This window comes from Maribacter dokdonensis DSW-8 (assembly GCF_001447995.1).
Taxonomy (GTDB): Bacteria; Bacteroidota; Bacteroidia; order Flavobacteriales; family Flavobacteriaceae; genus Maribacter; species Maribacter dokdonensis.
In genome coordinates this window covers 173,014-230,684 of record NZ_LDPE01000004.1, presented here as the reverse complement: position 1 = coordinate 230,684, position 57,671 = coordinate 173,014, and the positions used below count along the sequence as shown (strand labels likewise).

Annotated in this window: 46 protein-coding genes (2 of these 46 only partly in view); 8 read left to right on the top strand and 38 right to left on the bottom strand. The window is 36.1% G+C overall.

Annotated elements, in window-relative coordinates:
- The 4 genes from I600_RS15720 to I600_RS15705 form a co-directional block, all read right to left on the bottom strand.
- A protein-coding gene (locus I600_RS15720; RefSeq protein ID WP_058105507.1) for a sugar phosphate isomerase/epimerase family protein crosses the window boundary here: on the bottom strand, positions 1-177 show its beginning. It extends 645 nt beyond the left edge of the window; only the first 177 of its 822 coding nucleotides appear in the window; the start codon lies at positions 175-177; its stop codon lies beyond the left edge, outside the window.
- A gap of 11 nt (positions 178-188) precedes the next feature.
- The gene (locus tag I600_RS15715) at positions 189-911 is read right to left on the bottom strand and encodes a gluconate 2-dehydrogenase subunit 3 family protein (RefSeq protein WP_058105523.1); all 723 of its coding nucleotides are present in this window, start codon (positions 909-911) and stop codon (positions 189-191) included.
- Between the two features lie 4 nt (positions 912-915).
- The gene (locus I600_RS15710; protein WP_058105506.1) at positions 916-2,637 is read right to left on the bottom strand and encodes a GMC family oxidoreductase; all 1,722 of its coding nucleotides are present in this window, start codon (positions 2,635-2,637) and stop codon (positions 916-918) included.
- Between the two features lie 112 nt (positions 2,638-2,749).
- Positions 2,750-4,147 carry a sialate O-acetylesterase gene (locus I600_RS15705; protein WP_082643001.1) on the bottom strand — a complete coding sequence of 466 codons (1,398 nt, stop codon included), beginning with the start codon at positions 4,145-4,147 and terminating at the stop codon, positions 2,750-2,752.
- Between the two features lie 163 nt (positions 4,148-4,310).
- Between I600_RS15705 and I600_RS15700 the strand changes: the two genes are divergently transcribed.
- Positions 4,311-5,663 (top strand): Gfo/Idh/MocA family protein, encoded by a 1,353-nt coding sequence (locus I600_RS15700; RefSeq protein WP_245188904.1) that lies wholly within the window; start codon positions 4,311-4,313, stop codon positions 5,661-5,663.
- Positions 5,664-5,665: 2 nt separating this feature from the next.
- Here the strand turns inward: I600_RS15700 and I600_RS15695 are convergent, their stop codons facing one another.
- The 7 genes from I600_RS15695 to I600_RS19245 form a co-directional block, all read right to left on the bottom strand.
- Positions 5,666-6,682, bottom strand: coding sequence for a LacI family DNA-binding transcriptional regulator (locus I600_RS15695; protein WP_058105503.1), 1,017 nt, complete (start codon positions 6,680-6,682; stop codon positions 5,666-5,668).
- A gap of 159 nt (positions 6,683-6,841) precedes the next feature.
- Complete coding sequence (gene xylA / locus I600_RS15690; protein ID WP_394364960.1) at positions 6,842-8,158, bottom strand: xylose isomerase; 1,317 nt, start codon at positions 8,156-8,158, stop codon at positions 6,842-6,844.
- A gap of 10 nt (positions 8,159-8,168) precedes the next feature.
- Positions 8,169-9,656 carry a xylulokinase gene (locus I600_RS15685; protein WP_058105501.1) on the bottom strand — a complete coding sequence of 496 codons (1,488 nt, stop codon included), beginning with the start codon at positions 9,654-9,656 and terminating at the stop codon, positions 8,169-8,171.
- Between the two features lie 243 nt (positions 9,657-9,899).
- Positions 9,900-10,532: a response regulator transcription factor gene (locus I600_RS15680; RefSeq protein ID WP_058105522.1), complete on the bottom strand. Its 633-nt coding sequence runs from the start codon at positions 10,530-10,532 to the stop codon at positions 9,900-9,902.
- A 681-nt stretch (positions 10,533-11,213) separates the two neighbouring features.
- Positions 11,214-12,998 carry a PorP/SprF family type IX secretion system membrane protein gene (locus tag I600_RS15675; RefSeq protein ID WP_058105500.1) on the bottom strand — a complete coding sequence of 595 codons (1,785 nt, stop codon included), beginning with the start codon at positions 12,996-12,998 and terminating at the stop codon, positions 11,214-11,216.
- A gap of 65 nt (positions 12,999-13,063) precedes the next feature.
- Entirely contained in the window at positions 13,064-14,293 is a 1,230-nt protein-coding gene (locus I600_RS15670) for a TolB family protein (RefSeq protein WP_082643000.1), read from the bottom strand.
- 157 nt (positions 14,294-14,450) lie between these two features.
- Positions 14,451-14,594: a hypothetical protein gene (locus I600_RS19245; RefSeq protein WP_156894519.1), complete on the bottom strand. Its 144-nt coding sequence runs from the start codon at positions 14,592-14,594 to the stop codon at positions 14,451-14,453.
- A 239-nt stretch (positions 14,595-14,833) separates the two neighbouring features.
- Between I600_RS19245 and I600_RS15665 the strand changes: the two genes are divergently transcribed.
- Positions 14,834-15,286: a ferritin-like domain-containing protein gene (locus I600_RS15665; protein WP_058105498.1), complete on the top strand. Its 453-nt coding sequence runs from the start codon at positions 14,834-14,836 to the stop codon at positions 15,284-15,286.
- A 165-nt stretch (positions 15,287-15,451) separates the two neighbouring features.
- Here I600_RS15665 and hpf read toward each other — a convergent pair whose 3' ends face one another.
- The 5 genes from hpf to sbnA form a co-directional block, all read right to left on the bottom strand.
- Positions 15,452-15,754 carry a ribosome hibernation-promoting factor, HPF/YfiA family gene (hpf, locus tag I600_RS15660; protein WP_058105497.1) on the bottom strand — a complete coding sequence of 101 codons (303 nt, stop codon included), beginning with the start codon at positions 15,752-15,754 and terminating at the stop codon, positions 15,452-15,454.
- A 107-nt stretch (positions 15,755-15,861) separates the two neighbouring features.
- Positions 15,862-16,260: a VOC family protein gene (locus I600_RS15655; RefSeq protein ID WP_058105496.1), complete on the bottom strand. Its 399-nt coding sequence runs from the start codon at positions 16,258-16,260 to the stop codon at positions 15,862-15,864.
- A 93-nt stretch (positions 16,261-16,353) separates the two neighbouring features.
- A complete protein-coding gene (locus I600_RS15650; protein ID WP_058105495.1) occupies positions 16,354-17,826 on the bottom strand; it encodes a type III PLP-dependent enzyme domain-containing protein in 1,473 nt (490 codons plus the stop codon).
- Positions 17,813-19,618, bottom strand: coding sequence for an FAD/NAD(P)-binding protein (locus I600_RS15645; RefSeq protein WP_058105494.1), 1,806 nt, complete (start codon positions 19,616-19,618; stop codon positions 17,813-17,815). Before I600_RS15645 ends, I600_RS15650 begins: the two co-directional genes overlap by 14 nt.
- Before the next feature lie 12 nt (positions 19,619-19,630).
- Positions 19,631-20,632: a 2,3-diaminopropionate biosynthesis protein SbnA gene (sbnA, locus tag I600_RS15640; protein WP_058105493.1), complete on the bottom strand. Its 1,002-nt coding sequence runs from the start codon at positions 20,630-20,632 to the stop codon at positions 19,631-19,633.
- A 236-nt stretch (positions 20,633-20,868) separates the two neighbouring features.
- Between sbnA and I600_RS15635 the strand changes: the two genes are divergently transcribed.
- The gene (locus tag I600_RS15635; protein WP_058105492.1) at positions 20,869-21,333 is read left to right on the top strand and encodes a (2Fe-2S)-binding protein; all 465 of its coding nucleotides are present in this window, start codon (positions 20,869-20,871) and stop codon (positions 21,331-21,333) included.
- Positions 21,334-21,381: 48 nt separating this feature from the next.
- On the top strand, positions 21,382-23,583 hold the full coding sequence (locus tag I600_RS15630) for a xanthine dehydrogenase family protein molybdopterin-binding subunit (RefSeq protein WP_058105491.1): 2,202 nt from the start codon (positions 21,382-21,384) through the stop codon (positions 23,581-23,583).
- A 59-nt stretch (positions 23,584-23,642) separates the two neighbouring features.
- Here the strand turns inward: I600_RS15630 and I600_RS15625 are convergent, their stop codons facing one another.
- The 6 genes from I600_RS15625 to I600_RS15600 all read right to left on the bottom strand — a co-directional run bounded on the left by I600_RS15625 (position 23,643) and on the right by I600_RS15600 (position 29,105).
- On the bottom strand, positions 23,643-24,518 hold the full coding sequence (locus tag I600_RS15625; protein WP_058105490.1) for a DUF6268 family outer membrane beta-barrel protein: 876 nt from the start codon (positions 24,516-24,518) through the stop codon (positions 23,643-23,645).
- A gap of 109 nt (positions 24,519-24,627) precedes the next feature.
- Complete coding sequence (gene mqo / locus I600_RS15620) at positions 24,628-26,103, bottom strand: malate dehydrogenase (quinone) (protein WP_058105489.1); 1,476 nt, start codon at positions 26,101-26,103, stop codon at positions 24,628-24,630.
- A 27-nt stretch (positions 26,104-26,130) separates the two neighbouring features.
- A complete protein-coding gene (locus I600_RS15615; protein ID WP_058105488.1) occupies positions 26,131-27,417 on the bottom strand; it encodes a DUF3570 domain-containing protein in 1,287 nt (428 codons plus the stop codon).
- Between the two features lie 57 nt (positions 27,418-27,474).
- Complete coding sequence (locus I600_RS15610) at positions 27,475-27,684, bottom strand: DUF4266 domain-containing protein (RefSeq protein WP_058105487.1); 210 nt, start codon at positions 27,682-27,684, stop codon at positions 27,475-27,477.
- A gap of 1 nt (position 27,685) precedes the next feature.
- A complete protein-coding gene (locus I600_RS15605) occupies positions 27,686-28,639 on the bottom strand; it encodes an FAD:protein FMN transferase (protein WP_082642999.1) in 954 nt (317 codons plus the stop codon).
- Between the two features lie 25 nt (positions 28,640-28,664).
- Positions 28,665-29,105 (bottom strand): thioredoxin family protein, encoded by a 441-nt coding sequence (locus I600_RS15600; protein ID WP_058105485.1) that lies wholly within the window; start codon positions 29,103-29,105, stop codon positions 28,665-28,667.
- A 430-nt stretch (positions 29,106-29,535) separates the two neighbouring features.
- On the opposite strand from I600_RS15600, the gene pta reads away from it, so the two are divergent.
- Both pta and I600_RS15590 read left to right on the top strand, forming a co-directional pair.
- A complete protein-coding gene (pta, locus tag I600_RS15595; RefSeq protein ID WP_058105484.1) occupies positions 29,536-31,629 on the top strand; it encodes a phosphate acetyltransferase in 2,094 nt (697 codons plus the stop codon).
- A 10-nt stretch (positions 31,630-31,639) separates the two neighbouring features.
- Positions 31,640-32,824, top strand: coding sequence for an acetate/propionate family kinase (locus I600_RS15590; RefSeq protein WP_058105483.1), 1,185 nt, complete (start codon positions 31,640-31,642; stop codon positions 32,822-32,824).
- Positions 32,825-32,902: 78 nt separating this feature from the next.
- Here I600_RS15590 and I600_RS15585 read toward each other — a convergent pair whose 3' ends face one another.
- The 6 genes from I600_RS15585 to I600_RS15560 form a co-directional block, all read right to left on the bottom strand.
- Complete coding sequence (locus I600_RS15585) at positions 32,903-34,207, bottom strand: TolC family protein (RefSeq protein WP_058105482.1); 1,305 nt, start codon at positions 34,205-34,207, stop codon at positions 32,903-32,905.
- A 1-nt stretch (position 34,208) separates the two neighbouring features.
- Complete coding sequence (locus I600_RS15580; protein WP_058105481.1) at positions 34,209-37,289, bottom strand: efflux RND transporter permease subunit; 3,081 nt, start codon at positions 37,287-37,289, stop codon at positions 34,209-34,211.
- Positions 37,289-38,368 (bottom strand): efflux RND transporter periplasmic adaptor subunit, encoded by a 1,080-nt coding sequence (locus I600_RS15575; protein WP_058105480.1) that lies wholly within the window; start codon positions 38,366-38,368, stop codon positions 37,289-37,291. The genes I600_RS15580 and I600_RS15575 overlap by 1 nt, the downstream gene beginning before the upstream one ends.
- A 357-nt stretch (positions 38,369-38,725) precedes the next feature.
- A complete protein-coding gene (locus I600_RS15570; RefSeq protein WP_058105479.1) occupies positions 38,726-40,522 on the bottom strand; it encodes a ribonucleoside-diphosphate reductase subunit alpha in 1,797 nt (598 codons plus the stop codon).
- A complete protein-coding gene (locus I600_RS15565; protein ID WP_058105478.1) occupies positions 40,523-41,797 on the bottom strand; it encodes a ribonucleotide-diphosphate reductase subunit beta in 1,275 nt (424 codons plus the stop codon).
- A 421-nt stretch (positions 41,798-42,218) separates the two neighbouring features.
- Complete coding sequence (locus I600_RS15560) at positions 42,219-44,126, bottom strand: endo-beta-N-acetylglucosaminidase (protein ID WP_058105477.1); 1,908 nt, start codon at positions 44,124-44,126, stop codon at positions 42,219-42,221.
- 196 nt (positions 44,127-44,322) lie between these two features.
- Between I600_RS15560 and I600_RS15555 the strand changes: the two genes are divergently transcribed.
- Positions 44,323-44,682 carry a hypothetical protein gene (locus tag I600_RS15555; protein WP_058105476.1) on the top strand — a complete coding sequence of 120 codons (360 nt, stop codon included), beginning with the start codon at positions 44,323-44,325 and terminating at the stop codon, positions 44,680-44,682.
- Positions 44,683-44,684: 2 nt separating this feature from the next.
- Here the strand turns inward: I600_RS15555 and I600_RS15550 are convergent, their stop codons facing one another.
- The 6 genes from I600_RS15550 to I600_RS15525 are packed head-to-tail and all read right to left on the bottom strand — an operon-like array spanning position 44,685 to position 52,553.
- Complete coding sequence (locus tag I600_RS15550; protein WP_058105475.1) at positions 44,685-45,305, bottom strand: Pycsar system effector family protein; 621 nt, start codon at positions 45,303-45,305, stop codon at positions 44,685-44,687.
- Between the two features lie 11 nt (positions 45,306-45,316).
- A complete protein-coding gene (locus I600_RS15545; RefSeq protein ID WP_058105474.1) occupies positions 45,317-45,970 on the bottom strand; it encodes an NAD(P)H-hydrate epimerase in 654 nt (217 codons plus the stop codon).
- Between the two features lie 4 nt (positions 45,971-45,974).
- Positions 45,975-46,706 (bottom strand): hypothetical protein, encoded by a 732-nt coding sequence (locus tag I600_RS15540; RefSeq protein WP_058105473.1) that lies wholly within the window; start codon positions 46,704-46,706, stop codon positions 45,975-45,977.
- Between the two features lie 9 nt (positions 46,707-46,715).
- Positions 46,716-48,329, bottom strand: coding sequence for a glutamate synthase-related protein (locus I600_RS15535; RefSeq protein ID WP_058105472.1), 1,614 nt, complete (start codon positions 48,327-48,329; stop codon positions 46,716-46,718).
- Between the two features lie 16 nt (positions 48,330-48,345).
- A complete protein-coding gene (locus I600_RS15530) occupies positions 48,346-51,852 on the bottom strand; it encodes a metallophosphoesterase family protein (protein WP_058105471.1) in 3,507 nt (1,168 codons plus the stop codon).
- A gap of 35 nt (positions 51,853-51,887) precedes the next feature.
- Entirely contained in the window at positions 51,888-52,553 is a 666-nt protein-coding gene (locus I600_RS15525; RefSeq protein ID WP_058105470.1) for a Crp/Fnr family transcriptional regulator, read from the bottom strand.
- Positions 52,554-52,879: 326 nt separating this feature from the next.
- On the opposite strand from I600_RS15525, the gene I600_RS15520 reads away from it, so the two are divergent.
- Entirely contained in the window at positions 52,880-53,356 is a 477-nt protein-coding gene (locus tag I600_RS15520) for a nucleoside deaminase (RefSeq protein ID WP_058105469.1), read from the top strand.
- Positions 53,357-53,377: 21 nt separating this feature from the next.
- Here I600_RS15520 and I600_RS15515 read toward each other — a convergent pair whose 3' ends face one another.
- From I600_RS15515 to I600_RS15500, 4 genes are all read right to left on the bottom strand, one after another.
- Positions 53,378-54,952: a sugar porter family MFS transporter gene (locus I600_RS15515; protein ID WP_262493611.1), complete on the bottom strand. Its 1,575-nt coding sequence runs from the start codon at positions 54,950-54,952 to the stop codon at positions 53,378-53,380.
- Positions 54,953-55,020: 68 nt separating this feature from the next.
- On the bottom strand, positions 55,021-56,112 hold the full coding sequence (locus I600_RS15510) for a mandelate racemase/muconate lactonizing enzyme family protein (RefSeq protein WP_058105467.1): 1,092 nt from the start codon (positions 56,110-56,112) through the stop codon (positions 55,021-55,023).
- On the bottom strand, positions 56,112-57,566 hold the full coding sequence (aldA, locus tag I600_RS15505) for an aldehyde dehydrogenase (RefSeq protein ID WP_058105466.1): 1,455 nt from the start codon (positions 57,564-57,566) through the stop codon (positions 56,112-56,114). The genes I600_RS15510 and aldA overlap by 1 nt, the downstream gene beginning before the upstream one ends.
- A 19-nt stretch (positions 57,567-57,585) precedes the next feature.
- On the bottom strand, positions 57,586-57,671 hold the 3' end of the coding sequence (locus I600_RS15500) for an SDR family oxidoreductase (protein ID WP_058105465.1). Its footprint extends 685 nt past the window's final position; the window shows 86 of its 771 coding nt (coding positions 686-771); its start codon lies beyond the right edge, outside the window; its stop codon occupies positions 57,586-57,588.

Below are 57,671 nucleotides of genomic sequence, written 5' to 3'. Positions count from 1 at the left end.
ATAGGTATCACCGCCTTCAATCTTACTAATTCCCCATTCATTGATCAACCCTAAGGTATTGGACACATCCATCTTAAATTGATTTCTAAGACTATACAACTGTATACCAACTTCTTGAGAGTGCGCTAAAAAACCACTACCCAAAAGGATAGTGGCAATCATTATTTTTTTTATCATCTTACTACTTTCTATGTAAGTAAATTTCCTTCATCATCCCATTCGGCAATGACGTTTCGTTTACTTTGGTCTACGCATTTTGCAATCCATTCCGGATCATAGGCAACGCCATGTTGATCAAGAACATCTTGCGGTACTCCATCCCACACATTAGGTGTATTCCCTTTATATCCTAAATCCGCAATACCCACTTTAGAGGTGTAATAACCAGTAACGGTCAACCCTCGCATGGTATAGAAAAACTGAATTTCCAATGGTTGCTCGCTTAAAGGCTTTTCCGTGTCATGCCAGCAAATTTCATCGCAGATCTGTTTTTTCTGCTCTAAAGTGGCCGACTTAAATTCCGTACCAAATTCTGTATTGCTCTTATGATCCAACCACATTAAGCCACCCAATAAAATAGGACCCATTTCTGGAATATCTTTACCCATAAATTCAACCAAATCAGGTACCTCTGCCTCTATTGGACCACCATGTGGTTCTTTTGGCGGTAAAATTACTACGCTTAAGGCTGCAATGGTTTCCATTTCATGATCATTGAACAATTGTTCCGCGTTTAATTTTTCTATGCGTTCTAGCTCTGCCGGGGTTCTACCAAAGTACTTTTCACTAGTGGTGGCTATAGTCTCATCTATAGTTTCCCCACTTTCTGTCTTACATGAATTGAAGACCAGACCGGTACCTGCTGCAGCACCTCCAAGTATTATAGTTTGTAAACTCTTTCTTCTATCCATCATTCTAAATATTTTGTGCCTTTAATTGCTCAATGATATAATCTGAAGCTCTCCATGAAAGCGCCATAATGGTCCAAGTACAGTTTTTATCCGCCTGAGAAACAAAAACTCCCGCATCTACGATAAATACATTATCTGCATCATGTAATTGTTGAAACTTATTGGTTACCGATGTCTTTGGATCATCGCCCATTCTTGTGGTACCAACTTCATGAATAATTTCACCTGGCTTATGAAGACCGTAATCTTGATCTTTACCAGGTTTTTCACCTAGGTAATGACCGCCCATGTTATGAATAATCTCTTCAAAAGTATCTTGCATATGCTTTGCCTGATTCTTTTCGTACTGAGACCATTTGTAGTTGAATTTTAAAACGGGAATACCGTATTCATCTACCGTAGTTGGGTCAATTTCACAATAGTTATCAATATTGGCCAAGCCTTCTCCACGGCCACCAAACCCAACAACTGATCCGTAATATTTCTTTACATCATCACGTAGGCTTTCTCCATAACCACCAGATTTTAACCCGAAGTATTTGTTCATAGCATTGGGATCCCAACCAAAACCATAGTTAGGTTGGCCCATACCACCCCAAACTTCAATATGGTATCCTCTTGGAAAATCAAGCTTAGAGTTGTCTCCCCACCAAGGTGAATACACATGCATACCCCCTACACCATCTTCGTTATATGAGGTTTTTCTGTTCATTAAGCCCGGTATAACACCTGCTGCACTTGCCCCGGTAGAATCATGTAAATATCTACCTACCAAGTTACTACTGTTACCCAAACCATTAGGGTGCTGCTTACTTTTTGAATTCAACAAAATTCGTGCAGAACTACATGCAGAAGCGGCCAAGACCACTACTTTACCTCTTAGTTTGTATTCTTTTCTATCTTCTTTATTGATATATGAAACACCGGTGGCCCTACCTTCTTCATTTGTAGTAACCTCACGTACCATGGAGTTTACGAACAATTTCACTTGACCACCGCTCTTCTGTGCCGGAAAAATTAAGCAACTACCCGCAGAGAAATCAGCATAAATTTGACATGACCTACCACATTGTCCACAATAGAAACAAACACCACGGTCATTATTAATTCTTTTGGTCAACATGGAAAGCCTACCTGGTATCACCGGTATGTTAGACTTCTTTGCCCCGTTGATATAAAATAATTCATGTAATCTTGGTTTCGGGGGAGGAAGGAAGAATCCGTCGGGATCATTTTCTCTACCTTCATTGGTGCCAAATACTCCAATTAATTTATCTAATTTATCATAATATGGCTTTACATCTTCATAGCCTATTGGCCAATCATCGCCATGGCCATCACGTGTTTTTCCTTTAAAATCCTTTGGTCCAAAACGTAAAGAAATACGCCCCCAGTGATTGGTTCTACCACCTAGCATTCTTGCACGCCACCATTTAAATTCAGTTCCTTCCGCATGTGTATATGGCTCTCCTTCAACTTCCCAATCTCCCCAAGACATATCCCATTCGCCAAAGGCACGGGTGGTTCCTGCCCCTCTTCTAGGTGAATCATATGGTTGTTTTAATTGCGTCATGGTTTTTGGATCTGCCGGGTCAAAAAACGGACCCGCCTCTACAACAGCTACATTTAAACCTGCATCTGCCAACTGCTTGGTAGCCATACCACCACCTGCTCCTGAACCTACTATGATCACGTCAAAGAGTTCTGAGGATTCTTTTATCTGCATAATTTGAAATTAGTTATTGATTACAATTTAATTTTTAATAGAATAACGACCCCCGTTTTTAGCTGAATAACATTTGTAATTGGACGGACGGATATTTTTGAAGTACAATACTTCACTTTTGATCATTTAACTTCTCTGTCTTAAATGTAGAAGCCGGTAAACCCGCACTATTGTACAAAGTGGCTATATCCGTACTCTTCCAGGCATACCTAACTGCTGTAGGTTTTTTAACCTCTTTGGCACTTACTAATACCGTTTCATTCTTCAATTTTGCTTTAGCCGGAAACCACTCTCCTTGGGCATTGGAAATTTCAAATAGCGTAATTTTTTTTCCTTTATTATACAAGCCATCGGCATGACTAAAATGAACTTCTACTTTATTTCCGTCAATTGTAAAATCTTTGTAAAGAGGTCCGTAAATTTCTTTATCCTCCAAAAATCCATAGTGCTCTTTAAGTGCTATGTTCGCTAGTCTTAACCCTACATCTTGCTTGTTTAAAGGATGAATATCTTCTATAGTGCAGATATCACTGGTCATGACCATACCTGTATTTTTCAATCCCAATGTTCTTCTTTGTTGATCGCGTACCACGCCCCCGGCAAATTCTTGTCCATATTTAAAGGGTGCTATTTGGGCATAATAAAAAGGAAAATCAATGTTCCAGGCATTTCGCCATGAAGTAATCATATTTGTAAAAAGCTTTTGGTAGCTTTCTGCATTTGCCGTATTAGATTCGCCCTGATACCAAATTGTACCACCTATCTTAAATTTGGTCAACGGGGCTATTAAACCATTATACAAAACAGATTTTTCAACGGTAACCCACTTGTTGGCTGCTACTTTTTTATGGGCTTCCACTAAATCTGAATGTGCATCAAAAACAGATTTTGGGGTCCACACTTCCGCACTGGTGGCGCCCCATGCATTATCTATCAAACCTATGGGAATATTCATTTCTTTTTGAAGGTTTCTAGCAAAGAAATAGGCAACCGCACTAAAATCCTGCATGGTTTCGGGAGTACAGGCAACCCATGTACCGCTTATCTCTTCCTGTGGATATGTAGATGTTCTTTTGTTCACTGAGAACAATCTAATATTGGGATAATTGGCATTGGCAATTTCTATGTCCTTATTTGCAATGTTACTGTTTGCACTCCACTCCATATTACTTTGCCCGGAACACAACCACACCTCACCGATCAAAACATCTTTCAATGTAATTTCATTGCTTTCACCCTTAAAGCTAATCTCATACGGGCCGCCTGCCTTTGGCGTATTTACATTGATCTCCCATTTTGCATCATTGCCCGTTTTAACCTTTACAGCTTCATTGTTCCAACTAGTAAACACTGTGAACTCCTCATTTGGATTTGCCCATCCGTACAGCAGCACACTGGTCTCTCTTTGCAAAACCATATGATTTGTAAAAATGCCATGTAAAGAAATTTCAGCTTTTACAAAGGATGTCGCCAAAATGCAAAGCGCGAGCAGGTAATTTCGTAACTTCATTAGATAAAATTATTAATTGATCTAAATATACCTAATTATAACAAACACTAACAAATTCATAAATTTTTAGTGTGATTTTAAATGATTTTGTTAAAATGGATGCTATTTTTACGAAGTTCTTAATATTAAAATTCGCAAAATCATGTCTTCCACACCATCTTTAATGAAACGACGTAATTTTATTAAAGCTTCTTCGGCATCGCTACTTTTTACTTCTATAAACCCGTATAGCTATGATTTTTTTGCCAATGAAAAACCTAAGAAAGTTGCACTAATTGGCACGGGATGGTATGGCACTGGTGATTTATTACGCCTTATTCAAGTAGCCAACGTTGAAATTACAGCACTGTGCGATGTAGATGAACATCAACTAAATACCGCTTCACAATTAGTTGCCGAACGGCAAAAAAACGGTAAAAAACCAAAATTGTATGCAGATTACAGAACCATGTTGCAAGAAAAAAAATTAGACATTGTCCTTATTGGAACACCCGATCATTGGCATGCCTTAACTTGTATTGAAGCGCTTAAACATGGTGCTCATGTTTATGTTCAAAAACCTATTAGTGTTGATGTAATAGAGGGTGAAGCCATGGTTGCAGCAGCTAGAAAATACAATAAAGTAGTACAAGTGGGCACTCAACGAAAAAGCACACCTCATCTTGTAGATGCTAAAAATAAAATTATAAACAACGGACTTTTAGGTACTGTCGGACATGTAGATATGTGTTGTTATTATCATATGCGTGCCAATGGCAATCCACCAGAACAAAAAGTACCGGAATTCTTCGATTATGAAATGTGGACAGGTCCTGCCCCATTACGCCCTTATGATGGCTTACCTCACAAAAGATGGTGGCGTACATTCAGGGAATATGGAAACGGAATTACCGGAGATATGTGTGTTCATATGCTTGATACCGTTCGTTGGATGCTAGACCTAGGATGGCCCAAAAGAATAAGTTCTCACGGAGGCATTTTTGTTGACAAGGACGGAAAATCGAATATATCTGACACCCAATCTGCCGTATTCGAATATTATGATCTTAATTGTAATTGGCAACATAGAACATGGGGAAACCCAGATGATCCAGACTACCCTTGGGCATTCAAAATCTACGGATCTAAAGGTGTACTTAAAGGCGATGTAATGAAGGCTGAATTTGTACCTGTTGATGGTGGTGACACCATTAGGTTCAACGTGCTTTATGAAAAAGATGAATACCCTGAAGATGTAACCGAAAAAGATATTGAATTACATGCCGCACCAGCCACCCGTAGACATATGATCGATTTTTTAAATGCCATTGAAAACAATACAAAACCTGTTGCAGATATTGAACAAGGGCATATCTCTTCCGCTAGTTGTATTTTGGCCAATTTATCTATGGATCTAAAAAGGCCATTAACCTATGACCCAATAAGCAGAACGGTTTTAAATGATCCTGAAGCAACTGCGTTATTGCAAAGAGAATATCGCGGAGACTGGAAACACCCTCACCCAGAAACAGTTTAAGGCTATTGTAATTTTTTAGTGGAATCTCTTACCAGCAAACTGGTTTTCACTGTTTTGGTCTCGTAAGGCAACTCAGGATTTTTAATTCTGTTGATCAGCAATTTAGCCGTTTGTTCACCAATATACTTACCGTGCTGACTAACCATGGTCAATGATGGTGTAACATACTTTGACAACTGCCCGTTCGTAAAACCTATTATTGAAATATCATTGGGCACCTTGTAGCCTCTTGCCTTTACAACTTCTAACACTTGTACCGCAATAAGCTCATCAATACCTATGATACCTTCAATGGTCTTATAATTCAACAAAAAAGACATTAACAGATCCAAATCATCTTTCACCGTTAGGTTAATTACCAATTTGGGATCGAAAGGAATTTCAAATTCCTGCAATGCTTTTTTATAGCCCAACAACCTTAATTTTCCGACACTGGAACTTGATATGGGATTTACTACCGCTATATTTTTACAGCCTATTTGCACCAAGTATTTGGTAATCTTGTAACCGGCTTCAAAATCATCTACCACAACCTTATCACACTGCACATTATCTGACACTCGGTCAAAAAGAACTACGGGAATGTCATTATTAATGATATCGGTGAGTGCATCATGCTTGTCTTCATTCTGACTCTCTTCTGCCAATGACATGATTACGCCATCTACTGTACCGGCATCAAAAAACTCTAAAGTTTTGGTCTCCTTTGCACTAGATTCATTGCTAATACAACTAATGATATTATAACCGCTTTCATTAGCGACCTTTTCAATACCATACAGCACCTGAACAAAGAAGTAATTTAAAATATTGGGAACTACGACACCAATAGTTTTGGTGCTTTTATTCAATAAATTCAGTGCCAACCTATTAGGTTTGTAGTGCTTTTCCTTTGCGTAGGCCTGTATTTTTTCCTTTAGGTCAATGCTGATCTCATGACTATCATTTATCGCTTTTGAAACGGTTGAGATAGACACCTTAAAATGTCCTGCAATATCCTTTAGGGTAACTTTTTTCATAACTTATTCTGCAAAAGAACAGATTTAAATTGACATTTAAATTATTTGCAAAAAGCAAAATGCCCCAAGTTATAAAACTAGGGGCATTTCCTTTCAAATTAGCTTTTCAAAATTGGGCTAACAATCCTCTATTTTTTAGAGGAAATTGAACTAAGAAAACTATATGTATTGATTGATGATGTTCTCAAACAATTCTTGCTTACCACTCTGTAAATCTAACTCTCCGTTTTCACTGGCAATATTGTAAAGATCCTTCAAATCTAATTTACCGTTCTCGAAATCTTTACCCTTACCTGAGTCAAAAGAGCTGTATCTGTTTTCACGCAATTTGTTATATGAAGAGGAAGAAATAATCTTATCCGCAGTGATCAATGCTCTGGCAAAAGTATCTGCTCCGCCAATATGTGCATGGAATACATCTTCTAAATCGGTACTATTTCTTCTAATTTTAGCATCAAAATTGACACCTCCACCTTGTAAACCGCCTGCAGCTAAGAATACCAACATAGCTTCTGTAGTTTCCTGAATGTTGTTAGGGAACTGATCGGTATCCCAACCGTTTTGGTAATCTCCACGGTTTGCATCCATACTACCTAACATACCTGCTTTTGCGGCAACCGCAATTTCATGCTGAAAAGTATGCTGCGCCAACGTTGCATGGTTGACCTCAATGTTCATTTTAAAATCTTTCTCCAAACCATATTCTTTTAAGAAACCAATTGCCGTAGCACAATCAAAATCATATTGATGCTTCATTGGCTCCATAGGTTTTGGCTCAATAAAGAAATTACCCTTAAAGCCTTGACTACGTGCATAATCTCTCGCCATGGTCAAGAATTGTCCCATATGATCTACCTCACGACCTAAATCTGTGTTCAATAAGGACATATAACCTTCTCTACCGCCCCAGAATACATAATTTTCCCCTCCTAAAGCTATGGTAGCATCTAATGCCAATTTAATTTGACCACCGGCTCTTGCCACAACGTTAAAATCTGGATTAGTAGCTGCACCGTTCATGTATCTTGGGTTTGAGAAACAATTGGCCGTACCCCAAAGCAATTTTTTCCCGGATTCCTTCTGTTTTTCTTTCAGGTAATCCGTAATTGTTGCCAATCTTTTTTCAGATTCAGCAAAGGTGGGTGCTTCTTGAATTAAATCGAAATCATGAAAACAGTAGTAATCGAATCCTATTTTATCAAAGAATTCAAATGCAGCATCTGCCTTATCTTTAGCCGCTTGTACCGCATCGGATGATTTATCCCATTCAAAACTCTGCGTACCAGGTCCAAATGGGTCTGATCCTTGACCACAGAAGGTATGCCAATATGCCGTGGAGAACTTAAAGTGCTCACGCATGGTCTTACCCGCTACAACTTGTTCTGGGTTGTAATATTTAAATGCCAACGGATTATCGGATTCTTTTCCTTCAAACTTAATTTTGTCTATACCTTTAAAGTATTCTTTGTTTGCCATTATGTTGATTTTATAAGTTGTTCAATATTAATTCCAATTCATTTTTCCAGGTGGCATACGCGTTTTTATATGCCGTTTTATCTTCTTTTGGACTAAAGGTCATTACATAATCATTATCCAAAACCGTTTTACCAAAAGCTTTAAAATCTCCTTTATGCAGATTGGCCGCCCTTGCTGCACCGATCGCCCCAGTGGTATTATAAATTTCAATATCATAACCAATTAAAGTGGCTACCGTAGTTGAAAATATTTCTGAACGAAATAGGTTATCGTTCCCGGCGCGCATTACATTTACTTTTATTCCGTCAGATTCCATAATTTCCATACCGTAAACAAAAGAAAAGGCAATACCTTCCAATGCTGCACGGCACAAGTGCCCTTTTCCGTGATTGTTCAGATTTAGGTTGATGATCCTAGTACCCACTTCCTTACTTTCCAGCATTCTTTCTGCCCCGTTACCAAAGGGAATCATGGATACCCCATCGCACCCGATCGGCACTTCGTTGGCCAGTATATTCATTTCTTCGTAAGAGGAGACATTTAAATTATTAAGTAACCACCGGTATTGTATTCCTGCTCCGTTAATACAAAGTAATTTTCCTATTCTAGCGGGTTTTCCAAGAGAGTAGTTTACATGTGCAAAATTGTTTACCCTTGAGCTTTCTTTTACAGAAAGATTATCCGTCACTGCATATACAACACCAGATGTGCCGCCCGTTGCCGCTACTTCACCCGGATTAAATACATTTAGGGTCAAAGCGTTATTGGGTTGGTCTCCTGCACGATAAAGAATTGGCGTACCTATTTGTAGCCCACTTTCAGATGCACCTTTTTCATTTACTTTAGATTGTACAGAAAAGGTATCCACAATATCTGGAATCATCTCTTTTTCCAGTCCGTAATGATCAAGTAGAATTTCTGCTATGGCATCACTTTTAAAATCCCAGAATATACCTTCTGACAAGCCGGAAACTGTAGTATTTACCACACCAGATAACTTATAGGCGATAAAATCGCCCGGAAGCATCATTTTATAGATTTGCGCATAGATATCGGGCTCATTTTCCTTTACCCATTTTAATTTAGAAGCCGTAAAGTTAGATGGCGAGTTCAGTAGATGCGAATTACAGGTATTGGCCCCCATTTCTTCATATGCATGTTGACCTATACCCACTGCCCTACTATCGCACCATATAATAGATTTTCTAAGTGGATTCCCTTCTTTATCAATAAGCACTAGACCGTGCATTTGATAGGATATACCGATACCCGATATATCTGATTTTTCAATTTTTTCTTGTGTACATAGTTTGTCAATGCCGCTACAAACATAACGCCACCAATCTAATGGACTTTGTTCTGCCCAACCATTTTTTACAGCCTCCATAGACATTTCTGTCTCTGGTTCAGTAACTACCCCAACGCTCTTTCCCGTTGAAGCATTTACCAAGGCTATCTTAATAGATGAGCTTCCTATATCTAATCCTAAATGGTACATAAATAGTATAAATTGGTTTGCTGTAATAAGTTAAACCAAAAATAAGTACTATCCTTAGCAATAGATATTTAGGCTACGAAAAATTATCGTAACTGAATTTAATTAAATTTAAATTTTTAAATAAAAACCATTAAAGTGTTGATTTGCAATTCTTTATATTAATTTCAAATTACTAATAATTTTCGAAAAGGTTTTCGTATTACCTTTACAATCAAAAGAATAAGATTTTAATTTATACCACTTTTATAGCTGATTTTGTAATTGTTCCAATTTAGAAAGTGCTTCTGATTTAGAGTTAACATCTAACTTTAAATAGATATTCTGAATATGGAAATTTACTGCACTTGGTGTTACAAAAAGCTTTTGGGCAATCATTTTATAAGTAGCTCCTTGACATAAAAAATCTACGATCTGATTTTCTCTTTCTGAGAAAAAAGCAAAGGTTTTTCTATGAAAATTGCTAATGATTTTCTTGACTATATCATTACTCATTGCCGCACCTTCTTTTTCCATACTCTTTAGGGCGTGTTCCAATTTATCCAGGGTCAATGGTTTTGTTAGGTAACCATTTGCTCCTTTTTTGAACGCATTCTTAATCACTTCAAAATCATTATTTTCACTGAACATTACAATTTTGATTTCCCAGTCTTTCTTTTTAAACAATTTAATGGCATCTACGCCGTTCATATCGTTCAATTCTATTTCAGAAAGTACAATTTGAGGTCTTGTAAACTTGAAATCTTTGATGGCATCTTTGGCAGACGTGTAACTGCCCACTACTTCATAACCTTCTATTTCCTCAAAATGATTTCTATAAACGGTATGCAGTGAGGTATCTTTTTCCAATACTATTATTCTAATATTTGAGCTTTTCATAATCTCCATAGTTTTTGAAGCCAATATTCTATTTACAGAATAATGACTACGGTTAGTTTTTAATAATTTCAGAAACCTTTTACAAAGGTTAAAACCACTAAACAACGGACATGTAAATGAACAAATAGTGAAAACTATAAATTCAGTTTTACAAATCAATAGACAAAAGTTGCCCTAAAGAGCAATCAAAAATTGAAAGTTCTTTGCTATTGTTCAGTTAAAAAATCTAATTGAAAAACGGATGACCGCTAACGTCTCAGTTCATAAAACCGAGCCGTTTGCCAAACAGTAAATCTGTGAGATTTTTGAGTTCTAAAAAATTAGAAAACCTGTGAAGAAAAAGATGTGTTTTAAAATGGGAATTGTGTAGGTAATACTCATTCATGGTTGTGGGGGGATTTGGGGTTATACAATTGGGTTTGAATCTTTTTGGTGTTGGAAATATATAAATTAATGCAACATAGCCGTTGAAAACCCATATATTTTCGTTCAACTACCAATTTTTCTTAAAAAATAAGGTAATTCATCGATAGTTAACGTAAAGTTAAAATCAAGAGTTACCACCAATGTAAACCAAATAATAAAGGAGGGGACCCAGTCATCCCCCCGGATAACACCCCTCCTTTTATTGACAATTCAAATCAACCATAAAACCTTAGGAAATTATGGAAACTCAATTCATTATTCTCTACTTATATAATCGTCTTCAAAAGTATTGGATGCTGTTGCAGTTGCTTCGTTCACTTGCATGATCCATTTCTCTTGATTGTATTTACCGTTTAAATCCGTACTTGCAGCCATTTGTGCCTCGTTCTTATAATCATAGTCTGCCAAGTATACATAATATAGACCGTTCTCCTTATTGTAAAATTGCTTTGGATCCAAACCCTTTTCACGTAAATCTTTCATAAATGCATTCATATACTTTGTTTGGCTGTATACGTTTGCGATAACATAATATCCTGAATTCATATCTATTGCATCTGAATCCACTAACATTTTAACAGGCATTTCTTTAAAATTATCTCTTGTTGATGGAAACTCCTTGAAGTTCGCCCTTCTTGAAGAAGTCGATGTTGCCGCTGTAGATGTATTTGAAGATGTTGATGTTGTACCCGTAGCAAATGCATCGGCAGGCTCTGTTACAAAATCTATAGCATCATCCACGATATCATTGTTTACATATGAGGTGTTTTCCTCTACACTAAAGTCTTGTAAAGAGCTTTTAATGGTAGTATCAATATCGTTACGCAACATTCTTACAATTAGCTCAAAACGCTCTTCAAACGCTGCTATTCTTTCACTCTCAATTGAATCTTGACGAAGAATCAGTTCATCTAAGATTATTTTATTTTCATAAGCCAAACTACTTTCTGAAACAGGTGCATTAGAACTACTTTCTTGCTTTCTTCTACTTGCTTTTCTTGCACTATCTCTTTCTTCTATTAAATTGGCTATTTGCTCTTCATAATTTCTTACGATATTATCTATTTGATTGTCCGATGAATTATCTGCTACCGAAATGGCCAAATCATCATCTTTAAACTTATATGCCAATGTAATCTCATGGTTCCAACCAAGGTTGGCATCATCACTTGATAGATCTTTCTCCATTAAATAACCTAAAGACATTTTTTCACTTAAGTTAAAACCTACACCAGCTGCTACACCATATTCTTGGTCTACCGTAGTTTGCAACCAACCATAATTTGGTAAGTCTAATAACATGGAACCAAAGTAGTACAGGCTACCATCATAATTTTGCCCTACTTGAGCCATTGGCATTAATCTCGCATTTTCAAAAAGTCCTCTTGAATGCTCAAATGAATGGGTATATTGAACCGATGCCTTAACACTCTTGGTTGACAAATCGGTCAAAAATTCGTTCGTTGTTTGATTGTATTTTACTAAATCTTCTGCATACAGTCCAAAATCAAAACTACCAAGTGATAGATTGATACCTGGTTGTACCGCAATTTTACTTTCTTTTCTAGCATCTGCTATCTCTGGGTCATCTGTACTTACAACAACTCTATTCTTGTCCAAACCTTGATTAAAGTAAGTTACATTGGTACCAAACGTTAATACAGATTTGTCTCCTAAACGAACAGATGATGCGTAGTTGGCATTGAAACCAAATTCTTGAACCACACCAGACCATTGGCTATATACGCCAATACCTACAGCTGTATGGTCATTTAACTTATTACTGAAACCTAGAAAGTAGTTTTGACTGTTGTCGTCAAAGGTTGCATATTGGTTTCTATGTAGAATGTTCAAATATGATTTGTTCTCACGTACCAAAGAGAATGTTGGGTTTATAAAAAACCTGTTGAAGAATAATTGATTGTGGTAGGTACTACTGGAGCCTAAGTTTGCATTGGTTTCTTGACCTTTTACTGTTTGGACAAGAGCCAATAAAAATAAAGCAATAAGAAAACTACTGATTTTATACGGACTTTCCATAACGTTTGATTTTAATGATTAGAATTGAAATTGTCTATGAATTGGGGGATATGAATAATGGGTGGTTATTCATCTTCAAATACAGAGCTAGAATATTGCATCTGTTTTTCTGAGTTAAAAGCTTCCAAGAAACGATCATCTCTGTCTCTTTCGTTTATAGGTTTATCATTTAAGTTAAATGCTACGTTCTGTGTATGCTTACCTTTTGCAATTCTGTTAGATACCACGTAACCGGAACCATCACCTTGCAATAAGTTTACGGAGTATTCGTCATAAGAGCTGTTAATTGTATTACCCATGTTAACCGCCAGCCCTACACTACGTTGACCAACCTCTACCATGTACACATCTAAACCTCCATAGCCTTCCCTACCGTCAGAGGCAAATACTAGACTACCGTTAGATATAGGGTTAGGGTGAATATCATTTTTAGCGGTATTGACCTTTTCACCTAGATTCTTCGCCTGACCCAACATTCCGTTTTTTTGAATGGTTGCCACATAAATGTCATACTCACCATACGTTCCCGGCATATTAGAAGCAAAGAACAATCTACTGCCATCTGGTGATACGGCTGGGTGCTTTGCCGAGTAATCACCTGGACAAACCGCTACTTCGGTTATTTTTTTCCACTCGCCGCCTACTTTGTCAGCTTTATAAATTTTATGGACTGCTTTTTTCTTGGAGAACATGCCGGTTACGGGTTTACGATATACGGTTTTACTATAGTATGCCGTATTACCACCATTGGTCAACGCCACTGGCGGAGCGTACTCACCTGATGCTTTTTTTGCCGGTGTTTTTGTTGTAGCTGCAAATTCGCTACTCATCTGGTTGTCATCCCACGGTAAAAAATTTCGTCTGTTGTTTGAGGTAAGACGTGGGTGAATAACATTACGGGTCATCTTATAGTCATCTTTAACCAGCTCTGTCCAGTTTTCATCGGCAATCTCGTTTTGTACCTCTTTACCTAACTGAGAAACGGCGTGATCAAATCTTTTTTGGTAACTTTTCTTTAAGGTACCATCTTCAGAAATTTCCATAAGTCTGCCATACCAGTATAAGGCATTCTCGTATTTTTTGGTCAGGAAATTGGCATTACCTAGGTCTTCAAAGATTTCTTCATCTGAATAACCAAGTGATTTTAACTTGTTGTAATTATCTGTGCGGTTAGAAACTTCTGTAACCTTTCTTTCAAGAAAACTGGTTGAAGAATCGTTGTAGGCCAAATCTTGGCCATAACCCATGGTTGCCATACAGGCGAACAAAAGGCTAATTTTAAATGAATTGTTCATAATACTAGATTTTGGGATTTCATACTCCAAAGGTCTAGCAACTCATTCAATTGATTATTAATAAAAATTCATAGGTTTTATCTTATTCTGTAAATTAATAACTTTAATAAATACACATTATTAATTGAATATCAGATGTTTAACTTTAAATTTTAAATTATTTTGACACCTGTTTATTTTTTTTCTTCTCTGAATAATAAGTGTACCCTAAATAGGCCAATTGTAAACCAACGGCCGCCATTTTCAATTTTCTACTTCTTACTAACATTTTTGCTACTCCAAATAGTGGTGATAATCCCATAGTTTTTCTTTTTTAAGTTCGATAACAATGTAAGCACTACCTAGATTTCAACTTAACTCTATCCATATAAAATCTATGCTAAAACCTTCTTTTAGAAGCTAATTCTTAAGAGTTTAAAGCTTAACTGCATACAGCTAAAGTACTATCGTATAACGTCAATGTAAACGCCCGTTTACCCTTAAATTGCCTATAACAGAAATGATTAATAACAGGCATGATTGCCTATTAAATTTAATATTATGAATAACGATATAAAGAAAATTGAAGATAGTCTTAAAGACTTGGTAAGTAAAAATGAAGATGCCATTAAAGGTTTTGAAAAAGCATCTGAAAATTCAAAGGATGTAGGAATTAAAAGTTACTTTGAGAAAAAAATTATAGATCGCATGCAGTTCTTGAAAGAACTTAGAGGTTCTGTTCCTGAATTAGATTTAGGTAGCGTTCAAATTGAAGGTAGCGCAGCCGGTACACTACACAGAACTTGGATGGATGTTAAGGCATTCTTTGCTGAGGATAATGATGAAGCAATGCTAGAGGAAGCAGTTAGGGGAGACAAAGCAGCCATTAACGATTATGATAATGCCTTGGCAGAAACCATGATGCCACACCGTTTAAAGGAAATTATCAGAGCACAAAGAGAACAATTACAGAATGATTTAGAAACCACGGAAGTTCTTGAAGACTATAGATAATCTTATATAATTATCAATAAAAATAGCCCTTGTTTTAGCAAGGGCTATTTTTATACGTAATATTTAATTTTAAGTTCTAGCTGCTTGAGCTCGTTTTTTCCTTAGCCAACTTTTATAGAACTTTTTACCAAAATATAATAACAATGCTTTTTTCATAATCTAAGTTTAATACGTTTTCATTTTATCCTTACGTTTTCTCAACTGTCTTTCCAGTTCACTAATAGATTCGTTTACCGACTCTTCAAAATTTTGATTACTGGCTTCTGCAAAAATTCTAGGACCAGGTACACTTAACCGTATATTACAGATCATACCTGTTTCATCAGAAGATGTGTTTTCTTGCTTTATAAATACATCTGCCCTAATTACATCATCAAATTTTGCATGCAATTTGTCCAGCTTGTCCTTGATATATGTTTCCAACCTGTCACTTGCTGTTACACCATCATACTCATATATAATTTCCATAAATTCTCTTGTTTTTACTCGCCTAGCGAGGTTAATAATAAAAGAGGCTTTTCAAACGACAATAATTGCCGCTAGAAAATACCTCTTACTTTATTTATTTTTGATTTTTACTTATCAACGTTTACCATCCATCCTATACCAAAACGATCGGTACATCTACCAAAATGCCCCCATTCACGTTCCCTAAATTCATGGTGTACTTGACCTCCACTTGACAAGTCATTAAATAACTGTTTGCCTTCGTCCAAATTATCGAGATCAACACTCATATTAATTTGATTGCCTTTGTTCAAAGGTGTGTCTGGAGAGGCATCATATGCCATAAAATGAACTCCTTTTCCTTTGAGCTCTGCGTGCTGTAATTTTCCACGATAAGAAGACGGAACATCTATTTTCTTATCCTCGTATGTTTGCTTATTTTTTATGTCTGCATTGAACAGGTTTGCGTAGAAGTGCAATGCTTCTTGACAATTACCGTTAAAGGCTAAATATGCTTGTATTTTCATGATATATTGTTTTAATACAATTTACCCAATACCATACCGTTCCCTTACCTTGAAAAATACAGTTATTGATGCATTACATATTGCAAGATATCTTTACTGTTCCAAGGCAATTTTGGCATCATCAATAAATTGAAAAAACGATAATTTTTCATTGGACCCCGTAAACATTAGATTGGATGACAACTCAAATAAATGCGCCTCGGTTTCAAAAAAATGCATCATATAACCAGCAGTATTGACAAAAGCAACATACTCCCCTATTGCAGGTAATCTAGGCAAGGTTATTTTTCTCTTCAGCAACACATCTCTTTCTAAACAATAGGCTCCTGTAAAAAATACATCTACATTCTCGTTTTTTTCAACCTCAGAATTATATAACATAAACGGGTCTAAAAGAAAATCTGCGCTAGAACTCATCATTTGGCTCATATTCATTTCTAGACCTACCAACCACTGCCCTTTTGCATCTTTCTTTCGGTGTATCACTTTTGCAATTGTCATACCTACTTGATCTAATAATGATCTACCGGGTTCTATTCGCAATTCAACTCCATTCTTTACTAATAATGATGCTACCGACAAACCAGATTGATCATCTACAAAATCCAGTACTTCTCCAATAAAACTTTCTTTGTTTATCTCATTAAAAAACGGATACGTATTCAGTTTACCACGTAACTGACCATCCTCCAGTCTAAAACCAAGACTATTATTGTTAAACGTAATATCATTGCTATCTTCCAAGACCGACTTCTTCAAATGTTCATTGAATGTATTCCATTCTTTTTCATCTTCTAAATAGTTCATTAGTATACCCCCACCTATATCAATAAAGGACATTGCATATCCTTTTTCTTTCAACTTTGAAAATATTTGAACGCTGGCAACCAAACTTACGCTGCGTTGATAAGTGGAATATCCATCTAAATGAAAGTGAAGTCCGGTAACATCAAGCATATCAAAGGACTTGTTTTCCCCAACATATGATGCAATGAAGTTTACTACCTCATCAACATCAAAACCAAAACGGCTATAAAGTTTTTCTTGGTCAACGGTAAATCCGCTAATGCGAAAACCTACATTTGCTTTTAGACCAATTCTATTGGCAATTGCTTGTGTTAGTACACACTCGTCTTCATTATCCAATATGATAGGAACGCCATTCTTTATGGCCAATTCAATTTGCGGTTCTGTCTTAATTGCAGCTGTAAGCACTAAATTTTCACTATTACCACCTAATGCCAATGATTGTTCCAATTCTTTAAAACTGGCGGTATCTACACCAATACCCGATGCAAATGCTTGTTTTACCAACCCTCTAGATTTATTGGCCTTTCTGGCATAGAAGATTCTATATTTTAATCCGTAACTCTCAAATACTTGTTTGTACATCTCACAATTGTTGTTGAAAGATGGCAAATGATGTACATTGATCGGTGAACCATATCTTTCTACCAAACCTTTAACAACGGATTGATTGTTAAATAATTCATGCATCCAATCCGATGTTTTCGGTGTAAGTTGATATTTTGGTTTTCCTTTATAATACATCTTATTCTCCTCCATAATTTTCGGTGATTCTAGCTTTTTTTAATATGCTGTAACAGGTTTGCTTTGCCCAAATAGTTGCAAAATTGTTTCTAGACCTAGATAGGGTATCATTATCACAGGTTATTCCTTCAGTTGGAGTACCATAAAATGTAATATGGGAATCAACTTTACCATGTGCATTTATGGCATTACCGTTTTCATCTATATCCACACAACCCGGGCTATAACTGGTATTTAGTTTATTTTGAAACGCACGTACTAGACCGTTCTTTATTAAGTTTTGGTATAGCTCGTTTTTAAATTCACCCTCTCTTGCTCTGGAAATGGTGGCATTGACTATGTAATTTAGTTCTGTAGCCTGGGCATCATTTAATTGCAAAGTATAATTGTCGTCCACGGTGTTTTCTGAACAAGTCGAAGCTTTTATATAAGTGAAATCTAAAATACCCGCTTTGCACAATGCCAGCATTTTCTGCATATTCTGTACTGGCGGACCATATGACAATCTATTGAACAGTCCAAAATAGTACGTATCAAACAATTTATGCGAAGCGGCATCCAATCCTCCAAAACTGTACAGTTCATTGAATAACGGACTTATTTTGCGCCATGCGCCAACAGCAGCCAAAAATGGACTTTCATCCTCTCCTTTTTTTGCTTCCTGTATTAAAAATTCTAGATAGCATTGTAAAAGCACCGTTGATAAAATAGGCTCATCATTAAACGGATTTACTATGCTATCCCAATTAAAAACGGGTGATTCAGGATAATCTTCATGAAAGTACTGCACTTGATTTTCCAGTACGGTAAAATCTTCATCGTAATAAAACTGATGTCCATAGTTTTTGAACAAAACACTGTAGTAAGCAAAATAGAATTCTTTCTTTATCAAAGGTAGTACCGTACACTCAAAACTTACGGGTTTATTTTCCTTTAAGTGAGCCATACACTCTTGGGTAAAATAATGTAATTCTATAGAAGATTCAGTGGAACCATTTCTAGGTATCATTGGCAATCCGGTTCTTGAAAACGGATAAATTTTAAATGGTTCTTTACCAGATGCCTCGTATTTTAATACTCCTTTTTCATTTTTGACAAAAGTTCCATCCCTACCCTCGGTCAACGCCAAAATAGCATCAATGGCGGTTAACCCAAAGCCTTTAATTCCCACTAATGAATCTTTTTTCAGATGTTTTAATGTATCATTGGTAGGGTAAATAAAGTTTATCTTTTTGGCATTATCAACGGATTTATCTCGTTGAGATTTAAACGTATTGTGACCAGTAGTAAAAAGTACCTTATCACAATTAACCACGTATTCCTGTGATAGCCCATCATTTTTAAAATGCAACTGATACTCGTTGTTATTCTTGACTACATTAGTGACCAAACCTATATGATCTATAACTTCTACATTGTCTGGTAAATGTTCCATAACCTGATGATAACAATCTGATAAATATTCACCTACTAGCGCTCTAGGAGCATATGAATTAGGCGAAGTGCTTCCATAATTGTTATTTTCAAGCCATGATACAAAATCAGGAGTTTTAGGTACTACTGAAAATGGCTCTTGCAAAGCCCAACCAGAAATATTACCATTGGTATAATTCATGATCAAATACTCCGGTTGATCTTGTCTATAAACATCTCCAGAGGCTAAAAAACCCGTCGAATTAAAAATATGTACTTGTATGTGTTCAAACAGATTATAAGTTTTTATATATGCAATTAATCTTTCAAATGCATAGAAGCCTTTAGGTCCAAAACCTACAATGCCTATTTTATATGATTGTGTATTTTCCATAACATATCTCTTCTACCAACCGCCAATTGGCGTAAAAGCGTTTTTACTTTCCGGAAGTTCTTTTAATAACCAATCTCTATTATAAATGGTATCTAAATAACGTTCTCCACGATCACATAGAAACAGTGCACAATTACTATCCTGCTCCATTTTTTGACTGTATTTACGTACGGCACTGATCATTCCACCAGAAGAACCACCACATAAAATGGCTTCTTTTTCCAGTAAGCTCCAGCATCCGCGGGCGCAATCCACATCATCTACATACACATGATCATAAATTCTACTGGTATTTAAAAATTGAGAGGGCACACCGGCACCATGACCCGGTATCAACCTCTTTAATGGTGGACCGCCAAAAAGAACACTTCCAACGGCATCAACGGCAATAATTTTGGTGTTCAAATGGTTTTCGTGGATATAATCTGCACAGCCCATTAGTGTTCCACAAGTACTTGTAGCAACGAATAGGTAATCTAACTTGCCATGTAAAGAATCCATTAGTTCAGACATAGTTTCATGATGCGTTAATGGATTATTTTGATTACCATATTGGTTAGACCAATAACTGTTGGGTATTTGATCCAATAATTGTTGAACCCTCTCAAGCCTAGCCGCTAAATAGCCGCCATTTTCCTTGGGTACCGTAACATGCTCAATGCGTACGCCATAGGTTTTTAAAATCTTTTCTGTATGTGAATTTAGTTTGGGGTCCACTACGACTATAAGTTTTAAACCATAATACAAACAAGCTTGGGCAAGGCCCAAGGCCATGTTTCCGGAACTTGATTCTATTACGGTATCTCCCTTTTTAATTGTTCCACTTGCAAGTGCCTGTTCTATAATATAAAGTGAGGTTCTATCCTTAATACTCCCCGCAGGGTTAGCCGCCTCTAGTTTACCAAATAAATTAAAATGTGAATCATCAAGAACGTTATTAAGCTTTACCAATGGTGTGTTGCCTACCGTGTCTATGATAGATTCTGAAATTGAGGTTATATTTTGAGTAATCATACCGTGCTTATCAATTAAATGCCCTTAAGCAATTGGTTATTAATTTTGATAAATGTACCTGCATAACTTTTCTTACGATATCACGATAAAATATTATAATAACTCTTTCAAATTGGACACTCTAAATGGCTAACCAAAAAGTTGGCATTTCTTTAAGAATATTTAAAGTTAAAACCACATTAAAACTCTAAAAAAAACCTTAATTTCAAGCGACTCAAACAAATACAAAAAATAGCATGGCAAACTTCAATTTAAAAGTTAATGGAAAAACCCAAGAAGTAGACGTTGACCCATCAACGCCAATGCTTTGGGTGCTACGAGATCATTTAAAATTAGTAGGTACAAAATTTGGTTGTGGTATTGCGCAATGTGGCGCTTGCACCGTTCATTTGGGCGACAATGCCGTTAGGTCTTGTCAATTACCCGTATCAGCGGTTGGCGAACAATCAATTACTACCATTGAAGGTCTCTCTGAAAACGGAGATCACCCAGTTCAAAAAGCTTGGTTAGAAGAAGATGTCTACCAATGTGGGTATTGCCAGGCCGGTCAAATTATGAACGCCAGTGCATTTTTAAAGAGAAATCCTAATCCGACCGATACCGAAATTGAAGATGCCATGAACGGTAACATCTGCCGTTGTGGTACTTATACTCGAATTAAGAAAGCAATTAAAAACGCTGCAAGTAGTTCAAATGCGTAAAAGATTTGCACTCTAATTGAGATTTTAACCTTCTAAAAAAACAAACAGATGACACTCATTAAAACTTCATATAATAGACGTTCCTTTCTAAAAAGTAGTACGCTAGCAGGTGGCGGAATGATCTTAGGGTTTAGCTGGCTTGCTTCATGCAAACCAACACCAGAACAAATAAAAAGTATACCAAAGGAATGGTTCAACATTAATGGTTTCTTAAAAATTGCCGATAACGGTTTGGTAACCATAATGTCTCCAAATCCAGAAATTGGACAGAATGTAAAAACCTCAATGCCTATGATCATAGCAGATGAACTAGGTGTTGATTGGAAAGACGTTGTGGTTGAACAAGCCCCTTTGAATACCGATATTTTCCAAAGACAACTTGCGGGAGGAAGCCAATCTATAAGAGCTGGTTGGTCTGGACTTAGAATGGCCGGTGCCACAGCAAAACATATGTTAGTTGCTGCGGCAGCGGATGCATGGCAAGTAGATGCCTCTGAAATAACAGTTGACAATGGTGTTATAAGCCATACCGCCTCTGACAATTCCGCTGGTTTTGGAGAAATGGCCTCTAAAGCCGCTACCATGACCGTGCCAGAAGAGGTTGCGTTAAAAGAAACAAGTGATTTCAATATTATAGGAACGGATAAAAGAAATGTTGACGGACCTAATTTGGTTACCGGTAAACCTTTATTTGGTATTGATATTCAAGAGGAAGGTATGATGATTGCCATGATCATACATCCACCAGCCTTTGGACTCACCTATAAATCAATGGATGCCGAAGCTGTAAAATCTATGCCCGGCATTAAAGATGTTTTCCCTATTGATGTTTATCCTGAAAATGTTGAAAAACAATGGTCCGATGGTGGTGCAATTGCTAAATTGGTAGCCATTGTAGGTGATTCTACCTGGCAATGTATGCAAGCCAAAAAAGCGTTGAAGGTTGAATGGGAAGAAACTTCGACCTTAGAAAGTACCGAAGGCCATGATGAGGCATTGACTAAATTATTGAATTCTACTTCTAAAAAACCTGCACGTAAAGATGGTGATGTGGCAAGTGCATTTAGAAAAGCCGATAAGATTATTGAACGTACGTATAGCGCACCATTTTTAGCACACAATACCATGGAGCCCATGAACTTCTTTGCAGATGTAAATGGAGAAAGGGCGCTATTGAACGGTCCCATACAAACACCTGAGTTTTTAGAAAAAACATTGGCTTCTAGATTAGGCTTACCGGTTGAAAAAATCGATATTAAAATGACCCGTATGGGTGGTGGTTTTGGAAGACGCCTCTATGGAACATTTGGAGTAGAAGCTGCGGTGATTTCACAAAAAATGCAAGCTCCCATAAAATTAGTATATACCCGAGAGGATGATATGACCCAAGGTACATATCGCCCTACATACAAGGTAAAATATAAAGCAGCATTGGATAAAGAGGGTAACTTGCTTGCATGGCATGTTAAAGGTGCCGGATCTAATGACGACCTACTTTTTGAAAACAGGTTTCCTGCCGGTGCCGTAGATAATTACTTAGCTGAGAAGTTTAATTTAGAAACGGTAGTTACTACCGGAGCTTGGCGAGCACCACGCTCAAACTTTGTTGCCGGTGCAGAACAAGCCTTTATTGATGAAGTTGCAGAAGCCGCAGGTAAAGACCCTATTGAGTTCAGACTGGAACTTTTTGACAGAGCAATTAAAAATCCTGTTGGTGAACCAGAAAAGAACGATTACGATCCCGAGCGTTATGCCGGTGTTTTAAAATTGGTAAGGGATAAATCCGGTTGGTCTAACGGGCAAGGTAGTGCAAAAAGAGGTGTTTCTGCCTATTACTGCCATAACTCTTATGTTGCACAAGTATTAGACTTAAATGATGATACGGATGCTCCAAAAGTTGATAAAGTATGGTGTGCGGTAGATTGCGGTATTGTAATCAACCCAATGGCTGCAAAAAACCAAATTGAAGGTGGTATTATAGATGGCATAGGGCATGCCACCTATAGTGAAATGACCTTTGAAAACGGGCAACCACAACACAAGAATTTTGACACTTATCGCTTAATAAGACATAAGGAAGCACCTAAAGAAATAGAAACGTTCTTTGTGGATAACGGAATTGACCCAACAGGTTTGGGAGAGCCATCTTTACCTCCAATTATTGGCGCGTTGGCCAATGCCCTTTATAAAGCTACAGGACAAAGACATTATAATCAACCGTTTATTACGGAGAAATCCGTAATAGGTTAATACCCTTATGCTATTGTAATACTAAAACGCCAGAATAAAAATTCTGGCGTTTTTTTAGTTTATATTTTAAATTTCAATACCGCCCTCAAATAACTTCTAGAATCGTTATCTATTGTAAGTATGGTATTATTGTCTCCATCTTTTAGCTTATTGCTTAAACTAAAATTATAAGCCGCCCTTAAATCTAGCTGAAAGTGTTCTGTAAAATGATACTCATATTGTAGACCACCATTGATCAAAGACATATTTATGAGTTCCGCAACATACGTATCATTCACCAGTGCCCCATTCTGCACATTAGAGGTAAAACCATCTAATTGGGCAAACAACTTCATTCTATGTTTGTCCGATATATGGTATTGTAAATTGGTTTTGGGAATCCCCAAATTATATGACCAATCTGCACTAAATTTTTTGTAGTAGCTTATAAAAGGTAAAGGGAATAAATAGCCTCTATTTTGGGAATACGAAAGCCCTAAGATCAAACGTGATGGCTTATAGTCATCTTCATATTTTTTAATAAAAACCAAGTCTCCTGAAAAGACGATGTCATCAACCGTTAAATTTCTTGCCGTATGGTTTGTACTTATACCCGGCTGAAACCTTACCCCTAATCGCCAATCATTCTTTAGTGGCTGTGTATACCCTATGGTAAAATCAAGTATTCTAAAGTCATTTAATTGATTTCTATCAAATGGCAATTCTTCATCTTTAAAGCGAAGATGAATATTGCTATAATCAAACCCTAAAAACAAATATTTTCCTTCTCCCTTTAAAGGAATTGGAGCATTTATCAATACTCTAGAACGGGTATATTCTACATCAGAATTTTTATTGGGTATAAATGTAAAATCTATTCTTGCCAAATCGCTCAACTGTGCCGAGGCAGATCCGGTAATCAAAAATAAAAAAAGGATTAAAATTTTATGATGCATGTAATTGTACTTACCATCTATCTAATTAAGGATAATGCAAGTACGGTCTATTTATTGTACTCTTGTTGTTCTAATAAGCATAAAAGTATCTTAAAAGATTTACCTTAAACTACAAATTCAAATCTTTGGTTACCCTAGCCAATTCTTGATCGAATAATTCTTTAGTGACTTCCTTGTTATAAAATGGGACCATTTCATTTAGTTTATCTTTCCCTTGTTCCGATGCTATCAATTCTGGAAATGCTTTTTCAATAACATCGAGCATTATTTTAACAGAAGTTGAAGCTCCTGGTGATGCTCCCAACAAACATGTAATCCTACCGTCTTTACTACTTACCAATTGTGTACCAAACTCCAACGAACCGCCTTCAAATTCATCTTTTTTTATCGTTTGAACACGTTGACCTGCAATTACAATTTCCCAATCTTCATTTTTGGCATCCTTAACAAATTGACGCAATGATTCCATGCGATCATCAAAGCTCATGGCCACTTGTTCCAATAAATATTTTGTCAACGGAAGATTATGCCAAAACACGCCCCATATGGATGGTATGTTGTCAAAATTAATTGACTTTAATAAATCTAGATAAGAACCTTCTTTTAAAAACTTTGGACTAAAACCTGCAAACGGACCAAACAACAATTCTCTCTTTCCATTGATATAACGGGTATCTAAATGCGGTACCGACATAGGCGGGTCACCAATACCTGCTTTGCTATATACCTTGGCGTTATGCTGATTAATGATATCTTGATTTTTACAGACTAACCATTCGCCACTAACAGGAAATCCACCGTAGCCGTCTTTCTCCTCAATTTCAACCTTTTGCAGCAATAAAAGACTACCGCCACCGGCACCGATAAAAACATGTTCGGCATCGATCGTATTTTTCTTACCTGTTTCTAAATTTTTCATTTTCACCAACCATTCTTCATCATGGTCAGGGTCTATGTCTTCAACCTCTGTATGGAACAATACTTCAGTATCATATTCATCTTTAAGTATAGCAAATAATTTTTCCGTTAATGCGCCGTAATTCATCTCGGTTCCCCTATCTATGCGCGATGCTGCCATAACCTCATCTTCAGTACGATTATGCATCATTAAAGGAAACCATTCTTTCATTTTTTCAACTTCTCTAGTAAACTCAATCGAGTTGAACATAAAATGCTCTTTAAAAGCTTTAAAACGATTTTCAAGATAGTTGGCGTTCTCTCCTCCCTTTACCCAGCTATGATGTGGTACAGGAGTGATGAATGTTTTAGGGTCTTTGATCAAGCCTTCCGCTACCAAATAAGACCAGTATTGCTTAGATATTTCAAACTGGGTACAGATGTTAATTGCCTTGCTAATATCTACAGCACCATCTTCGTTTTCTGGAGTATAGTTCAACTCACATAAGGCAGAGTGACCAGTACCGGCGTTGTTCCAAGCGGCAGAGCTTTCTTGTCCCACTTTACCTAATCGTTCAACGATCAAAACGTTAAGGTCTGGCTTTAACTGTTTTACCAATAAAGCTAACGTAGCACTCATGATACCTGCACCTACACATATTAGGTCATATTCTTCTCGTAAAACCATTATAAATTATTAAAATGTAATATAAAATTAATCCATCACAAACTTAAAGCCTGCTGTAACAATGCTGGAACTAAAGGTCGTATTCCTATCATATTTATAGAACTTTACATCTATACTTTTAAGTCCGAGTTTCCAGACATGCATTTTTGTAAAAATATCCGTGTAGGAAACTCCCATTCCAAATTGGTTTGCCGAATATTTTGACAAATCATAATCAGAGGTATAAAACGTATCCGTAGAAAATGCTTCTTCATATCTGTAAAAATAATCTGCGGCTGACTGCTGGTAAAATCTATAGGATGGGTATACCGTAAACTTATCCGTTAGCTTAATAGGCACTTCTACACTTGCCGTGTGCGAGTTAATACCCCAATCATCAAAATAATATCTATAGTAGGATCGTAACACAACACTTTCATTTATATACCAATTCAACCTTCCGCCACCTGCAACTTTAAAGCGGCTATCCGGTAATTGCTCAATAGCATCCGCAAGTTGAAATTCTTGAATAAATGAATCGGCTACATCTGCAAAATAAACACGTTGAAAAGGTGTACTCAGTAAACCATCTTGCTTTACAAAATCTAAAGCCAATGAACCTTGAAGATTTTTACCTAATATTTGAGAAAAGCCCAAACCTACCGAATAGGAGTTTCTTGTCTCATCTGTAAACTTCTCAAAAGTAGGACTGTAATCTGTGTTCCCGGTAATTGTCTTGTTTGAAAAGAATCCGTTATCCAACCCATTTGCTCCACTTGCAAATGGTCTTAGTTCCGTTGGGTAGATAGGAGTCCAGGTATCTAAAAATATATTTGCATTAATACTTACCTCGGTATTTTTTTCATTAAAGAGCTTTGTTAACCCACCACCAAATCCGAATGAAAAATAATCATATTCCGATGACACTGATAGATTTCCAGAGTACATAGTATTTCTATCATCTGAACTATGCGTATATGTGCCGGACAAGTTGGTCCATACATCTGACCTAGAAGCTCCAGTACTTGCTACAAAAGCATCTGCCCTTTCGCTTCCATCAAATGGATCCACATTACTGGAAGATGCAGAGGTGTAGGCAGAAACACCAGCATCTATGGTTAAAATATCATCATCATTCAATGGTACCGATACTATAACAGTTCCCGTAACATCTGTAAGTTCTTCTGTACCAATACCACCGGTAACAGCAGCATTATCACCGTTTTGAGAATAGTAACTGCTCAAGAAATCTACTTCGGTAGTTTCCAACACACGTTTTTTATAAGAGTTGGTTGCACCGGTATTTTGCTGGGCGTAACCAGCACCGCATAGCATACATGCAATGAGTAGCACTATAAATTTAAACTTATGTCTTTGTTGTTTCATTACTTACTAATTACAGCCGCAGCCTCCACCTGTTTTACCTCCATTTGCGCCTACCGCTGCTTCTCTATACGAATGCATGGTAATCACATTTCTATCGCACTTTTTATCTTGCAAGGTCATGTCAGGATCGTTGATATTTACTTTATCATACTCCTTTAATACCGTGCAGCTACTAAGACCACCAATCATTACCAACACAATTAAAATCCTTTTCATTTTACTTATTTATTTGAATATTCTTAGATGTAATTATAGTACCCAAGTCGTCAATAATGATACACTCTACCTTTGGCAACTGCTCTATTCTATTTAAACCCACTTCTTTACCCATTACAAAAACAGATGTTGCAAGCGCATCTGCAAGTTCTGCCTTTGGGGCAAATACTGTTACGCTAACAATTCCCGTTGCCGGATAACCGCTACGGGGATCAATAATATGTGTATATCTGGTATTATTAAAAGTTACGTACTTCTCATAATTACCGGAGGTAACCACCGCTCCATTATCCAAGGGTAATAATGCAAACACCTTGTTCTTATTCATTGGGTTGGTAATGGCTACTTGCCAACTATCACCATTAGGTTGCTTTCCCCAAGTATTCATATCTCCAGATGCATTTATAATACCTGCTACCACACCTTTGGAAATCAATAATTCTTTTGCCTTATCCGCCGCATAACCTTTTCCTATTGCTCCAAAACCTATTTTCATACCCTTCAATTTGAGGAAAACGGTATGATCTTCTTTATTCAAGAGGATATTTTGATATCCTACTTTAGAAACGGATGCTTTAATGGCTGCTTCTTCAGGCATTTCAGTCATGCTACCATCAAACTTCCAGATGTTATCCATTGATGCATAACTGATATCAAAAGCACCATCGGTCAATGTAGAAATTCCTATTCCCCTTTGTACTAAATTGAACAATTCTGCATCAACTTTAACAGGTTGTACGCCTGCATTTTTATTAATTTCCGATGTCTGTGAATTTGGGTCCCAAGAAGAAATCAACTTTTCTATTCTTGTTATTTCACTGACAGCCAAATTAATATACTCTTCACCTTCAATAGGATCTTTAGCTACAACCGTAATATCAAATCGACTACCCATTAATTTCATAGTACGCTTAAAAGGCTCTTGAGCCAGAAGCTGCCCAACAGAACATATCATTACTATGAGAACTAGTTTTTTCAAGCTATTTTATGAATGAATTTAATTCTTCAATGTATTCTTTTGGTGACAGTTTTTTATAACTGGTTTCGCCATACACTTTACCATCTGCATTCATTACTACCACGAAGGGGAAGATACCTTGACGGTTGTACTTTTCTGCCAAAACCTTGTTCTTATTTAATTGCACTACTGGCAATGCATTCTTTTTTCTACGTGGAAAATCTGCTTGTAACATAATATAATGGTCTATGGCATACTTCTTAAACTCATCTGTTGACCACACCGATCTATCCAATTTAATACAAGGTGCACACCAATCTGAACCTTGAAAAACAAGGACAATAGGCAAATTGTGAGTTTTAGCAAGTTCTTTTGCTTCAGTAAAATCTGTTAGCCAATCTTGGGCAATAGCGGTACTTACCCCTATGACCAACATCAAAACTGTAATTACATATTTTTTCATAAAATTCAATTCTGCTGCAACAGATTAATATAAAGCACTTTGCAGTATCAGGGTTTTAAAAGCTATGGCAATGCAATAGCCTCTAATAGCTTAACGCACCTTTTAGTAAAAATTGTGTACTTGATGATACTGATGTTGACTACTTTAAATGACCAATGTGTTATTAAATGTAAGCTAGTCAAGATTTAAGATCGTATTCCCCCAAAACTCTGTAAATATCTTTCTAGTTTATATGATTTTCATCATATTACAAAATACCCTTGATCCATATTTTTGAAACTTGAATATTTAGAGTCAACCACTTATGTTTATTTTAAAACTACAAAACATAAAAAAATGTTATTTTAAACGAAAATGTCAGTTTATAACCCATGAATAGTATTCCCTGACAAAATCCTATAAATTTGATAAACACTAATCCCATTTACAAGTGAGTAAAGCTATATATATTGTTACTACAGAACCAAATAGTGGAAAATCAATTATTTCATTAGGTCTTATGCAGCTTCTTTTAGGTAGAACTGCCAAGGTTGGCTATTTCAGACCTATTATCGATGATGTTCCCGAAGGTAAAACCGACAATCATATTGACACTGTTTTAAGCTACTTTAATGTAGATATGAAGCCTGAAGAAGCTTTTGCATATACACGAAGCCAAGTAGTACAATTAAAAAACCTAGATAAAGACGATGAAATTGTAGGGCATATTATACACAAGTATAAAACTATAGAAAAAAAGTTCGATTTCGTTTTAGTGGAAGGAACCGATTTTTCTGGAGAAGGTGCCATAATTGAATGGGACATTAATGTTCTTATTGCAAAAAACCTAGGCATACCTGCAGTTATTCTAGCAAGCGGAAAAAACAAAACTTTGGATGAGTTGGTCGGTAATCTTTACATGGCATATGACTCTTTTAAAGAGAAAGGTTTAGATGTACTTTTAATCGTAGCCAATAAAGTACAACCAGAAAATGTTTCTATTGTTTCTGAAGGATTAAAAGAAAAACTACCCAATGACGTATTGGTAGCTACCATACCTGTAAACCCTATTTTAGGTAGCCCTACATTAAAGGAAATTGCCCAAGAATTAGATGCTAAAATACTTTTTGGTGAAGATTATATCAATAATCAAGTTGGTAGTTTTAGTGTTGGCGCCATGCAATTACGTAACTACATAACGCATTTAAAAGATGATAGCTTGGTAATTACACCTGGTGATCGCGCAGATATTATTTTAGGGGCGCTACAAGCCAATATTTCTACGAACTACCCTAGCTTGTCCGGTATTGTTCTAACCGGTGGTTTATTACCGGAAGAATCTATTATAAAGTTGATAGAGGGACTTTCAGACATCATTCCCATTCTATCTGTAGCAAGAGGTACCTTCCATGTCACCAATAAAATAGGGACTATTAGACCTCGTATTTATGCTGAAAATACCGAAAAAATACAGACCTCAATACAAGAGTTCGAAAAACACATTCCTACCAAAGAACTGGCTGAAAGGTTAATTACTTTTAAAGCTAAGGGCATAACCCCTAGAATGTTTCAATATAACCTTCTGCAAAAAGCCAAATCATCTAAAAAACATATTGTACTGCCCGAAGGTTCAGATGAACGAATTCTGATGGCAACCAAAATGCTGATAGATGCCGAAGCGGTAACCATTACACTTTTAGGCAATAGAGATCAGATTATTTCAAAAATCACTGAACTGGATATTGACATAGACCTTAGCACCATAAACATTATTGATCCTACAACATCTGACAATTTTTTAGATTACGCCACTACCCTGTTTGAATTACGTAAGCATAAAAACGTAAACTTGGCAATGGCCAAAGATTTAATGGAAGACGTATCATATTATGGTACCATGATGGTTTATAAAGGGCATGCTGACGGCATGGTTTCCGGTGCCGTACATACCACCCAACATACCATAAGACCTGCATTACAGTTTATAAAAACAAAGCCTGGTGTTTCTATAGTATCTTCTATATTTTTTATGTGTTTACCCAATAGGGTCACTGTTTTTGGAGATTGTGCCATTAACCCTAATCCTACTTCAGAGCAATTATCTGAAATTGCAATTTCATCTGCGGCAACAAGCGCTGCATTTGGCATAGAACCTAAAGTAGCCATGCTATCGTATTCTTCAGGAGCATCGGGTGTTGGTGAAGATGTTGATAGAGTACGAAAAGCTACTGAAATCATAAAAGATAAAAGACCCGACTTAAAAGTGGAAGGTCCCATTCAATATGATGCTGCCGTTGATGCCAAAGTCGGTTTAAGTAAATTGCCCGAATCTGAAGTTGCAGGGCAAGCTAGCGTGTTTATATTCCCTGACTTGAATACAGGAAACAATACTTATAAAGCGGTACAAAGAGAAACTGGTGCCTTGGCGATCGGACCAATGTTACAAGGTCTAAATAAACCGGTTAATGATTTAAGCCGAGGTTGTACCGTAGATGATATTTTTAACACCGTAATAATTACTGCTATTCAAGCAGAAGGATTCTAAACTCATTTTCATGAACATTTTAATTATCAACTCTGGTAGCTCATCTATAAAATATCAACTTTTAGATATGCCTGCAGCAAAGATTATTTGCCAAGGATCTATAGAGCGCATTGGTAGTATCCAAGCTATTTCAACCTATAAAACGGATACACATAAGGTTGAAAAAACCTATGAAATTGCAACTCACAAAGCTGGCCTAGAGCGAATTACTTCTCTTTTGCTTGATGCTGAAATGGGCGTGATCAATAGTACAGAGGAAATAGATGCCATTGGTCATCGTGTGGTACATGGTGGTAAAGATTATGTTGATACTACTTTAATCAATGAAGAAGTTAAGCAAAAAATAAAATCACTTTCCCCCCTAGCCCCTTTACATAACCCTGCTAATCTAGAAGGAATACTAATGGCGGAAGAAATTTTTAAATCAGCTAATCAGATCGTTGTTTTCGATACTGCCTTTCATGGTACGTTACCCATAAAAGCTAAAAAATATGCCGTTCCCAATATCCTGTTCGAAGAAAAGAGAGTTCAGGCGTATGGCTTTCATGGTACCAGCCACAAATATGTTTCGGAAAAAGCGAATAAATACTTAGGAAAAACAAACACTAAACTTATCTCCATTCACTTAGGTAACGGGTGTAGTATTACAGCTATTGAGAATGGTAAAAGTATTGATCACAGTATGGGATTTGCACCGTCTAACGGATTGGTAATGGGTACACGAAGTGGAGATATTGACCATTCCATTATATTTTATATGGTGAATACACTTGGGTATAGTTTAGATGAAGTAAATGAACTTTTGAACAAAAAAAGTGGAATGCTAGGCCTTACAGGTTACAATGACCTACGTGATATCGAAGTAGAGGCGAGTAAAGGTAATACCAATTGCATTCTTGCTTTAGAAATGAACGCCTACCGAATTAAAAAATACATAGGCGCCTATATAGCGGCAATGAACGGTTTAGACGCTATCATTTTCACTGCCGGTATTGGAGAAAACTCCAGTTTAATGCGCCAACTTGTGTGCAAGGATATGGAGTGTTTTAATCTTCACTTAGACGACTCCAAAAATGATTTAAGATCTAAAAATGTTAGAGAAATAAACACCACGGATTCTAAGGTTAAAATTCTGGTAATCCCTACAAATGAAGAATTAGAAATTGCCAAACAGGTTTACCAGTTAATTAATTAGTTCTGATCACGAGTCTTGGAAATTGTTCTGTAATTGATGGCTAAATTCCAAGGCTTTACCGTTCATAATGAACCAGTTTCATATGTCCAATTCTCCTGACATTTGTTTTAAAATAATTTCAGATAATTTGGCTTGAAATTTTGCATTACTAAACCTAACCCTAGCATTTATATAATTAAGTTGTGCCGTTCTAAACTCTATTGTAGGAATAATTCCTATCCTGTACTTTTCTACGGTTATGTCTAAATTTTCTTTCGCTATTGCTTCATTATTTCCCTCTAGTTCAATTAAACTAATATTGGTCAAATAAGTTTGATAGGTTGTACTCAAAGTAGAAAGCAGCTGTTGTTCTTTTTCTTTAATAGCTATTGCTGCGTTTTCCAATTCCATTTTTCCTATTTTCTCATTCCTATTTTGATTAAATCCATCAAATAAATTTAATGTTGCCCCAAATCCATAACTAAATCCGTTAGACTCCGAACTTGTAGTAAAACCAAGACTAGATTCTGATTTTCCAAAATTATAACCGGTAGTAGCATAAATGGTGGGGTACCTTGATGCCTTAACCTGTTTAAGTTCTAGCTCACTTATCCTTCTACTGATTCGTTCTGCATTTAATTCGGGATTATTTTCCATTAACTTCGATTCTAAATCGGTCAGTATTAGACTTTCATCAACAAAAATTTCAGGTACTGCCTTAAAATCGGTTGTTAAGTCTCTCGCCAATTGTTCGTTCAACTGAATTTTGGTATTTGCATACAGTTCTTTTTGGCGTTGCATTAAAGTTTGATCGGTATTTAAATCTACTTGAGCATTTAAAACTTCCAGTTTAGAGGCCTTTCCAATAGAGAATCTATTTTTAGCCAATTCTACTCTTTGTTCTGAAATAAAAATAGTACTGTCCAAAGCGGCTAATTGCTGTTGTTGTTGTACCAAATCGTAGTAAGTTATCATTACCTCGCCAACCTTGGTTAACACCACTTGCTTTAATTCTTCTGCACCTAATTCTCGGTTCTGTTTCAATTGATCATATGCCGCAAACATACTTAACCCATCAAATAAGGTCCAATCTAAAGTTACCCCATAGTCCAAACTATTATTTTTAGCATTGTCCTGTTCTACTTGAGAACCATCTGTTCTTGTTTGTGATAAATTCTGCACACTATTATTATCTTCAATACTTGCTTCTAAAGTAGGAAGCATTCCAGCAAAACCTGGACTTACGGAGACAGAATCAATTTTTAAATTGTTGGCGGCCGTAATAATCTGATAGTTGTTTTTGACCGTAATCTTAACGGCATCTTCAATAGTCAGAATTTCTTGAGCGGCGGCGTTAAGATGTAAAATAATCAATAATAAAAATGGTAACTTGGTTATATTCATTCTAGTTGGTTTCAAGTACTTTAAATTCCGGTCTCTCTACTTTCTCCCTAGACCACAATAAATACAGGGCAGGTATCACAAAAAGGGTCAATAGCAAAGAAAACATGGTACCTCCTATAATTACTACCCCCATACCTATTCTACTAGTTGATGCTGCTCCAAGAGATAACGCAATTGGTAGAGCGCCTAATGCAATGGTTAAACTGGTCATTAAAATAGGTCTTAACCTTGATTCTGAAGCCTTCATAATTGCCTCACTTTTTTCAATACCTTGCTCCCTTAATTGGTTTGCAAACTCAACAATCAAAATACCATTTTTAGTTACAAGACCAATTAGCATTATAGTACCGATCTGGCTAAATATATTCCAAGATTGCCCAAACAACCACAATGAAAACAGTGCACCGGCAACCGCCATAGGCACCGTTAAAATGATAATAAAAGGGTCAATAAAGCTTTCAAATTGAGCCGCTAAAATCAAAAATATCAGTAATAATGCTAGTCCAAATGCAAAGAGTGTATTGGAACTACTCTCAACAAAATCACGAGATTCACCTCCCAAATCAGTGGTAAAGGTATCATCAAGTACATTTTCTTTAATTCTTTCCATTGCGGCAATACCATCATTTATAGTTTTTCCAGGCGCAAGATTTGCTGAAACCGTTGCTGCCATATAGCGATTGTTATGATATAATTGTGGCGGACTACTATGCTCGGTAGTATGTACCAAATTATCCAATTGAATAAGTAATCCGTCCTTGTTCTTTACAAATATAGATGTGAGGTCCATTGGGGCATTCCTATCCTCCTTATCAAACTGACCTATTACTTGATATTGTTTTCCATTCTTTAAAAAATAGCCAAAACGCTGACCACTTAATGACAATTGCAAAGTCTGGGCTACATCTATAACAGATACTCCTAATGTCTCCGCTTTCTCCCTATCTATGGAAACATATAGCTCCGGTTTATCAAATTTCAAATTGACATCTACATAAGAAAAGGTCTCATCATTCTCAGCTTCTGCCATAAATTCCGGTATGTATTCCTTTAACTTATCAAAATTCTGAGCTTGAATAATATACTGTATCGGTGGACCTCCACGTCTATTCACTGAAATAGTTGGGCGTTCCGATACGTTTGATTTTCCTCCTACATAAGCTTTTGCCCATTCACCTAAATCATTGGCTATCTCTCTTTGCGATCGATCACGCTCACTAGGATCCACCAATGCAATATTAGCCCTACCGCTGTTCACAGATGAAGAACCAAAACCAGGTGAAGTCAAAACCAAACTCACCTTTTTTTCTGGTACCGAATCATTTATCAATTCGGTAATATCGGTCATTAACCTATCCATATACTCATAAGAAGAACCCTCTGGAGCATTAACACTTAAACGTATAAAGCTACGATCATCATAAGGAGCCGTTTCTTTTGGTAGAAGAATATAAAATACCGCAATTAAAGCTATACAGCCCGCTAGAATAGGGAAACTCAACCATTTTCTTTTCATGAAAACCCTTAGCGATTCTGCATAGGATTTATTCATTTGCAAAAAGTATTTCTCAGTTACATGATAAAATTTTGTTTGCTTTTGTTTGCCCGGTTTAATTAAGTAGGCATTGAGCATGGGAGTTAACGATAAAGACACAAATGCCGAAATTAGTACAGCTGCTCCAAGTACTACCCCAAACTCCCTAAATAGCCTTCCTACAAACCCTTCTAAAAAGATGACGGGCAAAAATACGGCTGCCAATGTTATTGATATGGATATTACAGCAAAAAATATTTCATTAGACCCTTTGATAGCCGCCTCAATGGGACTCATACCCTCTTCTACCTTTTTATAAATATTTTCGGTCACAACGATACCATCATCAACAACCAATCCCGTTGCCAATACAATAGCCAAAAGTGTTAAAACATTTATTGAATAACCAAACAACCACATTACGAAAAACGTAGCAATTAAGGATACAGGAATATCAATTAAAGGGCGCATGGCCATTGACCAATTTCTAAAGAAAACAAAGATGACCAATATTACCAGAATTACCGAAATAAGTAAGGTCTCGGCTACTTCGGTAACCGCCCGTCTTACAAAGACGGTGTCGTCAATTACAATATTCAATTTAAAGCCTTCCGGTAAATCTTTTTTAAGGTTTTCGTATTCTTCGTAAAAAGCATCTGCGATTTCCAAATAGTTAGTACCGGGTTGTGGGATTACCGCAGTAGCTACCATGGGCTGACCAGAATCACTCATTTTAGTCTCCATGTTCTCACCCTCTAATGAAGCTTGGCCTATATCACTTAAACGCACTAACTTATCATTATCTGCCATGATAATGATATTATTAAATTGTTCTTCAGTACTTAAATTACCTATGGTCTTTACTGTTAGCTCTGTGTTATCGCCGGTTAATTTTCCCGATGGTAATTCTACATTCTGTGCCAATAATGCATCTTGTACATCTGAAACCGTTAATCCATATGAGGAAAGTTTTAAAGGGTCTATCCAGAGCCTCATGGCATATCTTCGTTGACCCCAAATTTGCACACTACTAACGCCTGGTATGGTTTCTATTCTTTGAGCGATGACGTTTTCAGCATAATCGGATAATTCAAGAATATTTTTATTATCGCTCTGAACGGTCATTGACAATATTCTTTGTGCATCCGCATCAGATTTAGACACCACAGGTGCAGAGTCAAGATCATCGGGCAAACTTCTAATTGCTTGTGACACCTTATCCCTAACATCGTTTGCTGCTTCTTCTAGATCTTTGTCTAGATTAAATTCTATATTAATAGAACTTGAACCTTGTACACTAGATGAGCTTAAATTTCTAATGCCGTCAATAGAATTAATGGCCTTCTCCAGTGGTTCGGTAATTTGAGATTCTATAATATCTGCATTGGCACCAGAATAAGTAGTTCTTACCGAAACTTGTGCGGGATCAATTGAGGGAAATTCCCTAATTCCTAAATACGTGTAACCTATAATACCAAAAAGAACCAGGGTCACATTCATTACTATGGCAAGTACCGGTCTTTTTATGCTTAAAGTAGATAGATTCATTATTCCCCTGTTCTTGCTTCTGGTTGATTAAAATCTATTTCCACCGGTGTGCCATTTTTTAAGGCCATCACGCCATAAGTTAAAATGGTATCACCGGCTTTTAAGCCTGTCAAAACCCTAACTTCATTTCCAGTTCTTGTACCAATCTCTACATCTATCTCTTTCGCCCTACCTTTTTCAGATATAAAAATGCGTTTACCGTTCTGTACCGGAATCAAAGATTCTGACGGAACCAATAACGCATTATCAACGCTTTCTAAAGGCAAAAGAACGTTTGCGTAAGTACCTGGATAAATTTTCCCTTCACTATTCTCTGCAATTGCTCTCATTTTCAAGGTTCTGGTAGCAATTTCAACCTCAGGTTCTATAGCATACACGGTAGCCTCATGATTTATATTGGCGTCTGAAGTAGTAAAAGTGAGATTTGTACCAATCTCTACCTGGGATGCATACTTTTCGGGTATGGAAAAGGTGATTTTAAGTTTACTGGTATTTACCAATTTAGCAATAGGTGTTAATGGTGTAACATAGGTTCCCTTTGATATGGAACGTAAACCAATGGTACCTGAGAACGGTGCCCTAACAATAGTTTTTGATAATTGGGCTTGTATGAGTTGTGATTCTGCGCTTGCGGACTGAAAATCCGCACTTGCAATTTCATATTCCTCTTGACTAATAGCCTGCTTTTCTAAAAGCAATTTTGCCCTTCGTTCATTTTCAGAAGCTAATTTTTGTGCCGTTTGTACTTTTGAAAGTTGTGCCTGTAGCTCAACATCATTTACAGTAAAAAGTACTTGACCTTCTACCACTTTACTACCTTCCTCAAAATTGATACTCTCTACAACTCCTGATATTTCACTTCTAATTTCTATTTGTTCATTGGCTTCAATAGTTCCAGAGAGAGAAATATTGTCATTAAATTCTTGTTCTTGTAAAACAAGGCCTTTTACGGTTGTAGCTGTTGATGATTCCTCTGACAGTTTAGGCTCTCCAATTTCATTATTGGCATTTATTCGATAAACGATCAAAGCGGTCAACCCTATCAGCAAGATACCGTAAACAATGTATTTTGTTTTCATAGGTGGTGGATTGTTTTTAGTTAGTTTGGTTACTAACAAATCTAAACCTAAACACCTATTTTGGGGATATCTTAAGCTATATTTAACAAGGTTTTAGCACCATATTTTCAACTAAATAAAAAATGATATCAAAGACTATCATAAAGGCAATTAAATATGACTTTAAAATTTAAAAATGGTTTAATATACCTTATTATTTAACATATTTTAACCTCTCAGAATTTATACGCTGAACATATTTACGCTATGATAACAGCACAAACTGTTTAATAAAAAAAAGCCGGTGCCTTAGCAGAACGTTTTCGTTCTCTAAAACACCGGATCTTAAACTGTATATTCTATTTCTAGAACAATTATTTATGCTTCACAACTAGCACAATCTTTCTTTTGCTTGAATTTTTGAGCAGCATTCATACTATGTTGGTAGTACAGTGACTTCAATCCTAATTTCCATGCTGTTACGTGAATCTTATTGATTTCTTTAACTGGCATTTCTGGATGAACAATAATGTTAACGGATTGACCTTGATCAATATGGTTTTGTCTATTTGCTGCTTGATAGATAATGTCCATCTGGTCAATTTCTGAATAGGTCTTAAATACATCTTTCTCCAAATCAGAAAGGAAATCTAAATGCTGTACAGATCCATCAAAATCACGAATGCTTCTCCACACCTCTGTAGTATTCATGCCTTTCTCCTCTAAAAGATCAACTAAGAACGGATTTCTTATGGTTGTCTTTACCTTGGCAATATCCTTTACGTAGGTATTTGACCAAATTGGTTCTATACCTTGAGAAACCTGACCTAATATAAATGCAGATGACGTTGTAGGTGCAATTGCATTCAATGTCGCATTTCTTCTTCCAAAACCTTTTAAAACCTTTGGCTCTCCAAATTTATCTGCCAACTCTTCAGAAGCACTATAAGATTTCTCTTTAATTGTCTTAAATATCTCACTATTTAGATTATAGGCTTCTTGACTGTTAAAAGGCAACATTTTAGATTGTAATAATGAATGCCAACCTAATACTCCTAAGCCTAGCGCTCTGTTGTCTTTTGCAAAATTATAAGCGCGTTCCATGAACAAAAAGGTTTGGCGATCTTCTCTATTTTCAGAATCGCGGTATACTTCTAATTTTTCACAGAATTCCGTAATTACGGCATCTAAAAAGAATACCATAGTTTCTACAGCATCTGTATCTTTCCATTTATCGTAATGCAGAACGTTTACAGAAGACAATACACATACAAAAGACCACTCGTCACTAGATGGCAACATAATCTCCGTACACAGGTTACTAGCATAAATCTTATGACCTTTTTGTTGGTATACATCTGCAGCACCATTGTTGGCATTATCCTTAAAGAAGATATATGGGTAGCCCATTTCACCTCTTCTCTGTAAAACTTTGGCCCAGATAGAACGTTTTTCATTGTCACCATCTACCATTTCTTGCATCCACTCATTCGTAACAGTTACGCCATGAGTCAATTCTTGAATAGGGTTACCTTCAGTACCAATTTCCAAAAACTCTTCAATATCAGCGTGTTCTACCGGTAAGTAAGGAGAAAAACGACCTCTACGTACAGAACCTTGGCTTACGACATCTACCATAGATTCAAAAAGCTGCATAATATGTACCGCACCAGATGCTTTACCATTATTTTTAACTTCTGCTCCCCTATGTCTAATATTACCAAAGTAACCAGAGGTACCACCACCTAATTTAGACATCATACCTACTTCAGATTGGGTGTACAAAATGTTACCCATATCATCGGCTATATTAGAGCCAAAACAGCTAATTGGCAATCCTCTTTCTTTTCCAAAATTTGACCATACCGGAGATGCCAATGAGTAAAAACCTTCACTCATATACCCATAGAACTTATCTGAAAAACCAGGCATACCTAATATTTTCTCCGCTCTATCGGCAATTTCACGAATACGGGTTTCGGCTGATACTCCAGGAGTTAAATAACCAGAAGCCAAGAAGTTACGACTATCTTGATTTAACCACTTAAACCCTTCTTCTTTGTCTTGTTTTATACTTTTAAGCGCTTCTTTTCTTGCTTGTACCAGTTCATTAGAACCATTCAGCTTAATTTCTTCCTTTACGCTAGTCTCTAAGTTAATTTTTGAATCGTTCATTTAAAATAAGTCGTCACTGGTTATACTTTGTGTTCTTTTGCTATAGTTGATGGAGCGCTTTACGAAGAAATCGCCATGTTTGGTACCGATTATCTCATCATCAAACCATTCTGTCTGAGATAATAATTCTTCGTCTACCTCAAATATTTTTTCGATTCCGATACTTTCTATCGAATCATTAAATCTCTTTTTAATGAATTCCTTGATTAAGTTTTTAGGAAGGAAATCTATTTCACCTGCTTCAAAAATCCAATCTATAATATCACTCTCGGCCAAGAATGCATCTTTACACATATCTTGAACAGTACTATTAAATTCTACGTTAAACCATGTAGGATTCTCATCTTTTATAATATTGATGATGTCAATTCCGAAATCGCCATGGATCTGTTCTTCTTTTGAGGTTGCCTCAACGACGTTAGAGATACCTTTAAACATATTCTTATGTTTATTAAAGGCCATGATTATCAAGAATTGAGAGAACAACGATACGTGCTCTATGAATAGTGAGAACAATAAAATTGATTCTGAATATTCTTTGTTGTCTTCGCTTTTAGAGTTCTTAAGAGCCGTTTCCAAATAATGAACCCTTTTCATTATTACAGGCTTTTTCTTCAAGTTCTTGAACTCTGCATTTAAACCTAATATTTCCAACAAATGAGAATACGCATCATGATGTCTTACTTCACTTTCTGCAAACGTTGCACCTACAGAACCAATTTCTGGTTTTGGCATCTTATGGTAGATATCTCCCCAGAAGCTTTTAACCGCAACTTCAATTTGGGAAATGGCCAACATCGCATTTTTTATGGCATTTCTTTCAATGTCATTCAAGCCAGTCTTAAAGTCTTGAATGTCACTTGTAAAGTTAAATTCCGTATGTATCCAATATGAATGTCTAATTGCCGATACATATTCGTACAATGCAGGGTATTCATAAGGTTTTAGATTCACTCGCTTTTCAAAAATGTTCGATTTTCTTTTCTGTGCTTGCTCATTTCTATATAGAATATATCCCTTAGCAACATCAAAGTAACCGCCTTCCATTAATTTGTTCTCAACGAAATCTTGAACCTCCTCTACTGTAGGAATATAATTATCGTCTAATTTCTTTCTTTCTAACAGTGCTAAATGCACATTATTGGAAATTATTTCAGCTTCACCAGGACCACCATGTTCAACGGCTGTCATAGCCTTTAAAATAGCATTTGTAATTTTGTGTAAATGGAAGGGTTTTGTTGAAAAATCCCGTTTTATGACCTGTGTGATTTTCATGTTAAAATAATGTTAATGATGAACTAATTAAGCGAGGTGTAAAGTTCCAAAATTAATCACCTTATTTTCACATTTACCTCGTTAAGCTTTTAACATGGTTATCAACAATTGCAATTTTAACTAAAAATAGAAGAATGCCAACCTTCTCCAAATCACACACTAAATACCTTTGTATCAATGTATTATATTGATAAATTTAAATTCTAAATTTAGATTTGCTTAAAGAATTACTTCAGCTAATAATTGTATAAATTATTTTTAATAAAGTTGGCCATAGTCATTTTTTTCTAATAACATACTATTAACATTGATGTAATTTTTTACAATTTAAGTTCACCAACTTAAGTCGTTTTTCTTCAATATAATAGCTTTACCCATCTGTCTAAAAAATTCAATTTTCTCTTTAAAAAATCAAATGGTATCATTTAGAAATGTCAATGGTTTTTTTAATGATTTCACCTTTTTTACCACCAAAACTCTCCGATTGCACTTCAATTTTTATTTTTCCATTTTTTGTAGGAATTTTTGAAATATAAAAATCTTTAGAGGGTGTTTTACCTAACCAAATTTTGTCATTTTCTTCATTTATAAAGTATAAATTATGATATACAGGAGCATCTAAAGTTTTAAAATGAACATACAATTCGGCATTGTTTTCATTTAAAAATCCATTTACCTGAAATTGAGATGTAGTTGGTGATGGTTCGCGTTTGGAGTTTATGGCAACTTCGCCTAAATACGCACTACCTTTGCCCCTAGTTCTAACTCCGATTTTAATTATACGAACGTTTTTACGAGCGGTTATTCTAAAATTGTTTTTCTTCCAGGAAAGTGAATTTTTTAGCGCATTGGTTAAAATCTCCCCGTTAGATAATTGGCAATAAAACTCTAAACTTATATCACCAGTAGTTTTAGCGACAACGCTAAAATTCACATTCTTTTCTAAACTTATTTTTGTCTTGTACAAAGGTAGTTCTGCATTCTCGTACGCTTCTAAAAATAAGCTACTACCACCAAAATAGCTATCCTCAAAACTAATGGTAGGTTCAACTTTGGTAGTATCTACCTGAAATTGCCATGTTGGCAATACGTCTTGAATACTTAAATTATGCCATTCTTCTCTTGAAACCGTTTTTCCTTTCTCATTGTAAAAACTACCAAGTCCGTAATTGAAATTAGATTTAAAAGGCAGTTCATTAATTACGCTTCGTGGTTCAAAATAATTGGAGAATCCTTGCCAAGTACTTTCGCCAAACCTAGTCTCTATAGTTGAACCACCATTCCAAAAATTTTGTTCTTTACGGTATACGTCCTCTGGCATTTTACTTTCAGAAATATCAAAGGTAGAGTTGGACCAGTAAATACCTATAGATGTATTATTAGGTTTACCGTTCTTATATAGTGCATCCCATTTTACAGGTGTCTTATAACTTTTGGACTGTACGTCTATACCTGCGAACAGATCCCACTCACTTCTTCCCAGTTTATTGGCCAGAAGTTTACTATCTTCTAAATTGACATCGTGATACCTAAAATTGATAAAAAACACATCAGACATATTAGTATCTCCATTTTGAAAATACATTTGATTGTGCTCGTTTAATTCGTCTTGCCAAATTACGCGTGAATCATCTATCATGGCATCGTACCAGACCAATTTTAAATTTGATCGTTCCCTATAATATGTGATGAATTCTTGCATGAGTTTCCCCATATTACCCACCAAATCATACGTTTCTTGATTAATAAACCAGCCATCAAAATTATATGTTTTAGCTACTTCAATAAGTTTGTCGGCAACAGGAAAGCCTCCATCCTCATTCTTTACAAGAAACTCATACACCCACTCTTCCTTACCGCCATAAACGTTGGGCGGAAAAAACACCGTACCTATACTCTTTACTCCGTTTTTATGGGCAGCATCTGTCCAGAACGCTGTTGGCGGCACAATAATACCTTCGTTTGCTGAGCCACCCCATTGCACAAAATAATCTATGTATTGCCAAAATGGAAAAGCATATTGTTTTATCGAAGAAAACCCTTGAGAAGGATGAAAATTAGTGGTATGAGGTGCCATTAAAGCTATAATACCCGGAATTTTTGGTGAACCTTCTCCTAAATCCGTACTATCATTTAAAAACCGATCTGCCAAAGGAATACAACTTACATTAAACTTTGATTCCCTATCATTTTCTGGTGACCATTCTAAAAGCTCGTGTACAAACCAATAAGAAGAATAGGGCTGATTTTTTCCATACTCTTGTTCTTGTGCCTTTATGTTAAATCCGCACCAAAATAATATTACAAAATACACGGTTACTTTCCTCATGGTCGTTGTCAGTTTGATTTAAAGTTTAAAGATTGTTCTTTTCTGAAGAATCTACAACTCTCTTGAAATTATAGAAGGTTTAATTTTAAATGAAAAAGAATATTAAAACATAAACGGAACATATGAAGGGTAGGCTTCGCTTTATGGAGACCTCAAATGAAATTTTCAATACTTTCGCCTTTTAATTGAATGCCATATGAATATTGAAGAATTAGTTGGTTCGTATTCTATTATAGGAAGCAACCAAGATGGGGAATCGCACAATTACAAAGGCCTACTTTTATTATCCCTTGATGATAATAATAGAATTATTGCAAAATGGACCATTAATAATACTCAGAAACAGACTGGTACAGGTTTTTTTAAGAACAATATTTTGGTGATAAATTTCAGCTATACTGGCGATGACCAAAATATTTACAAAGGTGTTGTAGTGTACCAGTGCCTTAGCAAAGATGTTCTAGACGGATTTTGGTCCGAGAAACACGGTAATCCTCTTTATCTGGGAGAAGAGCGTTGTTTTAGAATTAAAACAAACGCTGTACCGTTAAATTAATACTACATGGCAAACATAATATGGCACGCTATAAATCCTATCACCGCCAAAATAATACCTACTAAGAATACATGAAAAGAAGTTCTAAGTAGTTTAAATTTTCTATCTATAGTCTTTCCCAAATGAAAAGTATCTCTTGCAATGGTCTTATAAAGCTCATCTCCTTTGTACATTAACTCGGTCAGTTCTTCGGTATATTCTTCTTCGTTCATGGTATTAAAATTACCATAGAACAAAAGGTTATTGGTACTTCTATCTCCGTGTGTTAACTCTGGTCTGGTTGCAAATACCGCATATGCAATAGATATAAGATTCGTTGCAAGCATTATAACTGCAGGATATATAAGATGTGGATCTTTATCTAGCTGACTTAATACCGTACCCAGTATAATAGATAGAATAAGTGCATTGATGGAAATAAGAATATTTGATTTTCTATCTATCATCGTATTCAACGTATACTGATTTTTAGATACCAAACGAAACAAAGTCTCCGCTCCACGTTCTGATCGTGGTTCTATCTTTGAAAGTTTCTTCTTTAATTCCTTTAGCTTCTCCTTATCAATACCTAGTTCTTTTCTTAATTGCTTATCAATTTCTTTGGCTTCTTCTTTATCGTTCATCTCAAAATTGGTTATAAAGCTATCAATTGGTGTTCATTAAAATTTGGCATCTTAATATTAAAATGCTCATAAACAGATTTCGGTATTCCCAAATCGGCCACATATACTTCTACCTCGTTTGGCAATTGTTCCAAAATAGTTTTAGGAGCTGCCAATGTCATTACTTGGTTCGCCTTAAACCCTGATAATTTACCTTCTTTGGCAATACCAACGGGAATGTCCAATGATATTCTAAATGCCGATGATCCGTTGGCTAGTGCAATACTTTTGGCAAATGCATCAGACAGCGGTAATCTTTGAGAGAACCCCAAATAGGCATCTACCCAAATATCAGTAGTTTCCGGTATACCTTTCTTTGCCCCAAATAGCAATGCTCTTTCTAATTGAGCTTTTGGTAGGTCTTTGCTAATAGGTACAACCAAATCTAAATTTACATTGTAACCCCAGGCAGCAAGTCTACGAGCAGCGACCAGACCGCCGCCGCCATTATTGCCATTACCTACCCCAATGGTTATTACCGAACTTTTATTTGCTTTTTTAGCGATTAATCTAGCCAACTGCAAACCGGCATTTTCCATCATCAACTCAATGGATAAATTGTATTTCTCTACCGCCCAATAATCCATCTCTTTAAAGGCTTCTAAGGAAAGACTGGTTACCTTCATATTATTATTTATAGGTATTTATAGCTTCAGTAAAAAACTGAACTGCCTGATCTTTATTAATTTTTGTAGCTGGTAAAACTGCTCCTTTAAATCCATCGTTTTTCCATTCGCCTAAAGAAAGTGCATCAAAATTCGATGTATCTAAACCATTATGACCTTTATATCCGCTAATATAAAAGTAGTGCTCATTTACCAAAGCATCAGGAATTGCCAATCCAAAACCTACTGCTATATCATCATTTAAACAAGCATAAGCTCCAGAATCAAAATGATGCGGCCATATGCGAACATCAGATTCCAAACCTGTTTCTTTTAGCGTAGCCACCAAGCTAGATTGTGCCAAGGTTCTTAAAGATGCCAATTCTTTTAATTTTGATGCATTTAATTTGAAAGCATACGATGCATTTATTGTATACGGCAAGTCATAATGAAATTCATAGGTATATACCTTATCTAAAAATGTCTTTGAAGTTTTAACCAACCATTCCAGCACCTGTTGATGTGTTTTACCATCTAGGGTAAAAGAAGCATCATTTTTTGGAGAATTCCATTCTAATGAAAAAGTGTTATAATTCAAAGAAAGTATATCTCCGCTTGATGATAAGGGGTGGGTTTCCAGTTGTTTTTTTTCAATAGACCAACCTAAGTTCGTATGGCTGTCATCATCTTTTTCAAGTACAAAGCTGATTGCTGCAGCAGCTAAATATTGCGATGCTAAATGCATTTGTTTTTTCATAGTATATTTTTAAGCGTTTATCCCTGCGTAATTTATTCCTGTAAGACGATGCATGTCATAATTAAAGGTAGATAGGTCATCAAAATTAAATTTTGAGATATCATCATGACCACAAGCTCTCGCAATAACCTTAATCAGATTGTTTGTAGCATCAAAATAGTTATGTAATTGTTTTGCAGAAGATTCTATTATCAGCCTACTTCGCAAAGATTCTTTTTGGGTTGCAATACCTACCGGGCAGTTGTTACTACCGCAAGCACGCATTCCTAAACAACCAATTGCCTGTAAAGCCGAATTAGATACGGCAATGGCATCTGCACCTAACATAAGTGCTTTACCAAAATCTTCGGCAATTCGTAAACCTCCTGTGATTATCAAGGTAACATCTGTAGCACCTACTTTATCTAAATATTTTCTTGCCCTTGCCAAAGCAGGAATTGTAGGTACGTTGATATTGTCTCTTAGTATAGTTGGTGCAGAACCTGTTCCCCCACCTCTACCATCTAAAATGATATAATCAACACCTACATCTAATGCAAACTGAATATCTTTTTCAATATGACTGGCCGCTATTTTAAATCCAATAGGAATACCTCCTGTATATTCTCTTACTTGAGCGGCAAAAGATTTAAAATCATCTACGCCATTAAAATCTGGAAAAGTTGCAGGTGAAATAGCAGTTTCCCCTTCTTTCAATCCTCTAACTTCAGCAATTTCCTTACTTACTTTTGACCCAGGCAAATGACCGCCCGTACCGGTTTTAGCGCCTTGTCCACCTTTAAAATGAAAGGCTTGTACATTGTCTAACTTATCCCAAGAAAAACCGAATTTAGCCGAAGCCAATTCATAAAAATACCTGCTGTTATTTTCTTGCTCTTGGGGTAACATTCCGCCTTCTCCAGAACAAATACCCGTACCTGCCATTTCTGCCCCTCGAGACAATGCAATTTTTGCTTCACGAGACAACGCTCCAAAACTCATATCACTAACAAAGAGTGGAATGTCTAGATGTAAAGGCTTTTTGGCATTTGGACCAATAATCACCTTTGTTGCTACGGCATCTTCATCTAACAGAGGTCTGCTTGCCAATTGTGCTGGCAGAAACTGTATATCGCTCCATTTAGGCAACGTATTTCTATCTACTCCCATGGAAGCCGAGAATCCGTGATGACCTAAGTTTTTTAACCCGTTTGTAGCAAGTTCCTTTATGTACCCGGTATACGGTTCTGTTTCTTCAGGGTGGGTATCTGCGTATGCACCTAAATACGCGTCTCTATTAAAAGGCTGCGGATTATTAACTAAATAGGCATCGATCTCTTCTTCATCTACAAACAAATTGTCCCCTTCTATTTTAGTAGTAAATTTATGTAACACCTCAGCGTTATTGTATTCTGAAACTCCGGTATCTACTCTATAATCCCACCCGTGAACACCACAAATAAGATTATGACCATCTACATGACCGTCTGACATTAATGCCCCTCTATGTAAACATCTACCGTAAAGCACTGATATTTCATCATCAAACTTTACGATTACTAAATCCAAACCATTGACTAATGCATGTTCTGGTTTTTTGTTTTCTAAAGTGCTTAGTTTGGTAATTACAATTGGTTTTTTCATTGGTGGTAGTTTTTAATTAAAATGAAAAGCCTAGTGCGAAGACTACACGCCCCCCATCTACACTATTAAAATATCCTAGGTTTACCGTAAATGCTTCGGCTCCTATAAGCCAAGCTGACGCACCTACCGAATTATGCCATTTATTAGAGGTATCATCTTCAACCCAAACCCTACCGTAATCGAAACTACCGGTAAGTCCAAATCTAAACGGAACAAGGCTAGTTCTTAACCCTCCTAAAGGAAACCTTATATCTGTATTTTGATAAAAAGATCGTTTCCCTGTAAATCTTTCATTTCTAAATCCTCTTAAACTATTAATACCACCAATAGTTGCTGCATGGTAAAATTCAAAATCATCACCGATCAAAACTTCACCTGCAATTTTTGTTGCAAAAACTACACTCCCGCTTTTGGTCAACTTATGATCAATGACCAATTTTGGTTGTATATAGCCAAAACTATTATCCGCAGTGGTATTATCTATATTTGTTTTATAACCTATGGTCAATCCTGCATCTAGCCCTAAAGTTGGAAATGCGGCACTATTCTTATTTTTGAAATTATAAGCAGTTTCTACACCCGTATATGTTTGCCTATCAAAAATTGCATTAGTCTCTGGTATTTGCGCCAGAAAACGACCTTCCGTATTATCAACTTCAAAAGATTCTATTAAAGGTTTAAAATAAAAAGAACCTCCATTAATACCTTCCCATTTTAATGAAATCGCTGCTTTAAATTTACTGATTCTGATTCTATTGAAATCTAAATCTTCCTCGTCAACATCATAATTTGTTTCATTACCAAAACCAAAGAAGTTTTCAGAGAAATTAGGACTGGTATACAAACCTTCTAAACCAAAATTCCAGTTATGAAATATATTAGAAAATTCACCCTTATATGACAAATCAAAACCAGATGTACTGGTATAAAATGCAGCATTAATACTGTGTTTGTAGGTAAAGGGATTACGTTGTAAACTATATGATGTATGATTGCTCAACACTCCTAATTTAACCCCATCATCTGGATTAAATGCTATGATAGGCAATAACTGATTAAAATTATACTTTACTTTTTTGTGATTGTAATTATTTAATTCATAATCATTTACCAACCATTTTTTAGATCTTTTATTTATAATAGTATTCTCCTTATCCTTATAATCATATAACTTTACTTTACGCGTATTCTTAAAGTCATAGGTATCGTTTTTCTTTCCTCCTACTATTTTAATTTTTATAGGCTGGTTACCTTCCCCTTCCACAGTGAACGTATCTTTCCCATCTAATCCAAACAGCCAAATTTCTTTAGTGATATCTTTAGAAAATGTGTGATTTAACAGGCCTAAATCTTTACGATCTATTTTTACATTAGTCTTACCATCAGCTAATCTAGTTATGGTAAAATCATCTGCTTTCTGTGTTCCAGTAACTACTTGAAATTTATTCAAATGAAGGTAATACGCTTTTGAAATCTTTTTAAGGTTATCTCGTCTGCCTTTTAATTTACGCTTTATATCATTGATAACCGGTCCTTTTATTTCTTCAGGAATTGCCTCAAAGGCATTTTCAATATCAGCATCTGATAGTTCATTTTGAATATGATCAGTTTGTCTTTCCCATTCATCCCATCCAGAAGCATGAATAAAAGTTAAATCCAAATGATAGGGAGATGATGCAAACCATTTTACACTTCTAAGTTCTTCATCATAAGTTTGCATTTTACGTAACCCGGGAATTACCCTTGTCAGAAAACTAATTAAACTACCGTCGTACTTTGAAAATGCCTGGTCTCGATCTCTGGGTATTGGACTGCAATATTCCGTTCCGTCTTCATTCTTATAAAGTGCCCAGCGCCATTGGTCTTCATGACGGTCCCAATCTCCCAAAAGCATATCGAATATTCTTGCACGGATATAAGAAGGCTCATCTACTACCGATTTACCCGATCTGTTTATCTCTTGTAAAACATCAGCAGTACTTAATATTTTTAACGGTTTCCCAAAACCCTCTGCCTCTACTTGTGTATCGCCAACATGCTCTTCAATCATGTATAACTCATCACCAAACTCATCATTATAAACACCTAACCTTTCTTGTTTAGGAATGTAATATAAAATAGGATTGGTATGATTGACACCAACCGCATCAGACAACCCACCTATAACAAATGGAGTATATGGGTTTGAAGTCGTATAAAAATCGGCCAAAAATTTATCAACTGTTGTACCATCTAGAACATCGCCAATATAAGTCTCTTGAAAAGCATTTGCCTGTAAAAATTTTATAGTACTCTTTTTTAGAGCACGCATAACATACTGCTTACCTTCTTTATCTTCTAACCTAAGTGATTTTGATTGCTGCCCGCCTCCTCGCTTTAACGGCGTTAAACCTCCCATTAATGTATCTAAAAAAACAATTGGAGCATCAACTTCCTTACCATAAAATTCTCTGTAATGTTCACCCCAAAGTGCTTTATAGAATACACTTTTTGTAGTAGCCTCTTTGGTATAAATAGCCGCTAATTTTTTGGCTCCTAAATTTTTATCGAAGTTGTAAATTTCTAAATCTTCAGTTTCACTCTTTAGAACAGTCGTCTTAAAAACCTCATTAAAAGTTCCGTTTTTTAAGGTAAAATACTTTGCCAATACACTACCGTTAGTAGTAATATCTAGACGTACATAACCTTTTTCAGCAATAGAAAAATCATCTTGTCCTCCATTATTTACAGCTTTAAGCTTACCAGCCGCTCCGCTTATAATTTGTGGTACATTACCTTTTATATATTGTAAATTTCCACTTTTACCGGACAAGAAAATAACGTTATCCGCACCTTTAGCTATAGTTTTTAACCTGTTTCTAAGCGTACGGTATTGCTTATTCTGAAACTCTTGTGTAGAGAATCCTCCGATATTACTAAGAAAACCTTGTTTACTATTCGTTTTTGTTGGGTGATGTAGCGCTACAAAAACAATTTTACCTTGTGCTTTTTTTATGCGATTTTCAAATTCTAAAAAGAATAATGTTCTATTCTGAATTTCAGATTCTTCATTAATATAAATATGATCGTCCCAATTTTCTAAGTACCATTGAGAATCTACCGTAATCAATTCTACGTTTTCTCCCAAATCTTGATGCTTAATAGGTTCTGCATCATCAGGAGAAAATTTGGCTTTGCTATTTTTCTGTATGTATTTTTCTATATCAAAAACACCCTTGTAGCCATTTACCCATTCTTTATCACCAGGTATAAAAATGACATCTTTGCCTAGATTTGATAGTATAGACAATTGTATATCCAATGATTTTTCAATTTCAGTTTTAGGTGCAGCGTTTCCTAAAATTAATACGGTAGGTTTATTTACCAATTGCGATTTTTTTGAAATCTCAGAAAGCACTTCAGTATCTGAAATATCCCATGTATTACCGGTAATATAAATAGACTGTTCTATTTCTTGTGAAAATATAGTGCTCGCAAATAATATTAAAGAGAATGTTAGGGGAAAATGGGAGAACTTTTTCATAATAGTTGGTTTATTTTACATGTATGTTTAAATGGTTATATAGTTTTCTTTGAATACGATATAAATTTTGAATCATAATCAATGATGTTTTCTTTACGCATTATGCTCAATACGTTATTTACCGTCTGCCTAGAGGTATTGGTCAAGTTGGCAATGTCTTTATGAGAGAGTAAGTTTTTTGCCACTATCCGGTCCTTTTCCACTTCACCAAACTCTTCTATAAAAACTTTAATAAATTCAGATATTCTAGTTTTGCTATCCTTATATAATAGGTCTTGCAGTCTTGTTTCCAATTTTCTAATACGAAGACCGTATATTTTTAACAGACCGTTTTTCAAAGACTTATACTCTTCCATTAAGCCTTCCATCATATCAGATTCTATATAACAAATGACTACGTCTTCTAGAGCTATGGCAACTTCTTTAGACGAGTTATCCTTATCATAGATAGAGAGTTCTCCAAAAATATTTCCCTTTTTCACAACATACTTAACAATGTTATTTTCAGAGTCGATAATTTTAACAGATCCATTTTTTAAGAAGAAAATGCAATTTTTATCCCTTTCTCCCATGTCGATAATATTGCCTTTATCAACATGTTCCATCTCCAATAGATTGCAGAGTTTCATCATAGAAGGCATCCCCAATTTTTTAAAAAGGCTAAATCCTTCTAAGAACCAATATTTTGTAATTGCTTTCAATATCTAATTTTAACAAAAACCAATATTACTGATTATCAACAGTATACAGAAACTATAAATTCAATAGAGTTACTTTACACGACAGTTGATTAGATTTTAAGAGGTATAATTGAGAAATTTACCTCTTTAAATAATTCATCTTGAGCATTTTTCTAATTGGTTGGTTTTAAACTAAGTCGGATAAAAATCAAAATCTTTCATAATTTTTTTAACAATTACCCAAAAAGAACATTCTCTTTCAAAAAAAACCTATGCTTAGAATTGCATCTAAAAGGCGTAATTTGCATCCCCAAATAATAAATATATACCATTAGAATTTTATAAATATGACGAAAGATCACGAGTTTTTTATGAGAAGAGCCATAGAAATGGCAGCAAAAGGAATGAACTCAAATGCAGGCGGCCCCTTTGGTGCCGTAGTTGTAAAAGATGGAGAAATTATAGCCGAAGGTCATAACAAGGTAACTTCTACGAACGACCCTACTGCACATGCAGAAATGGTGGTTATTAGAGATGCCTGTAAAAAACTGAATACGTTTCAATTAACAGATTGTATTATTTATACTTCTTGCGAACCCTGCCCAATGTGCTTTGGTGCTATTTATTGGGCCAGACCAAAGGCAGTATATTATGGTTGTGATAAAGCAGATGCAAAGGCTATAGATTTTGATGACCAGTTTATATATGATGAGCTAGAAGTTGAAATGCAGGACAGACAAATTCATTTTAAGCAAATGCTTCAAGAAGAAGCCGTTGAAGTCTTTAATGATTGGGCTTCTAAACAAGACAAGACAAAGTATTAATATAGATACCGTTTAAAAATGTCATGTGGATTTCACTAGTAGTTTTTCCAATTCTTCTAGTGATTTCCCTTTTGTTTCCGGTACCTTGGCAACAATAAACAACAAACCTATTATTGCAAAAATTGCGTATAACAAAAAGGTCAACGAATTACCAAGATTAGATAATTGCCAAGGAAAAACAAGTTGAACCAAAAAGGCAAATGTAAGGTTTACCAAACCTACAAATGAAATTGCCAAACCGCGAATTCGATTTGGGAACAGTTCTGAAAAAAGTACCCACATTACAGGACCTATGGAAACTGCATAAAAAGAGACAAATAAAAGAATACCACATAAAATAAGAACCGAATTCATCTTTGCCGCGGCAGTTACCAAAACAGCTTCATACTGTTTGGCTTTATCATCTCCTAAGGCATTGGAAAGCGCCTCTTTAAAATCTAAATCTGAAGTAAAGGTTTGATCTTCCAAAGCCCTTAATTTTTCAATTGGCACATCATTAGATAACCCATTTAATGCGCTGTCATCTAATATATAGGTGGCAGTCTTAAAACCATAGGCTAGAATCAACATTGCTGATGCCATACCTATCATACCGTAAATCAACATAGGTTTCCTACCTAATTTGTCTATAATCTTCATGGCTACTATAGTAAATATCAAATTTACCAATCCTACTAAAATAGCTTGTAAAAACGATGCATCTGTACCAATGCCTGTTTGTTCAAAAATTAAGGGTGCATAGAACATCACAGAATTTATACCTACCAGCTGTTGAAATATGGCAACAATAATGCCTACCAGTATTACATGGCGTATGTTCTTTTTAAAAAGCTCCCCAAATTGGACTTTTTCCTTTTTACCTTCTTGAAGAATACTCTCTTCAATAGTTTTCATTTGTTTTGCAGCTTCATTTGCTCCCACGAACCTCTGTAACGTTTGCCTTGCCTCTATTAAAGAACCTTTCATGGACAGCCATCTAGGGCTTTGCGGCACTATAAACAACCCTATATAATATAATAATGCGGGAAACACTTCTAAACCAAGCATCCAACGCCAATTCCATTTTTTTAGATTAATGGTGTTTACCCAACCATAATCGCTATCGCCCAATCTTAAGATTAGATAGTTTGTAAAAAATGCGGCCGAAATACCAATGACAATATTCAATTGATTAAAAGATACCATTTGCCCTCTCTTCTCCGGCGGACTTACCTCTGCAATATACATAGGAGCAATGATCAAAGCTGCACCTACAGAAAAACCACCTATTAACCTGCCTATGATCAACATGGTGAACGTAGTGGAAAATGCTGAAAAGAGCGCTGAGACCGCAAATAATAAAGCTGCATATTTGAGTACGCTTCTTCTGCCTATTTTATCACTTAAAGGTCCCGCAATAAAAGTGCCTAGCGCAGCAGTCAGGGTTATAGAACTGACCAGCCAGCCTAATTGAATGTCGTTAAGGGAGAATTCATGTTCTACAAACTTTAAAGTTCCAGAAATAACGGAAGCATCAAAACCAAGAATAAAGCCGCCCAGAGCAACAATGGCGGCTATTCTTATTATATAATTTTTATTTACTTCCATGTTAAGTATTTGTAATAGTTCATGCTTATAAAAGCATTGTTAAAACAAGGAATACTTTCACTTAAACGCAGTTTAACTTAGCTCTTATAAGGGGCTAATTTTTCCCAATCGAAAATGACCCCGGTACCCGGAGTTTCAGGAGCTACCGCTCTATGATTTTCAACAACCAAAGGTCTTAAGGTATATTGATCGATAGGAAAACTATGTACCTCTAACCAACCTGCATTGGGTTGAGAAGAGACAAGACTTACATGAAGTTCTTGCATACCATGACTACATACCGGGATATGATGTTCCTGCGCCATTTTTGCCACTTTCAACCAACCTGTTACACCACCGCAATTAGAAGCATCCGGTTGAATAAAGGATAGTTTGGATTGTGCAAAGGCATATTCAAATTCATGAATGGTATGTAAATTTTCACCCATGGCCAAAGGAAAACCGGTACGATCAACAATTTCGCCAAATCCTAAATAATCATCAGGTATAATCGGTTCTTCAAACCAGGTAATATCATATTGTTTAAAGCCTTCAATAGCTTTTATCGCTTTTTCTACGGTCATAGAATAATTGGCATCGACCATGAACGTAACATCCGGACCAACAAACTCACGTACCGCTTTTATGCGTTCTAAATCTTCTTCTAAATTTTCCCTTCCTATTTTAATCTTAACGGCATTGAACCCGCTATCCAAATAGGTTCTCATATTATCCAAAAGCTTTGGAATAGGAAATTGAAGATCTATACCACCGCAATATGCCTTACAGGTATTGTCTGCACCTCCGGCCATTTTATATAAAGGTTTATCGGCTTTTTTACAGCGAATATCCCAAAGGGCAATATCTATGGTAGAAATGGCAAAAGAGGCAATACCTCCTCTACCTACATAGTGAATATGCCATTCCATTTCTTCATAAAGCTCCTCAATTTTAGAACCATCCTTACCTATTAAAAAAGAAGTAAAATCATGCTCTACCATAGCTTTGGTAGCGTGCCCGCCTTTACCGCCGGTATACGTGTAACCAGTGCCTTCAGTACCGTCCTCCAAGGTAATTGTAGTTGTCACCAGCTCAAAATGCGTATGGTCGCCGTGCTTGGCATCGTTCATTACTTCTGGTAAAGGAACCTTAAATAATTGACAATCTACTTTTGCTATTCTTGTACTCATTATGCCTTATGTCTTACGTAAAACGTTTTCTTTTCCATATACTGCTCAAATCCGTATTTACCGTCTTCACCACCAGAGCCACTTAACTTATATCCGTTATGAAAACCTTGGTGCTGTTCTCCATGACCACGATTCACATAGATCTCACCATATTCAAGTTCATCGTTGCAACGCATGATTTTATTCATGTCATTGGTAAATACCATTGCCGCCAAACCATATTCACAGTCATTTGCAAAGCCTACAACCTCATCAAAATCCTTAAATTTCAACACAGGTAAAATAGGTCCAAATGACTCTTCATGAACAATGGTCATATTTTGGGTTACATCGGTCAAAACCGTTGGTTCAAACCAATATCCTTTATCAAATTCACCACCGGACAAACGTTTACCACCAGTGGCAATTGTTGCACCCTCATCTAAACTCACTTTGACCAAATGCTCCATATGCTCCAATTCGCTTTTGTTCACCTTTGGTCCCATATCTGAATCCTCCAGCATTGGATCACCCACTTTTAACGCTTTGGTCTTTTGAATAAATTTATTCATGAATTCATGGTAAATATCTTCATGAACATACATACGTTCATTACAAGTACATACTTGGCCACAATTATCGAATCTAGAATGTAAGGCCGCATCTACGGCTGCATCAATATCAGCATCTTCAAACACTATAAACGGAGCCTTTCCACCCAATTCCAACTGTACGTGCGTTAGGTTCTGTGCTGCCATTTTTGCAATTTGTTGACCTACAGGAGTAGATCCTGTCATGGTCACCATTTTGGTTATAGGATTTTCTACCAAGGCAGTACCCATAGCTCTTCCTGGACCTGTAATAATATTCAACAAACCATCTGGCAAACCAACTTTTTTAGCTAAGTGCCCTAATTCTAATGTTGCTAGCGGAGTTTCTGAAGTCGGTTTTACCACGATAGCATTTCCTGCTACCAATGCCGGACCAATTTTTCTTCCGGCCAAAGCCAAAGGGAAATTCCATGCCGTTATAGCAACTACTACTCCTCGTGGTATTTTTTGAATCCAAATTTGTTCATTTGGGTTATCTGAAGGAATGATATCACCTTCAATTCTTCGTGCTCCCTCACAAGCATATTCTATAAAAGAAGCGGTTACCGCAACTTCCATTTTAGCTACTTTAAGCAACTTACCTTGTTCCTTTACTAAAAGTTCTGCCAATTTATCGGCATTCGCCTTTATTTCATCAGCAAATTTATACAGAAGTTCCGCTCTCTTTCTGGCGGGGACTTTTTTCCACTCTTTCTGTGCCCTATCGGCTGCTTCCAATGCTTGTACAGCTTCCGCAACCGTTCCATTTTGAACCTTTGCGTAAACCTCCTCAGTTGATGGATTTATAATATTGATGGTTTCACCAGAGGTTGAAGTAACCCAAGATCCATCTATAAACATTTCGTATTCTTTTATTGATGCCATTTTTCTGTTTTTAGTGTGATTATCTACCCATCCAACCTCCGTCTACCAGAGTGATGCTTCCGTTCATATATGCAGCCGCGTCCGAAGCTAAAAAGACCACGGGTC

Bases quoted from the DNA above. Each gene is read 5' to 3' on its own strand.
- I600_RS15715 (WP_058105523.1), bottom strand. From the start codon at position 911: ATGGATAGAAGAAAGAGTTTACAAACTATAATACTTGGAGGTGCTGCA.
- I600_RS15710 (WP_058105506.1), bottom strand. From the start codon at position 2,637: ATGCAGATAAAAGAATCCTCAGAACTCTTTGACGTGATCATAGTAGGT.
- I600_RS15705 (WP_082643001.1), bottom strand. From the start codon at position 4,147: ATGAAGTTACGAAATTACCTGCTCGCGCTTTGCATTTTGGCGACATCC.
- I600_RS15700 (WP_245188904.1), top strand. From the start codon at position 4,311: ATGAAACGACGTAATTTTATTAAAGCTTCTTCGGCATCGCTACTTTTT.
- I600_RS15695 (WP_058105503.1), bottom strand. From the start codon at position 6,682: ATGAAAAAAGTTACCCTAAAGGATATTGCAGGACATTTTAAGGTGTCT.
- xylA (WP_394364960.1), bottom strand. From the start codon at position 8,158: ATGGCAAACAAAGAATACTTTAAAGGTATAGACAAAATTAAGTTTGAA.
- I600_RS15685 (WP_058105501.1), bottom strand. From the start codon at position 9,656: ATGTACCATTTAGGATTAGATATAGGAAGCTCATCTATTAAGATAGCC.
- I600_RS15680 (WP_058105522.1), bottom strand. From the start codon at position 10,532: ATGAAAAGCTCAAATATTAGAATAATAGTATTGGAAAAAGATACCTCA.
- I600_RS15675 (WP_058105500.1), bottom strand. From the start codon at position 12,998: ATGGAAAGTCCGTATAAAATCAGTAGTTTTCTTATTGCTTTATTTTTA.
- I600_RS15670 (WP_082643000.1), bottom strand. From the start codon at position 14,293: ATGAACAATTCATTTAAAATTAGCCTTTTGTTCGCCTGTATGGCAACC.
- I600_RS19245 (WP_156894519.1), bottom strand. From the start codon at position 14,594: ATGGGATTATCACCACTATTTGGAGTAGCAAAAATGTTAGTAAGAAGT.
- I600_RS15665 (WP_058105498.1), top strand. From the start codon at position 14,834: ATGAATAACGATATAAAGAAAATTGAAGATAGTCTTAAAGACTTGGTA.
- hpf (WP_058105497.1), bottom strand. From the start codon at position 15,754: ATGGAAATTATATATGAGTATGATGGTGTAACAGCAAGTGACAGGTTG.
- I600_RS15655 (WP_058105496.1), bottom strand. From the start codon at position 16,260: ATGAAAATACAAGCATATTTAGCCTTTAACGGTAATTGTCAAGAAGCA.
- I600_RS15650 (WP_058105495.1), bottom strand. From the start codon at position 17,826: ATGGAGGAGAATAAGATGTATTATAAAGGAAAACCAAAATATCAACTT.
- I600_RS15645 (WP_058105494.1), bottom strand. From the start codon at position 19,618: ATGGAAAATACACAATCATATAAAATAGGCATTGTAGGTTTTGGACCT.
- sbnA (WP_058105493.1), bottom strand. From the start codon at position 20,632: ATGATTACTCAAAATATAACCTCAATTTCAGAATCTATCATAGACACG.
- I600_RS15635 (WP_058105492.1), top strand. From the start codon at position 20,869: ATGGCAAACTTCAATTTAAAAGTTAATGGAAAAACCCAAGAAGTAGAC.
- I600_RS15630 (WP_058105491.1), top strand. From the start codon at position 21,382: ATGACACTCATTAAAACTTCATATAATAGACGTTCCTTTCTAAAAAGT.
- I600_RS15625 (WP_058105490.1), bottom strand. From the start codon at position 24,518: ATGCATCATAAAATTTTAATCCTTTTTTTATTTTTGATTACCGGATCT.
- mqo (WP_058105489.1), bottom strand. From the start codon at position 26,103: ATGGTTTTACGAGAAGAATATGACCTAATATGTGTAGGTGCAGGTATC.
- I600_RS15615 (WP_058105488.1), bottom strand. From the start codon at position 27,417: ATGCTATGCGGTGCTGGTTACGCCCAGCAAAATACCGGTGCAACCAAC.
- I600_RS15610 (WP_058105487.1), bottom strand. From the start codon at position 27,684: ATGAAAAGGATTTTAATTGTGTTGGTAATGATTGGTGGTCTTAGTAGC.
- I600_RS15605 (WP_082642999.1), bottom strand. From the start codon at position 28,639: ATGATATGTTCTGTTGGGCAGCTTCTGGCTCAAGAGCCTTTTAAGCGT.
- I600_RS15600 (WP_058105485.1), bottom strand. From the start codon at position 29,105: ATGAAAAAATATGTAATTACAGTTTTGATGTTGGTCATAGGGGTAAGT.
- I600_RS15590 (WP_058105483.1), top strand. From the start codon at position 31,640: ATGAACATTTTAATTATCAACTCTGGTAGCTCATCTATAAAATATCAA.
- I600_RS15585 (WP_058105482.1), bottom strand. From the start codon at position 34,207: ATGAATATAACCAAGTTACCATTTTTATTATTGATTATTTTACATCTT.
- I600_RS15580 (WP_058105481.1), bottom strand. From the start codon at position 37,289: ATGAATCTATCTACTTTAAGCATAAAAAGACCGGTACTTGCCATAGTA.
- I600_RS15575 (WP_058105480.1), bottom strand. From the start codon at position 38,368: ATGAAAACAAAATACATTGTTTACGGTATCTTGCTGATAGGGTTGACC.
- I600_RS15570 (WP_058105479.1), bottom strand. From the start codon at position 40,522: ATGAACGATTCAAAAATTAACTTAGAGACTAGCGTAAAGGAAGAAATT.
- I600_RS15565 (WP_058105478.1), bottom strand. From the start codon at position 41,797: ATGAAAATCACACAGGTCATAAAACGGGATTTTTCAACAAAACCCTTC.
- I600_RS15560 (WP_058105477.1), bottom strand. From the start codon at position 44,126: ATGAGGAAAGTAACCGTGTATTTTGTAATATTATTTTGGTGCGGATTT.
- I600_RS15555 (WP_058105476.1), top strand. From the start codon at position 44,323: ATGAATATTGAAGAATTAGTTGGTTCGTATTCTATTATAGGAAGCAAC.
- I600_RS15550 (WP_058105475.1), bottom strand. From the start codon at position 45,305: ATGAACGATAAAGAAGAAGCCAAAGAAATTGATAAGCAATTAAGAAAA.
- I600_RS15545 (WP_058105474.1), bottom strand. From the start codon at position 45,970: ATGAAGGTAACCAGTCTTTCCTTAGAAGCCTTTAAAGAGATGGATTAT.
- I600_RS15540 (WP_058105473.1), bottom strand. From the start codon at position 46,706: ATGAAAAAACAAATGCATTTAGCATCGCAATATTTAGCTGCTGCAGCA.
- I600_RS15535 (WP_058105472.1), bottom strand. From the start codon at position 48,329: ATGAAAAAACCAATTGTAATTACCAAACTAAGCACTTTAGAAAACAAA.
- I600_RS15530 (WP_058105471.1), bottom strand. From the start codon at position 51,852: ATGAAAAAGTTCTCCCATTTTCCCCTAACATTCTCTTTAATATTATTT.
- I600_RS15520 (WP_058105469.1), top strand. From the start codon at position 52,880: ATGACGAAAGATCACGAGTTTTTTATGAGAAGAGCCATAGAAATGGCA.
- I600_RS15510 (WP_058105467.1), bottom strand. From the start codon at position 56,112: ATGAGTACAAGAATAGCAAAAGTAGATTGTCAATTATTTAAGGTTCCT.
- aldA (WP_058105466.1), bottom strand. From the start codon at position 57,566: ATGGCATCAATAAAAGAATACGAAATGTTTATAGATGGATCTTGGGTT.